The sequence below is a fragment of the Streptomyces sp. NPDC005576 genome (genome assembly GCF_042871745.1).
Classification (GTDB): Bacteria; Actinomycetota; Actinomycetes; order Streptomycetales; family Streptomycetaceae; genus Streptomyces.
In genome coordinates, this window is sequence record NZ_JBIAJC010000017.1 from 1 (window position 1) to 57,671 (window position 57,671).

Annotated in this window: 41 protein-coding genes, 2 tRNA genes and 1 pseudogene (1 of these 44 running past the window's edge); 38 read left to right on the forward strand and 6 right to left on the reverse strand. The window is 71.5% G+C overall.

The window, feature by feature from the left end; genetic code table 11:
- Positions 1-132 precede the first annotated feature (132 nt).
- The 12 genes from ACFYPN_RS27195 to rfbD all read left to right on the forward strand — a co-directional run bounded on the left by ACFYPN_RS27195 (position 133) and on the right by rfbD (position 18,435).
- Positions 133-1,431 carry a hypothetical protein gene (locus tag ACFYPN_RS27195; protein ID WP_389301801.1) on the forward strand — a complete coding sequence of 433 codons (1,299 nt, stop codon included), beginning with the start codon at positions 133-135 and terminating at the stop codon, positions 1,429-1,431.
- A gap of 122 nt (positions 1,432-1,553) precedes the next feature.
- Entirely contained in the window at positions 1,554-2,333 is a 780-nt protein-coding gene (locus ACFYPN_RS27200) for a TIGR03936 family radical SAM-associated protein (RefSeq protein WP_358765720.1), read from the forward strand.
- A 230-nt stretch (positions 2,334-2,563) separates the two neighbouring features.
- Positions 2,564-7,000: an Rne/Rng family ribonuclease gene (locus tag ACFYPN_RS27205; RefSeq protein WP_389301803.1), complete on the forward strand. Its 4,437-nt coding sequence runs from the start codon at positions 2,564-2,566 to the stop codon at positions 6,998-7,000.
- Between the two features lie 500 nt (positions 7,001-7,500).
- Positions 7,501-7,821 carry a 50S ribosomal protein L21 gene (gene rplU / locus ACFYPN_RS27210; RefSeq protein ID WP_008738952.1) on the forward strand — a complete coding sequence of 107 codons (321 nt, stop codon included), beginning with the start codon at positions 7,501-7,503 and terminating at the stop codon, positions 7,819-7,821.
- A gap of 11 nt (positions 7,822-7,832) precedes the next feature.
- Positions 7,833-8,090, forward strand: coding sequence for a 50S ribosomal protein L27 (gene rpmA, locus ACFYPN_RS27215; protein ID WP_014045902.1), 258 nt, complete (start codon positions 7,833-7,835; stop codon positions 8,088-8,090).
- Between the two features lie 139 nt (positions 8,091-8,229).
- A complete protein-coding gene (obgE, locus tag ACFYPN_RS27220) occupies positions 8,230-9,666 on the forward strand; it encodes a GTPase ObgE (protein ID WP_358765716.1) in 1,437 nt (478 codons plus the stop codon).
- A 511-nt stretch (positions 9,667-10,177) separates the two neighbouring features.
- Positions 10,178-11,677 (forward strand): bifunctional cytidylyltransferase/SDR family oxidoreductase, encoded by a 1,500-nt coding sequence (locus ACFYPN_RS27225; RefSeq protein ID WP_358765714.1) that lies wholly within the window; start codon positions 10,178-10,180, stop codon positions 11,675-11,677.
- A gap of 132 nt (positions 11,678-11,809) precedes the next feature.
- Positions 11,810-13,855: a hypothetical protein gene (locus ACFYPN_RS27230; RefSeq protein WP_358765712.1), complete on the forward strand. Its 2,046-nt coding sequence runs from the start codon at positions 11,810-11,812 to the stop codon at positions 13,853-13,855.
- Positions 13,856-14,048: 193 nt separating this feature from the next.
- Entirely contained in the window at positions 14,049-15,281 is a 1,233-nt protein-coding gene (locus ACFYPN_RS27235) for a glycosyltransferase family 2 protein (RefSeq protein ID WP_389301806.1), read from the forward strand.
- Between the two features lie 213 nt (positions 15,282-15,494).
- The gene (locus ACFYPN_RS27240) at positions 15,495-16,565 is read left to right on the forward strand and encodes a glucose-1-phosphate thymidylyltransferase (protein ID WP_358765708.1); all 1,071 of its coding nucleotides are present in this window, start codon (positions 15,495-15,497) and stop codon (positions 16,563-16,565) included.
- Positions 16,562-17,548, forward strand: coding sequence for a dTDP-glucose 4,6-dehydratase (rfbB, locus tag ACFYPN_RS27245; protein ID WP_358765706.1), 987 nt, complete (start codon positions 16,562-16,564; stop codon positions 17,546-17,548). The genes ACFYPN_RS27240 and rfbB overlap by 4 nt, the downstream gene beginning before the upstream one ends.
- Positions 17,545-18,435 (forward strand): dTDP-4-dehydrorhamnose reductase, encoded by an 891-nt coding sequence (gene rfbD, locus ACFYPN_RS27250; protein WP_358765704.1) that lies wholly within the window; start codon positions 17,545-17,547, stop codon positions 18,433-18,435. Before rfbB ends, rfbD begins: the two co-directional genes overlap by 4 nt.
- Before the next feature lie 173 nt (positions 18,436-18,608).
- On the opposite strand, the gene rfbC is transcribed toward rfbD, so the two are convergent.
- Both rfbC and ACFYPN_RS27260 read right to left on the reverse strand, forming a co-directional pair.
- Positions 18,609-19,208 carry a dTDP-4-dehydrorhamnose 3,5-epimerase gene (gene rfbC / locus ACFYPN_RS27255; RefSeq protein ID WP_358765862.1) on the reverse strand — a complete coding sequence of 200 codons (600 nt, stop codon included), beginning with the start codon at positions 19,206-19,208 and terminating at the stop codon, positions 18,609-18,611.
- A gap of 92 nt (positions 19,209-19,300) precedes the next feature.
- Positions 19,301-21,331, reverse strand: coding sequence for a glycosyltransferase family 2 protein (locus ACFYPN_RS27260; RefSeq protein ID WP_358765842.1), 2,031 nt, complete (start codon positions 21,329-21,331; stop codon positions 19,301-19,303).
- 327 nt (positions 21,332-21,658) lie between these two features.
- On the opposite strand from ACFYPN_RS27260, the gene ACFYPN_RS27265 reads away from it, so the two are divergent.
- The 6 genes and pseudogenes from ACFYPN_RS27265 (at position 21,659) to ACFYPN_RS27290 (ending at position 28,664) form a co-directional block, all read left to right on the forward strand.
- Positions 21,659-22,894 (forward strand): acyltransferase family protein, encoded by a 1,236-nt coding sequence (locus ACFYPN_RS27265; protein ID WP_389301809.1) that lies wholly within the window; start codon positions 21,659-21,661, stop codon positions 22,892-22,894.
- 140 nt (positions 22,895-23,034) lie between these two features.
- Entirely contained in the window at positions 23,035-24,162 is a 1,128-nt protein-coding gene (gene proB, locus ACFYPN_RS27270) for a glutamate 5-kinase (RefSeq protein ID WP_358765864.1), read from the forward strand.
- A 121-nt stretch (positions 24,163-24,283) separates the two neighbouring features.
- Entirely contained in the window at positions 24,284-24,796 is a 513-nt protein-coding gene (locus tag ACFYPN_RS27275) for a hypothetical protein (RefSeq protein ID WP_358765846.1), read from the forward strand.
- A 114-nt stretch (positions 24,797-24,910) separates the two neighbouring features.
- Positions 24,911-26,194 (forward strand): glutamate-5-semialdehyde dehydrogenase, encoded by a 1,284-nt coding sequence (locus ACFYPN_RS27280; protein ID WP_358765848.1) that lies wholly within the window; start codon positions 24,911-24,913, stop codon positions 26,192-26,194.
- Positions 26,195-26,234: 40 nt separating this feature from the next.
- Positions 26,235-26,846, forward strand: a pseudogene (locus ACFYPN_RS27285) (hypothetical protein); the annotation flags it as partial.
- A gap of 597 nt (positions 26,847-27,443) precedes the next feature.
- Positions 27,444-28,664, forward strand: coding sequence for a hypothetical protein (locus tag ACFYPN_RS27290; protein WP_389301811.1), 1,221 nt, complete (start codon positions 27,444-27,446; stop codon positions 28,662-28,664).
- Positions 28,665-28,795: 131 nt separating this feature from the next.
- On the opposite strand, the gene ACFYPN_RS27295 is transcribed toward ACFYPN_RS27290, so the two are convergent.
- The gene (locus ACFYPN_RS27295) at positions 28,796-29,857 is read right to left on the reverse strand and encodes a M48 family metallopeptidase (protein ID WP_389301814.1); all 1,062 of its coding nucleotides are present in this window, start codon (positions 29,855-29,857) and stop codon (positions 28,796-28,798) included.
- 111 nt (positions 29,858-29,968) lie between these two features.
- Here ACFYPN_RS27295 and ACFYPN_RS27300 point away from each other — a divergent pair, with 111 nt between their 5' ends.
- From ACFYPN_RS27300 to ACFYPN_RS27370, 15 genes are all read left to right on the forward strand, one after another.
- Positions 29,969-30,121: a hypothetical protein gene (locus ACFYPN_RS27300; protein ID WP_358765853.1), complete on the forward strand. Its 153-nt coding sequence runs from the start codon at positions 29,969-29,971 to the stop codon at positions 30,119-30,121.
- An 84-nt stretch (positions 30,122-30,205) separates the two neighbouring features.
- Positions 30,206-30,367, forward strand: a complete 162-nt coding sequence (locus ACFYPN_RS27305; protein WP_275494233.1) for a hypothetical protein — start codon at positions 30,206-30,208, stop codon at positions 30,365-30,367.
- A 32-nt stretch (positions 30,368-30,399) separates the two neighbouring features.
- On the forward strand, positions 30,400-31,017 hold the full coding sequence (gene nadD, locus ACFYPN_RS27310) for a nicotinate-nucleotide adenylyltransferase (protein WP_358765856.1): 618 nt from the start codon (positions 30,400-30,402) through the stop codon (positions 31,015-31,017).
- Positions 31,018-31,039: 22 nt separating this feature from the next.
- Positions 31,040-32,941: a LytR C-terminal domain-containing protein gene (locus tag ACFYPN_RS27315; RefSeq protein ID WP_389301818.1), complete on the forward strand. Its 1,902-nt coding sequence runs from the start codon at positions 31,040-31,042 to the stop codon at positions 32,939-32,941.
- A 234-nt stretch (positions 32,942-33,175) separates the two neighbouring features.
- Entirely contained in the window at positions 33,176-33,607 is a 432-nt protein-coding gene (rsfS, locus tag ACFYPN_RS27320; protein WP_358765860.1) for a ribosome silencing factor, read from the forward strand.
- On the forward strand, positions 33,604-34,257 hold the full coding sequence (locus ACFYPN_RS27325) for a histidine phosphatase family protein (protein WP_358765866.1): 654 nt from the start codon (positions 33,604-33,606) through the stop codon (positions 34,255-34,257). The genes rsfS and ACFYPN_RS27325 overlap by 4 nt, the downstream gene beginning before the upstream one ends.
- A 146-nt stretch (positions 34,258-34,403) precedes the next feature.
- Positions 34,404-34,476: transfer RNA gene (locus tag ACFYPN_RS27330), tRNA-Ala, on the forward strand.
- Positions 34,477-35,039: 563 nt separating this feature from the next.
- Positions 35,040-35,273 (forward strand): hypothetical protein, encoded by a 234-nt coding sequence (locus tag ACFYPN_RS27335; protein WP_275494237.1) that lies wholly within the window; start codon positions 35,040-35,042, stop codon positions 35,271-35,273.
- A gap of 170 nt (positions 35,274-35,443) precedes the next feature.
- Positions 35,444-35,516 (forward strand) — tRNA-Ala (locus ACFYPN_RS27340).
- A 322-nt stretch (positions 35,517-35,838) separates the two neighbouring features.
- Positions 35,839-38,712, forward strand: coding sequence for a leucine--tRNA ligase (leuS, locus tag ACFYPN_RS27345; RefSeq protein WP_389301822.1), 2,874 nt, complete (start codon positions 35,839-35,841; stop codon positions 38,710-38,712).
- 293 nt (positions 38,713-39,005) lie between these two features.
- Positions 39,006-39,752 carry a hypothetical protein gene (locus ACFYPN_RS27350; RefSeq protein WP_358766244.1) on the forward strand — a complete coding sequence of 249 codons (747 nt, stop codon included), beginning with the start codon at positions 39,006-39,008 and terminating at the stop codon, positions 39,750-39,752.
- 213 nt (positions 39,753-39,965) lie between these two features.
- On the forward strand, positions 39,966-40,811 hold the full coding sequence (locus ACFYPN_RS27355) for a DegV family protein (protein ID WP_358766242.1): 846 nt from the start codon (positions 39,966-39,968) through the stop codon (positions 40,809-40,811).
- A gap of 125 nt (positions 40,812-40,936) precedes the next feature.
- Positions 40,937-42,067 carry a helix-hairpin-helix domain-containing protein gene (locus ACFYPN_RS27360; protein ID WP_389301825.1) on the forward strand — a complete coding sequence of 377 codons (1,131 nt, stop codon included), beginning with the start codon at positions 40,937-40,939 and terminating at the stop codon, positions 42,065-42,067.
- Positions 42,064-44,748, forward strand: coding sequence for a ComEC/Rec2 family competence protein (locus ACFYPN_RS27365; protein WP_389301827.1), 2,685 nt, complete (start codon positions 42,064-42,066; stop codon positions 44,746-44,748). The genes ACFYPN_RS27360 and ACFYPN_RS27365 overlap by 4 nt, the downstream gene beginning before the upstream one ends.
- A 466-nt stretch (positions 44,749-45,214) precedes the next feature.
- Entirely contained in the window at positions 45,215-46,099 is an 885-nt protein-coding gene (locus tag ACFYPN_RS27370; protein ID WP_389301830.1) for a YceI family protein, read from the forward strand.
- A 204-nt stretch (positions 46,100-46,303) separates the two neighbouring features.
- Here the strand turns inward: ACFYPN_RS27370 and ACFYPN_RS27375 are convergent, their stop codons facing one another.
- Positions 46,304-46,549, reverse strand: a complete 246-nt coding sequence (locus ACFYPN_RS27375) for a hypothetical protein (RefSeq protein WP_358766099.1) — start codon at positions 46,547-46,549, stop codon at positions 46,304-46,306.
- A gap of 199 nt (positions 46,550-46,748) precedes the next feature.
- Here ACFYPN_RS27375 and holA point away from each other — a divergent pair, with 199 nt between their 5' ends.
- Positions 46,749-47,735 carry a DNA polymerase III subunit delta gene (gene holA / locus ACFYPN_RS27380; RefSeq protein ID WP_389301833.1) on the forward strand — a complete coding sequence of 329 codons (987 nt, stop codon included), beginning with the start codon at positions 46,749-46,751 and terminating at the stop codon, positions 47,733-47,735.
- A 643-nt stretch (positions 47,736-48,378) separates the two neighbouring features.
- Here holA and rpsT read toward each other — a convergent pair.
- Complete coding sequence (rpsT, locus tag ACFYPN_RS27385) at positions 48,379-48,645, reverse strand: 30S ribosomal protein S20 (RefSeq protein ID WP_358766096.1); 267 nt, start codon at positions 48,643-48,645, stop codon at positions 48,379-48,381.
- Positions 48,646-48,905: 260 nt separating this feature from the next.
- Here rpsT and lepA point away from each other — a divergent pair, with 260 nt between their 5' ends.
- The 3 genes from lepA to ACFYPN_RS27400 all read left to right on the forward strand — a co-directional run bounded on the left by lepA (position 48,906) and on the right by ACFYPN_RS27400 (position 55,535).
- On the forward strand, positions 48,906-50,780 hold the full coding sequence (gene lepA / locus ACFYPN_RS27390) for a translation elongation factor 4 (protein WP_358766095.1): 1,875 nt from the start codon (positions 48,906-48,908) through the stop codon (positions 50,778-50,780).
- A 416-nt stretch (positions 50,781-51,196) separates the two neighbouring features.
- A complete protein-coding gene (locus ACFYPN_RS27395; protein ID WP_389301837.1) occupies positions 51,197-53,089 on the forward strand; it encodes an AMP-dependent synthetase/ligase in 1,893 nt (630 codons plus the stop codon).
- 301 nt (positions 53,090-53,390) lie between these two features.
- Positions 53,391-55,535: a SpoIIE family protein phosphatase gene (locus ACFYPN_RS27400; RefSeq protein WP_389301840.1), complete on the forward strand. Its 2,145-nt coding sequence runs from the start codon at positions 53,391-53,393 to the stop codon at positions 55,533-55,535.
- Positions 55,536-55,614: 79 nt separating this feature from the next.
- Here the strand turns inward: ACFYPN_RS27400 and ACFYPN_RS27405 are convergent, their stop codons facing one another.
- Positions 55,615-57,081 (reverse strand): MFS transporter, encoded by a 1,467-nt coding sequence (locus ACFYPN_RS27405; RefSeq protein WP_358764061.1) that lies wholly within the window; start codon positions 57,079-57,081, stop codon positions 55,615-55,617.
- A gap of 181 nt (positions 57,082-57,262) precedes the next feature.
- Between ACFYPN_RS27405 and ACFYPN_RS27410 the strand changes: the two genes are divergently transcribed.
- Positions 57,263-57,671: the 5' portion of a helix-turn-helix domain-containing protein gene (locus ACFYPN_RS27410; RefSeq protein ID WP_358764140.1), read on the forward strand. 239 nt of this gene lie beyond the right edge of the window; the window shows 409 of its 648 coding nt (coding positions 1-409); the start codon lies at positions 57,263-57,265; the stop codon falls past the right edge of the window.

Here is a 57,671-nt window from a genome sequence, read left to right on the forward strand (position 1 = left end):
AACGCTCGGCTGGGAAACCCCAGCCGAGCGCCTGCATAAACTACTCGCGGCCTGATCAACACAACCACGTGTTGCGACGACCCCTAGAAACCGCCGATCTCCCCGGGGCGGGCCTTTCGCATGGTGGTCGTCATGGACAGCGAGAAGGACCCCGGCGGCGGTGCGTCGGGGGCGGGGGTTCCGCGGCAGCGACCCGGATACGGCCGGCACCAGGCACCCGCCGGGTACGAGCCGGGAGACGGCTGCCTCGTCCAGCTGATCCGCGTCCCGGTCCGGATCGTCGCCGTGCTCGTCGTACTGCCGGTGCGGCTGGTCCGGGACCTCCTCGTCCTCGCGTCCCGCGCCCTGCACCGGGGGCTGCTGCGCCCACTGGGCCGTGGCCTGTCATGGGCCTGGCGACACCTGGTGGTCGCCCCTCTCTCCTGGGCGTGGACGTCCCTGGTGGTCGTTCCGGCCGTGTGGGTGTGGCGGTACCTGGTGGTCCTCCCGGGTGTGTGGTTGTACCGCGCCGTGCTCGCCCCGGTCGCCCGTGCGCTCGTCCTGGTGGCCTGGGCGCTGACCGTGTGGCCGGTGATCGCGCTCCGGCGTCACGTGCTGGTCCCGCTGGTCCGGTACGGGATCGTCGGGCCCCTCCGGTGGCTGTACCGCGCGGTCCTCGCTCCGGCCGGACACGGGCTGCGGAGCCTGTACCGCTCCGTGGTGACCCCGCTGGGACGCGGACTGCTCACGGCGGTGCGGTGGCTCGGCATCGCGCTCTTCGTCCTGCCCTCCGTCTTCGCGTGGCGGTACGTGCTGACCCCCCTCGCGCTCGCCGCCGCCTGGCTGGCCCGCACCGTGCTGGTGGTGCCGCTCGTCCGGTCCTGGCGATCGGTGCTCACCCCGCTCGGACGGGGCACGATCCGGCTGCTCCGCGCCCTGGGGCACGGCGTGGTGTGGTCGTCGCGGGTGCTGGTCGCCGTACCCGTGGCCTGGCTCTGGGCTCGCGTCCTCCTCCCGGTGCTGCGCGAGACCGGGGCGGCAGTCGTGGTGGCCTGGCGGGTCACCGGCATGATCAGCCGCGCGATCGGGCGGGCACTGGCGTGGCTGCTCCGCACCCTGCTCGTCACCCCCCTGGTCCGGTGTTACCGCACCCTCTGCACTCCGGTCGGGCACGTCGTGCGGGACTGGGTGTGGACGCCCGCCCGGAAGGCCGTCTCGGCGACCGGGCGGGCGGTGCGCGACACGGTGCGTACCGCACGTGAGGCCGTCCGCCAGGCACGGCGGGACGCCTGGCACGCGCTCATCGGCGGACCGGCGAAACATGAGGTCGGCGGAGCGGGGAGGGTTACTGCGCGTACTCTGGGTGAGGAGCACCATGCGACACCCGTGCACGGCGCGGCGCCCGCACCCGAGATCTCCCTCCCCGGCGGAACCACGAGCCGGAGGGGGTGAGCCGGAGCGGCCCCCCGTGACGACCTGTACTTCGTGGGCGGCGCGCCACCGCGCCCGCCCCGCACCGAGGAGAAGAACCACTGGGCAAGCGACAGCCCGAAGGCCCGCCGCCAGCACCGGCGGTGCAGCGCATCCGACTGCGCTACACCAAGCGCGGCCGCCTCCGGTTCACCAGCCACCGAGACTTCCAACGTGCCTTCGAGCGGGCTCTGCGCCGCTCCGAGGTACCCATGGCCTACTCGGCGGGCTTCACCCCGCACCCCAAGGTCTCGTACGCCAACGCGGCTCCGACCGGCACCGGCAGCGAGGCCGAGTTCCTGGAGATCGCGCTCGCCGAGCACCGTGACCCGCAGGTCCTGCGCGACCTCCTCAACGAGTCCCTGCCGGACGGCCTCGACATCACCGACGCCGTGGAAGCCCGGACCTCCGGGCTCGCCGACCGGCTGACCGCCTCCGTCTGGGAGATGCGCCTGGACGGCGTGACCGTCCAGGACGCCGAACGGGCCGTGGCCGCCTTCCTCGCCGCCGAAACGGTCGAGGTCCAGCGACGGGCGAAGAACGGTATGCGTACCTTCGACGCCCGCGAGGCCGTGGTCGATCTGCAAGCCCTCGATCCACGGCCCGATGGGTCCGTGGACACCGCCTGTGCGATACTGCGCCTGGTAGTGCGGCACATGACACCCGCCGTACGACCCGACGACGTCCTGTCCGGTCTCCGAGCCGTGGCCGACCTGGCGCCGCCGGTCCCCGTAGCGGTGACCAGGCTGGCGCAGGGGCTCTTCGACGAGGAGTCCGGCACGGTGACCGACCCGCTCGCGCCCGACCGCGACGCACCCCCGGCCGTCCCAGCGGCGGCCCCCGGGAGTGTCGCGACGGCGCCTGAAGGTTCGGGTTCCGCGTAAGGCGGTCGTTGTAGCGCGGCCCCGCGACCCGGGTATCCACCGGGGTCGGGCCGCGCACTGACCAGAAGACTTTCGCCAGGCCGTGCGCACCACGCGTAGGGAACCGGCGAGCCAGACATCAGCTCCCGTGCGGCGCCCGCGCCCCGGACAGCGGGGTCGCGCACCACGCGACGGCCCCGCCGGACCGGACCAGGCGCGGCGCCCGGGAGCGCGACGGGAGAACCGCCCGCATGCTTGAGCCGACCGAATCCGGCACGACCGGAAACAACGAAGAGAACACCCCCGGGGACAAGCTGCCGCCGCGCCGCAGGCGCCGCGCCGCTTCCCGCCCCGCAGGCCCGCCGTCCGGCGGTGCCGCGAAGACGCACGACGGGGTACCGGCCGCCGAGGCCGAGGCACAGCACGTCCAGATCGAGGCAGAGGCCGCCGACGCGGCGGCTCCGGCCCGCCCGCGTCGTCGGGCGGTCCGTAAGGCGACTTCCGCGGCCGGTGCGCCGCAGGGGGCCGTCGAGGCGGCCCCGGTGGCCGAGGTCGTGGAGGCCCCGGTGGCCTCCGCCGCTCCGGTCGAGGAGCAGGCCGCGGAGGAGCCCGTGGAGGCTCCGGCGCCGCGTGGTCGTCGTCGCGCCGTCCGTAAGGCGACCGCCCCGGCGGGTGCCCCGCAGGCCGTCGAACAGGAGGCCGCCGAGCAGGAGGCCGTCGAGGAGATCGGGGTCGAGACCCCCGCGCCGGCCGAGGCCGTCGTGGAGCAGGCCGAGGCGCCGCGTGGTCGTCGTCGGGCGGTCCGTAAGGCGACTTCCGCGGCCGGTGCGCCGCAGGCGGCCCCGGTGGCCGAGGTCGTGGAGGCTCCGGTGGCTTCCGCCGCTTCCGCCGCTTCCGTTGCTCCGGTCGAGGAGCAGGCCGCGGAGGAGCCCGTGGAGGCTCCGGCGCCGCGTGGTCGTCGTCGCGCCGTCCGTAAGGCGACCGCCCCGGCGGGTGCCCCGCAGGCCGCCGAGCAGGAGGCCGCCGAGGAGATCGTGGTCGAGACCCCCGCGCCGGCCGAGGCCGTCGTCGAGGAGGCCGAGCCGGTCGCCGAGGCACCACGAGGTCGTCGTCGCGCCTCCCGCAAGGCGACCTCGCCCGCCGGTGCGCCGCAGGCCGCCGCCGAACCCGCCGAGCCGGTCGGGGAGGCCCTGCCCGAGGCCGTCGCCGAGGAGCTCGCCGCCGAGCCCGAGGAGGTCGCGGAATCCGCGCCGCGCGGCCGTCAGCGCCGCCGCGCCACGGCCCCCGCCGGACGCCCGGCCGATACCGCCCCCAGCGCGGCCGATCCCGCCCCCAGCGCGATCGCTCCCTCCTCCAGCACCAACCCTCCCTCCTCCCGCCCGATCGCTCCCTCCTCCCGCACCAACCCTCCCTCCTCCCGCCCGATCGCTCCCTCCTCCCGCCCGGCGTTCACCGCCACCGAGGAGCCCGTCCGCCGTGGACGGCGCGCCACGCGCCCGGCCGTGGCCGTCTTCCAGGCTCCGGTGTTCTCCGAGCCCATGTTCCAGACGCCGGAGACCGCCGCCGCTGCGGCTGCCGCCGCTCCGCCGTACGTCGAGCCGGAGGACGAGACCGACGAGGTCGAGGAGGTGCAGCAGCAGGTCGTCGAGGCGCCCGCGCCCGTCGAGCCCGCCGGACAGACCCCTCGCCGCCGTCGCCGCCGTCGCGGCGAGGCCCCCGAGGCCGAGCAGACCGTCGCGCCCGTCGAGCCGGAGACGGAGCTCGAGCCCGAGCCCGAGCCCGAGCCCGAGGACGCGACCGACACCGAGGCGGAGCACGAGGCCGCCGACGACAACGAGTACGGCGACCGCCCCTCCCGCCGCCGCCGTCGCGGTGGCCGGCGCCGCCGCCGCGGAGACGTGGGCGACGGTGACGAGGGCTACGACAACGAGCACTCCGCCGTGTCCGACACCTCCGCCGACCATGCCGACGAGGACCAGCCGGTCCTCTCCCACGCCGACGCGGATGATGACGACGCCGACGAGGACGACGAGCGCCACGACTCCGCCGCCGGCGGTTCCAGCAGCAGCCGTCGTCGCCGTCGTCGTCGCCGTCGCAGCGGTGACGGGGTCGACAACGGCACCGACAACGGAGCCCACGGCTCCGGCGGTTCCGACGACCCGGAGCGTACGGTCGTCAAGGTTCGCGAGCCGCGCGAGCGCCGGAGCCGGGAGTCGGCCGAGCGCGAGCCCGGTACCGGCTTCGACGAGGTCCAGTCCATCAAGGGCTCGACCCGCATGGAGGCGAAGAAGCAGCGCCGCCGCGAGGGCCGCGAGCAGGGCCGTCGCCGCGTCCCGATCATCACCGAGGCCGAGTTCCTGGCCCGCCGCGAGGCCGTCGAGCGGGTCATGGTCGTCCGCCAGAGCGGCGAGCGGACCCAGATCGGTGTCCTCGAGGACGACGTGCTCGTCGAGCACTACGTCAACAAGGAGCAGGCGACCAGCTACGTCGGCAACGTCTACCTGGGCAAGGTCCAGAACGTGCTGCCGTCGATGGAGGCCGCGTTCGTCGACATCGGCAAGGGCCGCAACGCCGTGCTGTACGCCGGTGAGGTCAACTTCGAGGCACTCGGCATGGCCCACGGGCCGCGTCGCATCGAGACCGCGCTCAAGTCCGGCCAGTCGGTGCTCGTCCAGGTGACGAAGGACCCGATCGGCCACAAGGGCGCCCGTCTGACCAGCCAGGTCTCCCTGCCCGGCCGCTACCTCGTCTACGTGCCCGAGGGCTCGATGACCGGCATCAGCCGCAAGCTCCCGGACACCGAGCGCGCCCGGCTGAAGACCATCCTCAAGAAGATCGTCCCCGAGGACGCGGGCGTCATCGTGCGCACCGCCGCCGAGGGTGCGAGCGAGGACGAGCTCCGCCGCGACGTCGAGCGTCTCCAGGGCCAGTGGGAGGAGATCCAGCAGAAGTCGCGTGCCACCGGCAGCTCCAACGCGCCGACGCTGCTCTACGGCGAGCCGGACATGACCGTCCGGGTCGTCCGCGACATCTTCAACGAGGACTTCTCCAAGGTCATCGTCAGCGGGAACGACGCCTGGGAGACGATCTACGGATACGTCTCGCAGGTCGCCCCCGACCTGACGGACCGTCTGTCGCGCTGGACGTCCGAGGTGGACATCTTCGCGACGTACCGCATCGACGAGCAGCTGATGAAGGCGCTGGACCGCAAGGTCTACCTGCCGAGCGGCGGTTCGTTGGTGATCGACAAGACCGAGGCGATGGTCGTCGTCGACGTCAACACCGGCAAGTTCACCGGTCAGGGCGGCAACCTCGAAGAGACCGTCACCAAGAACAATCTGGAGGCGGCCGAGGAGATCGTGCGTCAGCTGCGGCTGCGCGACCTCGGCGGCATCGTCGTCGTGGACTTCATCGACATGGTGCTGGAGTCCAACCGCGACCTCGTGCTCCGGCGCCTGCTGGAGTGCCTGGGACGCGACCGTACGAAGCACCAGGTCGCCGAGGTGACGTCGCTGGGGCTCGTCCAGATGACCCGTAAGCGGGTCGGCCAGGGTCTGCTTGAGTCGTTCTCCGAGACCTGCGTCCACTGCAACGGGCGCGGCGTGATCGTGCACATGGAACAGCCCACGACGTCCGGTGGCGGCGGTGGCGGCAAGCGGTCCAAGAAGCGCGGCCGCGGCGCGGCCGGTCACGACCAGGACCACCAGCACGAGCACGACGAGCACGAGCACGAGCACGACGAGCACGAGCACGACGAGCAGGAGCACGACGAGCACGAGTCCCTGGCGGAGGTCGCCGCCGAGGTGGCCGAGCCGGTGGCGCTGCCGGAGCCGGAGTTCGTCCCGGACGAGGAGCTGTACAGCAGCCCCGCCGAGGCGGAGGCAGCGGCTTCGCGTGGCCGTGGGCGTCGTCGGGCGACCCGCAGGGCGTCGGCTCCGGCCGGCGCTCCCCGGGGTGCCGCTCGGACGCCGGTCGCCGCTCAGGCGCCGGTCGCCGAGGAGCAGCAGCCGGCGGAGATCGTCGAGCCGGTCGTCGCGCCCGTCGCCGAGCCGGTCGTGGAGCCGGTGGAGGAGACTCCGGTGGCACCCGAGGCCGAGGCCGCGCCGCAGGGCCGGGGGCGCCGCAGGGCGACCCGTAAGGCGACCTCTCCGGCGGGTTCGCCGCAGCAGGCCGCCCCGGCGGAGCCGGTGACGGTGGAGCCCACCGTGGACCCGGTGGCTGTCGAGGACCCGGTCGTCGAGGCACCGGTCATCGAGGCACCCGCACCCGTCGCGGAGGCCCCGGCCTCCGAGGCAGCGGCTCCGGCCGCGCCGCGGGCCCGCCGCAGGGCGACCCGTAAGGCGACCGCTCCGGCGGGTTCGCCGTCGGGTGCCGAGCAGGCGGAGATCGTCGTCGTGACGGGTACGCCCGCCGCCGCGGACGAGGTTGCCGATGTTCCGGCCGAGGCCGCTGACGTTCCGGCCGAGGACGCCGCGCCCGCCAAGAAGACGACGGCGCGCAAGACCGCGAAGAAGGCTCCGGCGAAGAAGGCGGCCCCGGCCAAGGCAGCGGCCGCGAAGAAGACGACGGCGGCCAAGAAGACGACGACCGCGAAGAAGACGACGACGGCCAAGAAGGCGCCGGCGAAGCGGGCGACCAAGAAGGCCGTCGCCGCCGAGCAGACGTCGGCCGGTTCGTCCGAGGAGTGACCTCGGGCTGACCACGTCATCACCGGTGGGCCGTCTCCCCGACGCGGGAAGCGGCCCACCGGTGCGTCCCGGGCCGCGCGTGTCGGTGCGGGGACCCCGAGGGGCCACGGACTTCCGGAGGTCCGTCCGGGCCGCGCGTGTCCGGTGCGGGGACCCGAGGGGCCCCACGGACTTCCCGGGGCCCGTCCGGGCCGCTCACGGCTCCGTGGGGCTTTCGGAGAGGCCGCTCCCGCCGGGCGCCGCCGGGTCTCCGGGCGGAAGACCCCGTACGCCGCACGGGCGCGCGGGTGTCTCACCCCGGGGGCGGTTTGACCCGCCGGGCGGTGGCCCCGTAGCCTTGCCTCTCGGCGTGTTTTTCTGTGCGCCTACCCCTGAGCACATCCCTCCCGGTGCGGTTCCGCGCCAGGAGAGGCCGCTCATCCTTCCGGATCGTCACGGGCCCCGGCCCGTGAGAGCGGCTGGCATCAGGGGGATCCGTTCCGAGCGAGAGAGAGATCCGCGTGTACGCCATCGTGCGCAGCGGTGGCCGCCAGCACAAGGTTGCTGTCGGTGACATCGTTGAGGTTGACAAGATTTCCACTGCCAAGGTTGGCGACACGGTCGAGCTCTCGACCCTGCTCGTGGTCGACGGCGACGCCGTGACCAGCGACCCGTGGGTCCTGGCCGGCATCAAGGTCCAGGCCGAGATCGTGGACCACCACAAGGGTGCCAAGATCGACATCCTTCGGTACAAGAACAAGACCGGCTACCGCCGTCGCCAGGGTCACCGCCAGCAGTACACGGCGATCAAGGTCACCGGTATCCCCGCGGCTGCGAAGTAAGGGACTGAGACATGGCACACAAGAAGGGCGCATCGTCCACTCGGAACGGGCGCGACTCCAACGCTCAGCGGCTCGGCGTGAAGCGCTTCGGCGGTCAGGCCGTCAACGCCGGTGAGATCCTGGTCCGCCAGCGCGGCACCCACTTCCACCCGGGCACGGGCGTCGGCCGTGGCGGCGACGACACGCTGTTCGCGCTGACCGCCGGTGCGGTGGAGTTCGGTACGCACCGCGGCCGCAAGGTCGTCAACATCGTTCCCGTCGCCGCCTGACTTTCCGGCGAACACGGTAACGGCGCAACACCTTCCGAGGGCGGATCGCAGCTTTCCCGGTCGACGGGGAAGCGGGTCCGCCCTCGGCGTGTTACATCAGAGACACATCCGTAGATAGCAGTACCTGGAGGCACCCACCATGACCACCTTCGTGGACCGCGTCGAGCTCCATGCCGCCGCGGGTAACGGAGGCCACGGCTGTGCCTCCGTCCACCGTGAGAAGTTCAAGCCCCTCGGCGGACCCGACGGCGGCAACGGCGGACGCGGCGGCGATGTGACCCTCGTCGTCGATCAGGCCGTGACCACCCTGCTCGACTACCACCACCACCCCCACCGCAAGGCCACCAGCGGCCAGCCCGGCGCGGGTGACAACCGTTCGGGCAAGGACGGCCAGGACCTGGTCCTGCTCGTGCCGGACGGCACCGTCGTCCTCGACAAGGAGGGCAACGTCCTCGCCGACCTGGTCGGCCAGGGCACGACCTTCGTCGCCGGACAGGGTGGCCGCGGCGGCCTCGGCAACGCCGCGCTGGCCTCGGCCCGCCGCAAGGCGCCCGGCTTCGCGCTCCTCGGTGAGCCCGGCGAGTCGAGGGACATCGTCCTGGAGCTCAAGACCGTCGCCGACGTGGCGCTGGTCGGCTACCCGAGCGCGGGCAAGTCCTCGCTGATCTCGGTGCTCTCGGCCGCCAAGCCGAAGATCGCGGACTACCCGTTCACCACGCTCGTCCCCAACCTCGGTGTCGTCACCGCCGGTGCGAACGTCTACACCATCGCTGACGTCCCCGGCCTCATCCCCGGCGCCAGCCAGGGCCGCGGGCTGGGCCTGGAGTTCCTCCGCCACGTCGAGCGCTGCTCGGTGCTCGTGCACGTGCTGGACACGGCGACGCTGGAGTCCGACCGCGACCCCGTCTCCGACCTCGACACCATCGAGGAGGAGCTGCGCCAGTACGGCGGCCTGGAGGACCGGCCCCGCATCGTCGTCCTGAACAAGGTCGACATCCCGGACGGCCAGGACCTGGCCGACATGATCCGTCCGGAGCTGGAGTCGCGCGGCTACCGCGTCTTCGAGGTCTCCGCCCTCGCGCACAAGGGCCTCAACGAGCTCTCGTACGCGCTCGCCGGGATCGTCGCCGAGTCGCGTGCCGCCAAGCCCAAGGAGGAGGCGACCCGCGTCGTCATCCGCCCGAAGGCCGTCGACGACACCGGGTTCACCGTGGCCGTCGACGAAGAGGGCATCTACCGGGTGCGCGGCGAGAAGCCCGAGCGCTGGGTGCGCCAGACCGACTTCAGCAACGACGAGGCCGTCGGGTACCTCGCGGACCGGCTGAACCGGCTCGGGGTGGAGACGGCCCTGATGAAGGCCGGCGCCCGGGCGGGTGACGGCGTGGCCATCGGCCCCGAGGAGAACGCGGTCGTCTTCGACTGGGAGCCGACGATGATGGCCGGAGCCGAGATGCTCGGCCGCCGTGGCGAGGACCACCGTATGGAGGCCCCCCGCCCGGCCGCGCAGCGCCGCCGGGACCGCGACGCCGAGCGGGACGACTCGCAGAAGGAGTACGACGAGTTCGACCCCTTCTAAACCGTGTGAGGAGCACCGGGGCACGCGCCGCCCGGTGCGGGCCCCTTCACCGGCGACCCCAGCAGGGCCCAAGGGCCCGCGCGGTCGCGGGTGGAGGGGCCCTCGCGTGTTTCCGGGGGTATCCGGGGGCTCGTGCCTCGTGCCGCACCGGGGGCGGTCCCGCACCCCGGCATCCCAGCACCCCGAAGCGCCCGTCGCGCCGCTGGCGCGGCCGGAAGCGGGCGCGCGTAACCGACGGTCGCCGTACGCCCGGACGGGTGAGCCGCGGCGGGAACCGTCGGCCGGTCGGGTGAAACGGCAGGGCGGTCCGCACCGCTCAGGCGGGCCGCCGGACGCTCAATCGTGTGGCGTCGGTCACCTGCTCGTGAGGCACCTTCGCAGGTAACGGCCCTGCTCACACGGGAACGGTGGGTGTCGTCCATGCGACGGCCACTCGACGTCCACCTTGCGAGATGGTAACGGAGAGTGCAACCATCGGGGGGTTCCCGAGCCCTCGCAAGGTAGGTCGTCTGTGTCTGTGCAGCACATAGCCCAAGCCCGTACCACAGCAGTCGTGCTAGCCGGAGGTACCGGTCAGCGCGTGGGACTGTCCATCCCCAAGCAGCTGCTGAAGATCGCAGGCAAGGCTGTCATCGAGCACACCCTGTCGATCTTCCAGCAGTCCGAGTCGATCGACGACATCATCGTGCTGATGACGCCCGGCTATGTCGCCGACGTCGAGAAGATCGTCGCGAAGGCCGGCCTGACCAAGGTGGTCCAGGTCATCGAGGGCGGGGCGACGCGCAACGAGACCACCGAGCGGGCCATCTCCGTGCTCGGCGAGGGCCTGGCTGAGGGCGAGGACCGCAACGTCCTCTTCCACGACGCCGTGCGCCCCCTGCTGTCCCAGCGCGTGATCACCGACTGCGTGGACGCCCTCGGGCGGTACGAGGCGGTGGACGTCGCCATCCCGTCCGCGGACACGATCATCGTGACCCGTACGCACGGCGGCGACGGCGAGTTCATCACCGAGGTGCCCGACCGCTCCCGCCTGCGCCGTGGCCAGACTCCGCAGGCGTTCAAGCTCTCCACCATCCGCCGGGCCTACCAGGTCGCGTCGGGCGACCCGAACTTCCAGGCCACCGACGACTGCTCGGTGGTCCTGAAGTACCTGCCCGACGTACCGATCTACGTCGTTGCCGGCGACGAGTACAACATGAAGGTGACGCAGCCGGTCGACGTCTTCATCGCGGACAAGCTCTTCCAGCTGGCGTCCACGGCCGTGCCGTCGCCCGCCGACGACGCGGCCTACCGGGAGGCGCTGACCGGGAAGACCATGGTCGTCTTCGGCGGCTCCTACGGCATCGGCGCGGACATCGCCGCGCTCGCCGAGTCGTTCGGCGCCAAGGTCTACGCGCTCGGCCGGTCCACGACCGGTACGCACGTGGAGAACCCGGAGCACATCGACGCCGCGCTCTCCACGGCCTACGCGGAGACCGGACGGGTCGACTACGTCGTCAACACCGCCGGAGTGCTGCGGATCGGCAAGCTGGCCGAGACGGACACCGCGACGATCCAGGAAGCGCTGAACGTCAATTACCTCGCGCCGGTCCAGATCGCCCGCGCCTCGTACAAGTTCCTCTCCGAGACCAAGGGCCAGCTGCTGCTCTACACCTCCAGCAGCTACACCCGGGGCCGTGCCGAGTACAGCCTGTACTCCTCCACCAAGGCCGCCATGGTGAACCTCACCCAGGCGCTCTCGGACGAATGGGCCGCCGACGGGGTGCGGGTGAACTGCGTGAACCCGGAGCGCACCGCCACACCGATGCGTACGAAGGCCTTCGGCGACGAGCCGGCCGACTCGCTGCTCTCCTCCGAGGCGGTCGCCCGTACCTCGCTCGACGTCCTGCTGTCCGAGATGACCGGACATGTCATCGACGTCCGGCAGCAGGACCCGACCCGGGGCGCCTCCGAGGCGTCGGGCTTCGAGCAGGCGCTGGCCGGCGTGTTGGACCGTCAGGCCGATGTGTAATACTGATTGACAATCCACCTTTCGGACCCCTGTCGTTCACTTCACGTGAAAGGCAGGGGTCCGAATGCATGAATCTCATTCTTCACAATTCCCCCGCAAGGTATTAGTCGGAACCCTCGGGAGCGGTACTTCGTGTTTTCGAAAGCCATTCGCGTGGCGAGAGTGGGCAGCGGCTCTGAACTCGCAGCCGCAATTCTCCTGGCCCTGGGATTCCCGTGCATCATGCTCGCGGCGATAATTCCCAATATCTGGTTCTTCGCCGCAGCGGTCCTTGCGACGTATCTGGCCGACCGGTATCTGCACCACTGCGGCAGTTATCTCATCAATCGCCTCGCCGCCGTCCGGGCCGGCCTGTCGATCCGCTTCCTGGTGCGTGAACTGCTCCTGATCCTGCTCATGTCGCGCATGGGGTACGGCGAGGGGGCGATCTTCTACACGACGGTCGCCTGCCTCCTGGCGTTCTACGGGCTCCAGGCGCCGCAGAGCGCGATGGTGACCCTCGTCCGTCTCCGCCGCAAGCTGCCGGTGGTCACCCGGAACATCGACCTCGGCCCCGTCGGGATAGGGGACGCCCCGCCACGGCTGCTGATGAGCCGTCCCGCCGAGAAGATGCTCCACCTCGACCTGTTCGCCATGGTGGGCGTGCTGGTCGCACTTCAATCCGGCACCCGGGCGTTCGCCTACGCGGGCCTCGCGGTGACGCTCTTCCTGGCGGCCGTCTACATCCTCGCGCTGCTGCCGTACGTACGGCCCAGCCGGCTCGTACCGCCGGAGGCCAAGATCCTCGCGGCCGTCGACACCTGGCTGCAGGAGTACAAGCCGACGGTCGTCCTCTACTTCTCCGGCTCCAGGGACTCGGCCTACCAGGCCAACATGTGGCTGGAGACGATGGGCCGGCTTGACGGCCGGCCGCTGATCCTGCTGCGCGAGCGGGCCATCGTCCCGCAGCTCGCCGGGACCTCCGTCCCGGTCCTCTGCGTCCCCGGCGGCGTGCACCTGATGAACATGGACCTCTCGACGGTGCGGGTCGCGCTCTACGCGGCCAACGTCGGCAAGAACATCCACATGCTGCGCGTGCCGACCATGAAGCACGTCTTCATCGGGCACGGCGACAGCGACAAGCTGGCCAGCGTCAACCCGTACAGCAAGGCGTACGACGAGGTCTGGACGGCGGGCCGGGCCGGTCGCGACCGTTACGCGCTGGCCGACGTCGGCGTCCGCGACGAGGACATCGTGGAGGTGGGACGGCCGCAGCTGGCCACCATCGACACCTGGACCGGTACCCCGAAGAACCCCATCCCGACCGTGCTGTACGCGCCCACCTGGGAGGGCTGGGACGACAACCCGGGCAACACTTCGCTGCTGCTCGCCGGCGAGAACATCGTCCGCCGGCTGCTGGAGTCCGAGAAGCCCGTCCGGGTGCTCTACAAGCCGCACCCGTTCACCGGCACCCGCAGCCGCAAGGCCGCCGCCGCACACCTGCGGATCACCGCGATGATCGAGGAGGCGGCCGCCCGCCGCGCCACCGACCCGCGCTGGGCCGCGGAGAGCGAGGCCCTCCGGGGTGAGCAGGCCGAGGCCGCGGCCGAGCTGGTCCGTATCGAGGCGCGGCTGGCCCAACTGGCCGGCGGTGCGAGCGAGACGGCTCGTGACGAGGCCGAGCTCTCGCGCAACTCCTTGGCCGATCCGGCGCGTGAGGCGGAGACCGCGAAGCTGCGGGACGAGTGGAACGCCGCCTACTGGCGCTCGCGGGGCTGGTGGCAGCACCAGGTGATCTCGGGATCGACCATGCGTCTGTACGACTGCTTCAACGAGTCGGACGCCATGGTTTCGGACATCTCCAGCGTGGTCTCCGACTTCATCGCCAGCGGCAAGCCGTACGCGGTGACCGACTCGGCCGAACTGGGCGAGGAGGAGTTCAAGCGCCAGAACACGGCCGTCCGGGCCGCGGTGATCCTCTCCAACGACGCGAGCGAGCTGGACCAACTGCTCGCGGCCGTGTCCGACCCGGCCGCGGACGACCGGGCCGAAGGCCGGCGCGAGTTGAAGGAGTACCTGCTCGGGCCCGACGAGCCGTCCTCGCTCGTCCGGTTCGACCGGGCCGTCCAGGCGCTGGCCGCCCGGGCAGAGTCGCGCAATCTCCGGGCCGCCCATCTCGGCGAACCCGTAGGTGGCTGAATCTCGGCCGAGCTGTAGGCGTATCCCAGCTGAACCGCAGCCGATCCCGCAGGGCTGAAATGGCTGGAAAGTGTTACTCAATGGCTCGTTCTCACCTCGAAAGGGGTCAGAACGGGCCATTGTGACGTGTGTCACTTTTCGCACTTGAGTGAAGGGCGCAACTTATTCTGTGTGTCCGCTGTCATGAATACTCGTGAACGACACTCGAAATTTAGACGTCAGTGTGATCATCGGTGCTTATGAGGCCATGCCCTACCTCACCCGCTGCCTCCAGTCCGTGGAGGCGCAGACCCTCTCTGCCGACCGTTTCGAAATCATCGCGGTCGACGACGGGTCGACGGACGGCACCGGCGCCCACTTGGACGAATTCGCAGCTCGCACCGCCATTTCCACCACGGTGATCCACCAGGCCAACTCCGGGGGGCCGAGCGGCCCGCGCAACGTGGGCCTCGCCCGCGCGCGTGGACGGTTCGTCTTCTTCCTCGATGCCGACGACTTCCTCGGCTTCGAGGCGCTGGAACGCATGCTCGCCCTCGCCGACAAGGCCGGTACCGACGTGGTGCTGGGCAAGATGGTGGGGGTCAACCGGGGCGCGGCGGGGTCCATGTGGGGGCGCCACGATCAGGAGCGGGTCGACATCTTCGACTCCCGCGTCATCTACACGCTCAGCGCCCAGAAGCTCTTCCGCCGTGAACTGCTGGTCCGCCACGGGATCACCTTCGACGAGAAGATGAGCAGCGGCGAGGACGCCCTCTTCACCATGGAGGCGTACCTCCGGAGCGCCGGTGTCTCCGTCGTCTCCGAGTACGTCTGCTACTACCTGGTGGGCCGCGACGACGGCCTGCACGCCACCCGCACCGGTGGCTACGAGCCCCGGTTCGAGGCACTGACGGCCCTGGTCGAGCTCATCGCGGAGCTGGTGCCCGAGGGCCCCGAGCGCGACTTTCTGATGGCGCGTCCGTTCACCGTGGGGCTGATCCAGCAGTTCGGTCCGGGCGTGGTCAAGGAGAGCGAGGAGGTCCGCGCCCACAAGCTGGAGCTGGCCGGCCGGATCACGAAGTACTGGACCCCGGGCGTCGCGAAACTGATCAAGGTGAACGAACGCCTCCGCATCGAGTGCGTCGCCCGCGGCCGGCTGGACCTGCTCGCCGACATACACCGGTTCATCGCCGCCCGGCACACGCCGGAGATCGTCCGGGCCGACCGGGGGGACGCCGCCTACCTCGTCTATCCGCACTTCCGGAAGCCGGGGGCGGGTCTCCCGGACGAGGTGTTCGAGATGACGGTGCCGGAGTGGTCCGTGAGCAGGCGGTTGCAGCCACCCGCGCGGCCGAAGCCGGGGCAGGACCGTACCGCGCCCACGCTGGCACGCAGGGTGGTACGCCGGGTCCGTCGTGACATGAGGCGGTGGAAGGCATCGGTGTGACTCGGGTGACTGGGATGACTGGTATGACGGGTGTGACCGGTGTGGCTGGTGTGACCCCGGGAACGCGCGGCGGACGGCCGGGTGCGGCGGCGGAGTTACTCGTCGGGAAACCGCACGAGAACTCGAAGTAATATCCCATGGAATGAAAGCGGCCTCGGGAACGCCTGCCATCCGGCTTCCGGCCACCGACCACGCAGCTTGGGGACAGCACACGTGAAGGCACTCGTACTCTCCGGCGGGGCGGGCACCCGCCTGCGCCCGATCACCCACACGTCCGCGAAGCAACTGGTACCGGTCGCCAACAAGCCGGTGCTCTTCTACGGGCTCGAAGCGATCGCCGACGCCGGTATCACCGAGGTCGGCATCATCGTGGGCGACACCGCCGCCGAGATCCGTGAAGCGGTCGGTGACGGCTCCGCGCTCGGCATCAAGGTCACCTACATCCCGCAGGATTCTCCCCTCGGTCTGGCGCACGCGGTGCTCATCGCGCGCGACTTCCTCGGCGACGACGACTTCGTGATGTACCTGGGCGACAACTTCATCGTGGGAGGCATCACCGGCCTGGTCGAGGGCTTCCGCGGGGACCGCCCCGACGCCCAGATCCTGCTGACCCGGGTTCCCAACCCGACCTCCTTCGGCGTCGCCGAACTGGACGGCGAGGGACGCGTCGTCGCGCTGGAGGAGAAGCCGAAGGAGCCCAAGAGCGACCTCGCCCTCGTCGGCGTCTACCTCTTCACGCCGGCGATCCACGAGGCCGTCCGCTCGATCGAGCCGTCCTGGCGCGGCGAGCTGGAGATCACGCACGCCATCCAGTGGCTGATCGACCAGCAGCGCAACGTCCGCTCCACCACGATCTCCGGCTACTGGAAGGACACCGGCAACGTCACCGACATGCTGGAGGTCAACCGTTCCGTCCTGGAGACCGTCGAGCCGACCGTGGACGGCGCGGAGGTGGACGAGCACAGCGAGATCATCGGCCGCGTGCGGATCGAACCGGGCGCGAAGGTGACCGGCAGCCGTATCGTCGGTCCCGCGATCATCGGAGCCGGCTCCGTCATCAGCGACGCGTACGTCGGCCCGTTCACCTCGGTCTCCGAGGGCTGCCGGATCGAGGACAGCGAGATCGAGTACTCCATCGTGCTCAAGGGGGCCTCCATCACCGGCGTCCGCCGCGTGGAGGCGTCCCTCATCGGCCGTGACGTCGAGGTCACGCCGGCGCCCCGCAACCCGTCCGCCCACCGACTCGTCCTCGGCGACCACAGCAAGGTGCAGATCTCCTCATGACGACCAACATCCTGGTGACCGGCGGAGCCGGCTTCATCGGCTCGCACTACGTCCGTACCGTCCTCGGCGCTCAGGGCCCCGGCGACATCACCGTCACGGTGCTGGACAAGCTCACCTACGCGGGCAACCCCGCCAACCTCGACGAGGTCCGCGACCACCCGGGCTTCTCCTTCGTGCAGGGCGACATCTGCGACGCCGAACTCGTCGGCAAGCTCATGGCCGACCACGACCAGGTGGTGCACTTCGCCGCCGAGTCGCACGTGGACCGCTCCATCGACGGGGGCGCCGAGTTCGTCCGTACGAACGTCGTCGGCACCCACACCCTGATCCACGCCGCGCACCTGGCCGGGATCAAGACCTTCGTGCACATCTCCACCGACGAGGTCTACGGCTCGATCGACGAGGGCTCCTGGCCCGAGACGCACCCGCTGGAGCCCAACTCGCCCTACTCCTCGGCGAAGGCGTCCAGCGACCTCATCGCGCTCTCGTACCACCGCACCCACGGCCTCGACGTGCGGGTGACCCGCTGCTCCAACAACTACGGGCACCACCACTTCCCCGAGAAGGTCATCCCGCTCTTCGTCACCAACCTGCTCGACGGCAAGACCGTCCCGCTCTACGGCGACGGCGCCAACGTCCGCGACTGGCTCCACATCGACGACCACGTCCAGGGCATCGAGCTGGTCCGCACCAAGGGCCGCGCGGGCGAGGTCTACAACATCGGCGGCGGCACCGAGCTCTCCAACAAGGAGCTCACCGGCCTGCTGCTGGAAGCCTGCGGCGCCGACTGGGAGACCAGCGTCACCTACGTCGAGGACCGCAAGGGCCACGACCGCCGCTACTCCGTGGACTGCACCAAGATCCGCGAGGAGCTCGGCTACGTCCCGCGCAAGGACTTCAAGCAGGGCCTCGCCGAGACCGTGCAGTGGTACCGCGACAACCGCGCCTGGTGGGAGCCGCTGAAGGACCGGGCCGCCCTGTGAGCGCCGTCTGGCTGGTGACCGGAGCCGGCGGCATGCTCGGCCGGGACGTGCTGGCGAGACTGGCCGCCGAGGGCACCGACGCCGTCGTCGTCGCGGCGGACCGTGCGACGCTCGACATCGCCGACCCGGCCGCCGTGCGAGCCGCGTTCGCGGAGCACCGCCCCGCGGTCGTCGTCAACTGCGCCGCCTGGACGGCCGTGGACGACGCGGAGAGCCAGGAGGAGGCCGCGCTGCGCGTCAACGGCACGGGCCCCGAGGTCCTCGCCGAAGCGTGCCGGGAGCACGGCGCCGTCCTGCTCCAGGTCTCCACGGACTACGTCTTCGCCGGCGACGCCGGCAAGCCGTACGCCGAGGAAGCCCCCACCGCCCCGCGCAGCGCCTACGGCCGTACCAAGCTCGCGGGCGAGCGCGCCGTGCTGGAGACCCTCCCGGAGACCGGCTACGTGGTCCGTACGGCCTGGCTGTACGGAGCGGGCGGCGGGAACTTCGTCCGCACGATGATCAAGCTGGAGGGCATCAAGGACACCCTCGATGTCGTCGACGACCAGCGGGGTCAGCCGACGTGGACCGTGGACCTGGCGGACCGCCTGGTCGCCCTCGGCCGCGCCGCGCTCGCGGGCGACGCCCCGGCCGGGGTCTACCACGGCACCAGCGGTGGCGAGACGACCTGGTTCGGGTTCACCCGGGAGATCTTCCGGCTGCTGGGCGCGGACCCCGAGCGGGTCCGTCCGACCACCAGCGAGGCCTTCGTCCGGCCCGCTCCCCGCCCGGCGTACAGCGTGCTCGGCCACGACCGCTGGTCCGCCGCCGGGATCACCCCGGTGCGCGACTGGCACGAGGCGCTGGCGGAGGCGTTCCCCGCCCTCGTCGCCGCCGAGCGCGGCTGACCGCCCGACCAGCCGTCACCACGTCACGCCCACGGCCGGATCACCGCCCTCTCGGGCCGGGGGTCCGGCCGTGGGCGTTCCGGAGCCCTTCCGGGGCCCCGGCCCGGCGGACAGCGAAAACGCCCGGCAGGAGTCCCTGCCGGGCGTTTTCGCTGTCAGGCTGCCGCCGCGGGTCAGCCCCGGGCGCGCAACTGCTCGTCGTAGGCCTGGCAGTCCGCGAAGGAGGGCAGCAGACCCTGGGCCTCGGCCTCGGCCAGTGTGGGGGCGGCTGCGTCCTTGTCCGAGAGCAGCGGGGTGATGCCCGCGGGCCACTCGATGCCCAGCTCCGGGTCGAGCGGGTTGATGCCGTGCTCCCGGCCGGGGGCGTACCCCTCGGAGCAGAGGTACACCACGGTGGCGTCGTCGGTCAGTGCCATGAACGCGTGACCGAGCCCCTCGGAGAGGTAGACCGCGTGGTGGTCCACGTCGTCGAGCCGGACGGCCTCCCACTGCTTGTACGTGGGGGAGCCGACCCGGATGTCCACGATCACGTCCAGCACCGCGCCGCGCACGCACTTGACGTACTTGGCCTGGCTCGGCGGGACGTCGGCGAAGTGGATGCCGCGCAGGGTGCCCCGGCTCGACACCGAGCAGTTGGCCTGGGCGAGCCGGAGCCCGTGCCCGGCCGCCTCGGTGAAGTCGGCGGCCTGGAACCACTCGTGGAAGCTTCCCCGGCTGTCGGGGAAGACCTTGGGCTCCTGGACCCAGGCTCCGGCGATGTCGAGCTGCCGCATCTGATTCACGTTCCTGTTCTTTTCGCTTCTCGGGTACTTCACGTTCTCGGACCAGGCTGTGTGGCGGTCGTCCGGTACCGGACGACCGGACTTCAGCCCCCGACCTTGTCGGCGAGCCCGCGGGCCTTCTTACGGGCCTTGGCGGGCAGCCGGCGGACGATCGGGCCCCCCACGGTCCGCAGCGCGCTGCGCACGGTCGCCTTGCGGCGCGCCGAGGCCATCGCACTCAGCATGGCGGGGCTCACCACAGGCAGGTCCGAGACGAGAACGATCTTCCCGCCCCGTTCGACCCGCACGTCCGCGAGGGGCACGCCGGCGCTCTTGGCGCCGTCCAGCCGGACCGAGAGCTTCCACTCGCCCGGCGGAACGTCCGCTGCCTTGGCGGGCACCGAGACGTGGGCGCGGCCCTGGACGGGACGGAGCGTAGTGGGCAGGACCCGGTCGGTACCCCCGGTGGAGGTCAGGACGAGGTCGGCCTCGGAGGCTGCCGTGGAGCTCGTGGTGACGATGTCGAGGCGCAGCTCCGTCTTGCTGCCGGGGGTGCGCAGGACCGGGCGGCCCTCCAGGTACTCGGCCAGCTTCTTCGCGCGCCGGGCCACGTCCAGCGTGAGGTTGCCGTGCGGGTCCGTGAAGTACGGGATGACGGCGCGGGCGGGCGAGCCCAGCGAGGCGGGCAGGCAGGCCGCGTCGACCGCGGGGTCGCGGTCGGCGCCGAGCCGGGCCTTGCGGACCACGCCGAGGCCGCGCAGCGGCACCCAGATGTCCCAGAACCCGCGCGAGACGCGCCCGCGGTTCTTGACGCCCTCCGAGGTCACGTGGCCGTGGCCGGTCAGGATGACCTCGAAGACGCCGGAGGAGATCTCCTTGACCTCCGAGGTGAACTTCGCGGGGCAGGGCCACTCGACCGCGGTCTCACGGTTGCGCAGCGAGATCTCCGCCATGTAGCCGTCGAGGTCGTCCTCGACGTCCAGCAGCTCTCCGGCCGGCAGCAGGTCCGCGGTGAGGTCGGGGTGCAGGTGCAGACGGCCGTCGCGGCGCACCAGCGTCACGGGCTTCTGGTCGTCGCCGTGGACGAGCCGGCCGGTGATGTCGAGCCTGATCCGGCCGTCCGGCTGCCACGCGAACTTCTCCAGACGGGCGGTCGCCTTGATGGAGGCCGCGAGCGAGGCGATGCGGAGCAGTCCCTGACGGTCGTCGTTGCGCAGCAGCGTGGAGCGGAGCCGCTGGACCGGGCCGAGTCCGTCGTGCACGCCGTCGTGCATGAAGTCACGTGCCAGGGGCTGGACGGCGTCGATCATCTCGTCGCGGTACTCCGGTGTGTACTTCTGCACAGCCGGTTCGCTGAGACGCGACAACATCTCCACACGGTAGAAGCGGCGCAGCAGAAGGTCGCGGAATTCGCCGGGCTCGGTGTTCTCGACGACGACGTCGAGGACCTCACGGAGATTCCCGTAATAGCCCGAAGGGATGATCTTCGCGGAGCCGGCGTTCTGGCCGTCGTCGCGCCGTGAGTAGTAGTAGCAGGTGTAACTTCCGAGAATGGAGACGACCTTCGCCGGGAAGTACGCCTGCATCATGTAGAGCTGGTCCTCCAGGCGCCGCTTGCCCTCGGGGTAGGCGATGTTGTTCTCGCGGAGGAATTCCGTCCGGAACATCTTGTGCGGCGTCAGGCTGTCGTAGAGCGGCGCGTCACGCAGCGTGCACTTCTCCCGGTTGACCTTGAAGACCCCGTGCGGGACGCCGCGGAAGTTGCTCGCCACCTTGCCGATGACGATGTCGGAGCCGTTGCGGTGTCCCATGTTGTAGAGGCGCAGCAGGGCCTCGGACGCCAAATAGTCGTCCTGGTCGAGGAACTGGACGTATTCGCCCTTGGCTTCCGCCACGCCGATATTGCGAGGCTTGCCCGGCCACCCGGAATTAGGGATGGTGATCACGCGGAAGTGCGGGTGCTCGGTCGCGAGCTTTTCGAGACGCTCGCGCGTGTCGTCGGTCGAGCCGTCATTGACGAACAGCACTTCGAATTCGCTCGCGGGCAGGGTCTGACGCAGCAACGAGTCGATGGCGGGATCGATGTACTTCCCCGGGTTGTACACAGGAATGATGACGCTGACTTTGACTGACACAACTGTGTCCCATCTCTTGTGGGAACCCTGAACGCGAAGGCGGTGTCGGGATCGGAGACCGATTGAGGGCGAGGGCCGCCGCCCGGAAGCACCATAGCGGTTGTGGCACATCGAACAGTTCGGGCCGGGTGGGAGGCCGTGTACGGTGCAACGGAGGTTTCCGGCGCTGTGAGCCCCACGCGGGCCAGAGCGACTCATGTGCGAGCCGTCTCGGGGGGCCTCGTGAGCCGGGGGAGGGCCAGGCTCACCACTCGGTCCAGCGAGAGAGGTGTCATCATCAGGCGCACCCGTAACGAGGCCCGCCGGCTTCGATGGTCACACGGGTCCGTGGCGGACTGTTTCCAGGGCCGGAACAACAGCCTGGGGTTCATCCGGCTGATCCTCGCCTCGGCGGTCGTCGTCAGCCACGCGAGTGTGCTGGGCTTCGGTGAGAAGGAGTTCGGCCACGGGTTCAGCCACGGCCAGACCGACCTGGGAAAAATCTCCGTCTACGGCTTCTTCGTCCTGTCCGGCATACTCGTCACCCGCAGCGGCAAGCGGCTTCCGCCGGGCCGCTTCCTCTGGCACCGCGCCCTTCGTCTGCTGCCCGGTCTCTGGGTCTGCCTCGCCGTGACGGCCTTCGTCGTCGCCCCGCTCCTCTACTGGACGCAGCACTCCGGCCTGGGCGGCTTCTGGGACCACTCCAGGGGCCCCTTCGACTATCTGGGCTCGAACTGGGCGGTCGCCCCGCTCCAGAACGACGTGGCCGGCGTCATCGCGCACTCCAGGAACGACGGCCTCGGGCACAGCCCCAGCATCGACGCCGCCCTCTGGTCGCTCCGCTACGAGGTGTTCTGCTACTTCGGCGTCGCACTGCTCGCCGTGACCGGTGCCCTCACCCGGGCCCGCCCGGTCGTGCTCCTGGTGGCCGTCGTGCTCGGCTGCTACGCGATCGCCCCCGCTCTGCAGGAACGCTTCTGGGCCGGTCCCGCGGACTCCTCCTACGCCCTGAGCTTCGAGATCTTCCCGGTCATGGGCAAGTTCGATCCGGACGTCCTGATCTACCTCGCCTTCGCGTTCGCGGTCGGCGCGGTGGTCGAGTCGTACCGCCGGCACATCCCCGTCAGCGACCCGCTCGGCGTCCTCGCGCTGCTGGTCTTCCTCGGCACCGTCTTCTTCGGGTACTTCTTCGTCGTCGGCATCCCCGCCTTCGCCTACCTGCTGCTCTGGCTCGCGATCCGGCTTCCCGGGCGGTTCCGCCGCGTGGGGGCCCGGAACGACCTCTCGTACGGTGTCTACATCTACGGGTTCGTCGTCCAGCAGACCCTCACCGCCCTCGACTTCGCCCGCTGGGGGTTCTGGTCCTACCTCGTGATGTCGCTCGCCGGTTCGCTGGCGGTCGCGGCGGCTTCCTGGCACCTGGTCGAGAAGCCCGCCATGCGGCTCAAGGACCTGGGCAGGGCGCACACCGTCCGTACCGCCCCGCAGTCCGCCCAGCCCGCTCCTCCGGGAGAGCCGGAAACCGCGTTCGCGGACGCCGGCCGGGACAGGACGCTCGCGGAGAGCGGCAGCCGTACCGGCTGAACGCCGTCGGCCGAAGGCCGTCCCACCGGCCCCGGCGGGTGCGCACCGTCCATGGAACGGAACAGCGGTGCGTCCGGTGCCCGGACTGGCATAGATTCGCCCCTGTGACATCGGTAGCGGAGAGCGTGGCAAGACAGCAGGTGACCGAGGCCCGCAGGATCGTCGTCAAGGTGGGCTCCTCCTCGCTCACCACCGCGACGGGCGGACTCGACGCCGACAGGGTCGACGCCCTCGTGGACGTCCTCGCCAAGGTGCGCAGCGGCGGTGAACGGGAGGTCGTCCTCGTCTCCAGCGGTGCCATCGCCGCCGGGCTCGCCCCACTGGGTCTGCACCGCAGGCCGAAGGACCTCGCCAGGCAGCAGGCGGCGGCCAGCGTCGGCCAGGGGCTGCTGGTGGCCCGCTACACGGCCAGCTTCGCGCGCTACGGCGTACGCGTCGGCCAAGTCCTGCTCACGACCGACGACACCAGCCGCCGCGCCCACTACCGCAACGCCTACCGCACCCTCGACCAGCTGCTGGAGATGGGCGCCCTGCCCGTCGTCAACGAGAACGACACCGTCGCCACCGACGAGATCCGCTTCGGCGACAACGACCGCCTGGCCGCCCTCGTCGCCCACCTCGTCCACGCCGACCTCCTGGTCCTCCTCTCCGACGTGGACGGGGTCTACGACGGCGACCCCAGCACCCCGGGCACCTCACGGATCGCCGAGATCACCGGCCCGCAGGACCTGGCGGGCGTCGCGATCGGCAGCGCGGGCAAGGCCGGGGTCGGCACCGGAGGCATGGTCACCAAGGTGGAGGCCGCCCGGATCGCCACCGCCGCCGGCATCCCCGTCGTCCTCACCTCCGCCTGGCACGCCGCCGACGCCCTCGCCGGCCGGGACACCGGCACCTACTTCCACCCCACCGGCCGCCGCTCCGCCGACCGCCTCCTCTGGCTGGCCCACGCCTCGGCCCCGCAGGGCGCGCTCATCCTGGACGAAGGGGCCGTACGCGCCGTCGTGGAACGCCGTACCTCGCTGCTGCCCGCGGGCATCTCCGCCGTGGACGGAGACTTCACGGCCGGCGACCCCGTGGAGCTGCGCGACCCCGCCGGCCGGGCGGTCGCACGCGGTCTCGTCAACTTCGACGCCAGGGAGATCCCCCAACTGCTGGGGCGCTCCACGCACGATCTGGCCCGCGAACTCGGACCCGCCTACGAACGCGAGGTCGTACACAGGGACGACCTCGTCGTTCTCATGCCCCCCTCGACGCCCCGAATCGGCTGAAACTCCGGCCTCCTGACGGAGACCTTCCCCAAAACCGCCCCACGCCGGGCCTCGGGCTGGTCAACTTTGTAGCGGGGGTACGCAGGGGACAGCACGGCAACACATCCACAGGAGGCCGCCGGTGAGACGAGCGCGCCCGGGGGCGCCGCCCCGAGGAACGGGCACCCGCGCACTGACCAGCGTGGGAGCGGGAACCGGCTTTGACCGGAGTCCGCCCGCCGACCGCACGTCCGACCGGGCCGAGGACCGCACCACCGGCCACGACCCGGTAGCCGCGAAGGGGGAGACCACGCAGTCCCGGCTGTGGCACATCACGCTCTGCGTGTCCGGGACCGAGACACCGCTCGGGGAGGTCAGACGCGGCCTGGAACAACTGGCCCACGACCACCCCTTCCTGCTGACCAGCCGGTACGCGAACGACCACGCGGAGATCCGGTACTGGGAAGAGGCCCGGGACCTGCACGACGCGGCGGCCGTCGCCCTGAGGCTCTGGGGCGAGCACCGCTCCACCGCCCAGCTGCCGCCGTGGGAGATCGTCGGTCTCGAGGTCATCGACCGGGAGACCTACCACCAGCGCGTCGCCGAGGGGTACGGGCCGCCGCCCGCCGCACCCGTGGGCGTGCACCCCTACTGACCCGGAGGCGGGAGCGCGCGCCCGGCCCGTTCCCGCCCGGGGTGTCCTGCCCGGTACGTCTCGCATCACGGGATACGGGCCGGACGTCCGGGGGCCGCGCACTACCCTGCGGGCATGACCACGCTCACCCCGTACGACAACATGTCCCCGGTCGCGCAGGCCGCCTACCGGGCGCGCGCCGCCGCCGCCGACATCGCGCCGCTCCCGCGCGCCGCCAAGGACGACGCCCTGCTCGCCGTGGCCGACGCACTGGAGGTGCGCGCGGGCGAGATCATCGAGGCCAACGCCGAGGACGTCGAGCGGGCCCGGGCCGCGGGCACCGCCGAATCGGTCGTCGACCGGCTCACGCTGACGCCCGAGCGCATCCGCGCCATCGCCGCCGACGTGCGCCAGGTCGCCTCGCTGCCCGACCCGGTCGGCGAGGTCGTGCGTGGCTCCACCCTCCCCAACGGCATCGACCTGCGCCAGGTCCGCGTGCCGCTCGGAGTGGTCGGGATCATCTACGAGGCCCGCCCCAACGTCACCGTCGACGCCGCCGTCCTCTGCCTGAAGTCCGGCAACGCCGTCCTGCTGCGCGGCTCCTCGTCCGCGTACGCCTCCAACACCGCCCTCGTGCGGGTGCTGCGCGACGCGGTCGGCGGCGCCGGGCTGCCGGCCGACGCGGTGCAGCTCGTACCGGGAGAGAGCCACGAGTCCGTCCGCGAACTCATGCGCGCGCGGGGTCTGGTGGACGTCCTCATCCCGCGCGGCGGCGCGGGGCTGATCCGCCGGGTCGTGGAGGAGTCCACCGTCCCCGTCATCGAGACCGGCACCGGCAACTGCCACGTGTACGTGGACGCGCGGACCGATCTGGCGATGGCCGTCGACATCCTGGTCAACTCCAAGGCGCAGCGCCCGAGCGTCTGCAACTCCGCCGAGACGCTCCTCGTCCACCGGGACGTCGCCGACCAGTTCCTGCCCCTGGCACTGGACGCGCTGGCCGACGCCGGGGTCACCGTCCACGGTGACGAGCGCGTCCTGGGTTACGCCGAAGGGTCCAAGGCGACCCTCGTACCGGCCACCCCGGAGGACTGGGAGACGGAGTACCTCTCCTACGACATCGCCGCCGCCGTGGTGGACTCGCTGGACGCCGCCGTGGCGCACATCCGGCTCTGGTCCTCCGGTCACACCGAGGCGATCGTCACCACCTCCCAGGCCGCCGCCCGCCGGTTCACCCAGCTGGTCGACTCGACCACGGTCGCCGTCAACGCCTCCACCCGCTTCACCGACGGTGGCCAGTTCGGATTCGGCGCGGAGATCGGCATCTCCACCCAGAAGCTGCACGCCCGGGGCCCGATGGGGCTGCCGGAACTGACCACCACGAAGTACATCGTCACCGGAGACGGTCACACCCGGTAACCGGCTGCGGTCGTTCGGTCAGGGAGACTTCTCCGTCTCCCTGACCGGACCGCCCCGCCAGGGCTACGCTGAATCCGTGGACGACGTGGGGGGCAGGCCGTCTCCGGACGACTGGGAGCCCGACGACGACCGCGGGGGCGCGGACGAGGACTTCGCCACCGTGGCCTTCGACGAGGACTTCGTCCGGGCCGCGAAGATCCACGAGCCCACCGCGGTGGAACGGCTGGTCGCCGCAGCCGAGGCGCGCGCGGAGGCCGAGGCGGCCCGGTCCCGCTCCGCGGGCGGTGGCCGCGACGGTGACCCGTACGACCATTACGGCCCCGGGTACGGCGGCGGTCGCGGAGGTCCGCCGGATCCGGACGACCTCGACTACGACCCCGACCACGACTTCGGCACGGGCCCCTACGGCCCGCACGGCGGGGTTCTGCGGCCCTACCGGGGCTCCGCGCGCTGGCACCGGCCGATCGCCTGGCTCCTGGCGCTGGTGATGGGGATCGGAATGATCGCCCTCGCGTTCAGCGCCGTCTACCGCGGGGCCTCGGCCGACAGCCAGGACCACGCCCCGCCCACCACGAGCGGCGTGGACGCGGCGGCCACGGACCCGGCGGCCCCCGACGACGGGCAGCCCGGAACCGCGCGCCCGGCTGTCCCGGACTCCGTGGGCCCGGACTCCGTGGGCCCGGACGCCGCGGGCACGGGCTCCGTGGGTCCGGACGCCGCTGCGGATTCGGACTCGACGGACTCGGATTCGGCGGACTCGGCGGATTCGGTGGACGGCGTCGTCGGCGGTCCCCCTCCGGCGGACGGGGAGAGCCCGATGTCCTCCGGCGCGCGCATCGGCGCGCCGGGGGCGTTCAGGGGCGCTGCCGGCGCCCCGGGGAGCCTTCTGCCCTCCGCGTCCGTGGGGCGCTTGCTCCCGGCCGTCCCGCACACGTCCTGAGCGACACGGGACGCGGTACGACGGACGACCGGGCGACGGACCGGGGGAGCGGCACGTCCGCCCGGTGATTCCCGCGCCCGGGGGGCCTGCGGTGTCACCCGTCCGGCCGTGTCGCGCCGTAGCGCCCAGTCGTGCGAACTCCTCGGTTGGCCCCTTCCAGCGCGTTTACGCGAGGGGCATTCGACCTACCCTCACTGTGTGACCCCTCGTCCGGAGGGGGCTTCTCGCTGCCCTCGGCCGTCTTCAGGTGGTGTCCGGCAGACCGTTGCGCACCGACCTCGGCCGGTGGTGCGGAGATCGGGAGAAGTCATGGCAGGCCGCGGAGATCCACCGGAAGAGCCGCCCGAGAGTCAAGCCGACGGCGAGGACGAATACCGCGCGCTCGTCTTCGACGAGTCCTTCGTCCGCGCTGCCCGGCTCCAGGAGTTCTCCGCCCAGGAGCGCATGGGCGAGCACGCCCGCGCCGTCCGGTCGGTGCCCCGGCGCCCGCCGCGCAAGGGCCCCGGCCTCGTCGGCACGCTGGTCGTGCTCGTCGCGCTGGCCTTCGCCTCCGCGGTGTACATCGGCTTCCGCCAGCCCCTGCCCGACCCCGCGCTCGGCCGGGCGGAACCCCTCCAGGCCACCGTCGTACCGCTCGCTCCCCGCGGAGCCGTGCCCGGCGGGTCCCCCCGGTCGCTCATCGAGCACGGCCCGGCCGCGCACTTCCGCATCGGGTCGGCCGGGATCAACCTGCCGGCGGTCCGGCGGACCGAGAACTTCTCCGAAACCCAGATCATGGCCGCCCTCGCCACGGCCAAGGACTTCCTGGTGGAGTCCTCGCTCGACCCCGACGTCCTCGGCGGCCGGGAAACCGGGACGGTCAAGGCACTCCTCGACCCGGACCAAGCCGCGGAGTTCGACCTGAGCATGGGCAGCGCGTCGGGCGACGACAGGCACCCCGCGGCCGGCTGGCTGGTGCGCTTCGACCCGGCCCGCGCCGAGCTCGCCGACCCCGCGATCCGCGTCTACGGAACGCTCGCCTACACCGAGACGGACGCGGGCAGGCTGGAGGTGGTGGCGGACCACACCTTCACCTACGCCCTGCGGCCCGCCGTCGACGGTCCCCGGCAGGCAGACGGGGCTTCCCTGTTCACCGTCCACCGGCTCCTGCACTTCCGCTTCGACCGGGACGATCTGCGGCTGCACCGCCTGGAACTGCGCACCGCGTACGTCCAGGCGGGGCCGCAATCCTGCTCCTCGGGCGCCTCCCCGGCGCTGCGCCCGCTCCTCGCGGGGGAGCGCGCCGACCCCGCCGGGCCGGCGGGCACCGATCCGTACGCGACCGGAACCCCCGCCGGCGGCCTCTGCGGAACGCTGGAGATCAGCCCCCCGCTCGGCCAGGCACCTCCTGCTCCGGCGTCCCCGAGCCCGGCGTCCCCGGCGTCCCCGATTTCGGTCTCCCCGAGCCTGGAGTCGGGCCCTGCGCCGAGGCCGGTGCCGAGCCCGTGGCCGGACCCCGGCCGGATCCTTCGCGGCGCGGGCGGGGCGTAGGGCCCGTACGGGGTGGTCGCGACGCGGAAGAAGGAGCGGGGCTGGGTGCATGCGACCGCAAGGCGCCGGAGCGGCGTCGCGAGCGTGCGTGCCCAGCTTCGCGGCTGCCGCGAGCCAACCCCGTACAGGTCCTACTCGGGAGCGGGGCCCGTGCCGGGCGCCTCGCCGCGGGCGCCACCGGTGAAGCGGTCCCTGAGCTTGCCGCCGAGGTCCCCGGCGCCCCCGGCTATGTCGCCTACCAGCTTGATCAACGGGTCCTTGCTGGTGCGTACGGTGTCGGCGTAGTGCGCCGCGGACTCGCGGAAGGAATCCGTCACCGAGGTGTCCTTGTCCTCCTCGCGCCGCGGGTAGTGGCCGTCCATGGTGCGCTGGTACTCCCGGGTCTCCGCCCAACTCCTCAGCTCTGCCGCCCGCACGGTGGTGAAGGGGTGCGAACGGGGCAGCACGTTGAGGATCTTGAGCACGGAGTCGCGCAGATCGCCCGCCTTCTCGTACTCGTCGGCCTGGGCGAGGAAGGCGTCGACGTTCATCTCGTGGAGGTGGTTGCCACCGGCGATCTTCATCAGACCGCGCATGGAGGCATGCAGGTCCTGCCCGACCAGCAGCCCGGCCCGGTCGGCCGAGAGTTCCGACTTGCGGAACCACTCGCGCAAGGCCGTCACGATGGCCAGCACCGCGACATTGCCCAGCGGGATCCAGGCCACCTTCACCGCGAGGCCCGTCAGGAAGAGCAGCACCGTGCGGTAGACGGAGTGGCCGGAGAGGGCGTGCCCCACCTCGTGGCCCACGACGGCCCGCATCTCCTCCTCGTCCAGCAGCTCCACCAGCCCGGTGGTCACCACGATGATCGGCTCGTCGAGTCCGATGCACATGGCGTTGGGCTGGGGGTTCTGCGTGACGTACATCGCGGGCACCTTCGCCAGGTCCAGGATGTAGCAGGCGTCGCGCAGCATGGCGTGCAGGTGGGTGAACTGCTCCTCGCTCACCCGCACGGAGTCGGAGAGGTAGAGAAGCCGCAGGCTCCGCTCCGGCAGCAGGCCGCTGAGGGCCTTGAAGACGGTGTCGAACCCGGTCAGCTTGCGCAGCGCCACCAGCGCCGAGCGGTCCGCCGGGTGTTCGTACGCCCGGGAGGAGATTCCCGGGAACCGCCTGCGCCGCCTGCTGGGTTCGTTCGTACGGGTGTCGTCGGTCATCTGGATCCCCCTGTCGATACGGGACGCCGCCCGTCCCCCTGACACCGGCCAGCCTAGGTGCTGGCGCTACGGTGTGCGGGGGGCTGTGGACAACTAAGAGGAGCACCCGGAATGCCGCACACCGTCGCTTTGCTTGCCGCCGCCGCGGACGACCAGGGACCGGGCAACACGGTGCGGATCGTGTTGCTCGTCTCGCTCGTCGGGGCGGCCCTGATGGCCTGGTTCCTGTTGCGTGGCTACCGCAACAACGACTCCAACGACTGAGTCGCCGTGAGCGTGCCCGACGGACCCGCATACGATGTGCCCGACGTCTTCCTTCCGACTCCCGATCGATAGGTCCTGCCGAAGATGAGCCTCACGAGCACCGCCCACCAGCTGGTCCTTCTCGCCTCCGAAGGCGGCGAAGGCGGCAACCACGAAAGCCTCAACCCGTACCTGACCGGCGGTGGCGCCTTCGTCGCCCTGCTGCTCCTGCTCTTCGTCACCACCCGTTTCAACCGCGACCGCTGAGCGGTGACGCCGTGCCAGTAGGGTCTGCACGCATGGGAGAGCAGGAAGTGCCTACCGGCCGCGGCAAGCGCCGAATCGGCGTCATGGGCGGGACGTTCGACCCGATCCATCATGGACACCTGGTGGCGGCCAGTGAAGTGGCCGCCCAGTTCCACTTGGACGAGGTCGTCTTCGTACCGACCGGGCAGCCGTGGCAGAAGAGCCACAAAGAGGTCTCGCCGGCCGAGGACCGCTATCTGATGACGGTCATCGCCACCGCGTCGAACCCCCAGTTCTCGGTGAGCCGCAGTGACATCGACCGCGGGGGGCCGACGTACACGATCGACACCCTGCGGGACCTGCGGGAAACGCACGGGGACGCGGACCTCTTCTTCATCACCGGCGCCGACGCGTTGTCGCAGATCCTCACGTGGCGAAACGCGGAAGAACTCTTCTCGCTCTCCCATTTCATCGGTGTGACCCGGCCGGGCCATGTGCTCACCGACGCGGGACTGCCCGTGGGCGGCGTCTCCCTCGTGGAGGTCCCCGCTCTGGCCATCTCGTCGACGGACTGCCGGTGGAGGGTCGCGCAGGGCGATCCGGTCTGGTATCTGGTGCCCGACGGTGTGGTCCGCTACATCGACAAACGCCAGCTGTACCGAGGCGAATGAGCCACGGAGAGGGGCACCGGTGGTGAACGACCGACAGGACCCGTACGACCCGTACGGACAACAGCCGCAGATCATCGGCTACGACGCGTACGGGCAGCCGGTGTACCAGCAGCCCGAGCAGCAGGGTTACGACCCGTACGCCGCCCCGCAGGCCCCGTACTCCTACGGGCAGCCGACGCAGGGTCAGGAGTCGCAGGGGCAGCACGCGCAGGTTCAGGACGCGCAGAGCCGGTACCCGCAGGGCCGGCAGACGCATGAGCAGCAGACGCAGCAGACGCAGCAGACGCAGGACCAGCAGGGCGGTGCCGGGCAGGGTTACGGCTACGCCGACCCGTACGCCCAGCAGCAGCCGCAGCACCAGCAGCGTTACGACCCGTACGCCGGCCACGCCCAGCAGTCGCAGGGCGGCGAGCAGGGATACGGATACAGCGGCGGTTACGGCTACGACACCGGGCAGCAGCCCGTCGTCGTCGACGCGACGGGGCAGCAGTGGAACGTCCCGCAGCAGAACGCGCCCCACAGCCCGCAGTCCGCAGCCCCGCACCCGGCCGACCCGCAGTCCGTGCACCGGGCCGGACCGCAGGCGGCCGCCCCGGTGCACGCGCCGGAGCCCGAGCCGGGCGTCGCGGAGGCGGGGGTTCCGGAACAGCGCCGGCCCGCTCAGGACTACCGCACCGGGCAGTTCTCCTTCATCGAGGAGCCGGACGAGGACTCCGAGGACGTCATCGACTGGCTGGCGTTCACGGAGAGCCGCAGCGAACGGCGCGAGGAGGCCCGGCGCAAGGGCCGCAACCGGCTGATCGGGCTGATCGTCGTCGTGGCGCTCGTCGTCGTCGCCGGGGTGGGCTACCTCTGGTCGGCCGGAAAGCTTCCCGGTTCCTCCGGCACGGACGGGAAGGCCGCCACCGCCGGCGGCCCGCAGCAGCGTGACGTCATCGTCGTGCACCTGCACAACACCAAGGGCGGCGGCACGTCCACGGCCCTGCTGGTGGACAACGTCACCACCAAGAAGGGCACCACCGTCCTGCTGCCCAACTCCCTCGCGGTCGCCAACGACGACGGCACCACCACCACACTCGGCAAGTCGGTGGAGGACGACGGCAGCACCGGAACCCGCGAGTCGATCGACACCCTCCTCGGTACGAAGATCAGCGGCACCTGGCGGCTGGACACCCCGTACCTGGAGAACCTGGTCGAACTGGTCGGCAACATCGAGGTGGACACCGATACCGACGTCCCCGACACCAAGAAGGGCGCCGCGCCCCTCGTCCACGAGGGCGAGGCGCAGACCCTGAGCGGCACGATGGCCGTGGCGTACGCCACGTACCGGGCCAAGGGCGAACCGGAGGCGAAGCAGCTGACCCGGTTCGGACAGGTGTTGCGCGGGGTGCTGCGCAAGATGTCCGAAGACCCGAAGGCGGCGACGATCACCGTGCAGACGCTGGCCCAGATCCTCGATCCGTCGCTGCCCGAGGCCGACCTCGGCGCCTCGCTCGCCAAGCTCGCCGGGCACGCCAAGGTGGGCGACTACACCACCGAGGTCCTCCCCGTGCAGGACGACGGGACCCTGAGCGACGCGGCCACCAAGAGCGTGGTGAAGGACGTCCTGGGCGGAGCGGTACGGGCCCCGGACAAGGACGCGGCGACCCGGGTCGGCGTGAAGAACGCCTACGGCGACACCGGCGCCCTCGACGCGGCGCGGGTGGTGCTGGTGAACGGCGGCTACTCCTTCGTCGACGCCGGCAAGGCGGACACCCGCTCCACCTCGGAGATCGTCTACGGCACGGCCGAGGACAAGGCCAAGGCGGTGGAAGTCGCCAAGACGCTCGGTCTGCCCGAGAGCGTCGTGACCAAGGGGGAGGCCGCCGCGAACGCGGACGTCTCCGTGGTGCTCGGCCAGGACTACACCTTCAAGAAGTCCTGATCAGGTAGGGGTCCGGTCGTCGGCTCCTGCCGCCGGCCGGACCGCAGGGGCCCCTCCGGAGGAATTCCCAGTCGGCGCTGTCGGCGGTCCGTGAGAAGCTAAAGAACAGTCCCGCGATTTCTGGCGGGCACGTGACGACAGCGACGGAACCCGCCGCCCCGTCCGCGTGCCGATCCGCCAGGGGCGACGGAACAGCTTCCAGGGACTGCCCAGCCCGCCGACGAAAGCCTGCATGTGACCGCCACGGACCGCTCCATCGAGCTCATCAACGCCGCCGCCCAGGCGGCGGCCGACCGGCTCGCGCACGACATCATCGCCTACGACGTCAGTGACGTCCTGTCGATCACCGACGCCTTCCTGCTGGCCTCGGCCCCCAACGACCGCCAGGTCAAGTCGATCGTCGACGAGATCGAGGAGCGGCTCCAGAAGGAGCTCGGTGCCAAGCCGGTGCGCCGTGAGGGCGACCGCGACGCCCGCTGGATCCTGCTCGACTACGTCGACATCGTCATCCACGTCCAGCACAGCGAGGAGCGCGTCTTCTACGCGCTCGAGCGCCTGTGGAAGGACTGCCCCGAGATCGCGCTCCCTGAGGACGCGCTGAAGACCCGGGGCAAGGCCGCGGAGCACGCCCAGCTCAACGGCACCGCGGAAGGTGACGCGAGCTGAACGGCAGCGACAGCGGCCGGGGCCGCCGCGTAGTCCTCTGGCGGCACGGTCAGACGGCGTGGAACCTGGAGCGACGCTTCCAGGGCACCACGGACATCGAATTGACCGATACCGGAGTCGGGCAGGCCCGTCGGGCCGCCCGCCTCCTGGCATCCCTGAAGCCCCACGCCGTCGTCGCCTCGGATCTTCGGCGCGCGGCGGCCACGGCCGCCGAGCTGTCCGCCGTGACGGGCCTCACGGTCACCCACCACGCCGGTCTGCGCGAGACCTACGCCGGGGAGTGGCAGGGGCTCACGCACGAGGAGATCATCGGCCGGTACGGCGAGCAGTACGCCGCCTGGAAGCGGGGCGAACCCGTACGCCGGGGCGGCGGCGAGCTGGAGACCGAGGTGGCCGACCGGGCCGCACCGGTCGTCCTGGAACACGCCGACCGGCTCCCCGACGGCGGCACGCTCGTCGTGGTCAGTCACGGCGGCACCATCCGGACCACGATCGGCCGGCTGCTCGGACTGGAGGCCCACCACTGGGAGGGCCTCGGCGGACTCAGCAACTGCTGCTGGTCGGTGCTGGGCGAGGGCGCGCGCGGCTGGCGTCTGCTGGAGCACAACGCCGGAACCCTGCCCGAACCGGTGCTCGGCGACGACACCTGAGGGGCCGCCCGATCCCCGGGGGGTACCTCCGGGAGGGCGGCACCGGCCGGATTTCACTTTCCGGCTGGTCACAGGCTAGAGTTCTTCTTGTTCGCAGCGCGGAAAACACCACACGGTGAGGACGCGGAGTAAGAACAGCGAACAGCGGGGCTATAGCTCAGTTGGTAGAGCGCCTGCATGGCATGCAGGAGGTCAGGAGTTCAATTCTCCTTAGCTCCACAGATGAAGATCCCGTCCCCTTGGGGGCGGGATCTTCTGCGTATCGGAGTCCGGTGCCGACGGACGGCCTCCCGCCGACCCGCCGCTTCTCTGCCGGCGGTCGGCGGGCGGCGGCCGGCGGTCGGCGGGCGGCGGTCCGGCCCCGTTCCGGCCATTTCCCGGCGCGGTCCGCCCCGTTCGACCCCGTCCCGATCCGTGGCGTTGGCCGCCGTGCTGCCGCCCGTATCCCGGCCGGTCGTACTGACGTGGCGTCAGTCGCCCGTCCGGGGTGCGGTTCGGCGGGCGTCCCCTCTTGCGGTGTCATGGCAGAATCGGAGCGCCGGAGGGGGCCACGGACCGATCGGGAGGGAACGCGATGCCTGCGAGCCGCGTGCGGGTCCCGGGTCAGTCGTCTGCGCCCGATGCCCCAGCTCCGCCCGCCCGTCCCGTAGTTACCGAGATTCCCGAACACCGGTCCGGTCCCGGCTGCCCGTCCCGCGGCTCCTCCCAGGTGGTCCAGACGCCGGGGGGCGGCGGGATCCGGTGCGCACGCACGGCCAGCGGCCACAGCTGGAGCTGACTGCATGGGTGCACACAGGCGGAAATGCGACTGGTGTGGCAGCGGTACGCCCATCGTCAGGGACATGGATCCGATCAATGCGGACTACCAGTACTGGTGCGAGGAGTGCGCGCGGGCGCTGATCATAAAAGGCGACCCCATCGAGACGTACCGCGAGCTGGAGGGGGAGCCGATCTACGGGCGGCTCCTGGAGGAGCACTGCACCCTCAAGCGGTTCTACTCCTTCGCCACCGCCTGACGGGAGCGGCCGGGGCACCCGCGATGACGGCGCCCGCCACTCGTGGGGGCCTGCCGCCCATAGGTGCATGCCGGTCATGTCGGGCGGAGCTCGAATGGATTTGGGGACCACCGGGGAGGCCGTGTAATGTTCTCGATGTCGCCAAGGGAAACCGGGCGGCGGCGAAACAAGGGGCTATAGCTCAGTTGGTAGAGCGCCTGCATGGCATGCAGGAGGTCAGGAGTTCAATTCTCCTTAGCTCCACAGTTGAAGAAGGCGGACCATCCGATTCGGATGGTCCGCCTTCTTCGTTCCCGGCCACCTCCGCCGGATTCCCGCGCCCGTCGGCCGGCTGTCCGGTCCGTGGCCGCTCCCGATGACGCTCCGGCCCTGTGCGGTACCCTGACGCCATGCGTGCCGTACGCCTTCTGCTTAGCGAGCCGCGCTGATCACTGCCGACCGGTGAGAACGCCTGGTCGGACTCGGCGCGGCGTCCCCTCCTGTGCGAGGGGCTTTTTCGTTTCCGTAGACGCGCGTCCTTCGACGTGGGCGCCGGCAGATGACGATCGATGGAGCTTTGAGGATCATGAGCGAGACGAATTCCGCCGCCGAGACGGCTGCGCCGCACCGCTACACGGCGGCGATGGCCGCCGACATCGAGGCACGCTGGCAGGACTTCTGGGACGCCGAGGGCACGTACGAGGCGCCCAACCCGACCGGTGACCTGGCGGGCGACCCGGAGCTGGCCGCCAAGCCCAAGAAATTCATCATGGACATGTTCCCGTACCCCTCGGGCGCGGGCCTGCACGTCGGTCACCCGCTGGGCTACATCGCCACCGACGTGTACGCGCGCCACCAGCGGATGTCCGGCCACAACGTCCTGCACACCCTGGGCTTCGACGCCTTCGGGCTGCCCGCCGAGCAGTACGCCGTGCAGACCGGCACACACCCGCGGATCTCCACCGAAGCCAACATGGAGAACATGCGGGCGCAGCTGCGCCGGCTGGGTCTGGGCCACGACAAGCGCCGCTCGTTCGCCACGATCGAGGCGGACTACTACAAGTGGACCCAGTGGATCTTCCTGCAGATCTTCAATTCCTGGTACGACACCGAGGCCGACAAGGCCCGCCCGATCGCCGAGCTGGTCGCCCAGTTCGAGAGCGGTGAGCGGCCCACCCCGGACGGCCGCGGCTGGACGGACCTGTCCGCCGTCGAGCGCGCCGAGCTGCTGAGCGAGTACCGCCTGGCGTACGCCTCCGACGCCCCCGTCAACTGGTCGCCGGGCCTGGGCACCGTGCTGGCCAACGAGGAGGTGACCGCCGACGGACGCTCCGAGCGCGGGAACTTCCCGGTCTTCAAGGCGAAGCTGCGCCAGTGGAACATGCGCATCACCGCCTACGCCGACCGGCTGCTGAACGACCTGGACGGCCTGGACTGGCCGGAAGCCATCAAGCTGCAGCAGCGCAACTGGATCGGCCGGTCCGAAGGCGCGCGCGTCGACTTCCCCGTCGACGGCGCCGGTGCCGTCACCGTCTTCACCACGCGCCAGGACACCCTGTTCGGCGCCACGTACATGGTGCTGGCGCCCGAGCACGAGCTGGTCGAGCGGATCATCCCGGCCGTCTGGCCCGAGGGCACCCACCCGGTCTGGACCGGCGGTCACGCCACGCCCGCCGAGGCCGTCAACGCCTACCGCAAGCAGGCCGCCGCCAAGTCGGACGTCGAGCGCCAGGCCGAGGCCAAGGACAAGACCGGTGTCTTCACCGGCGCGTACGCGACCAACCCGGTCAGCGGCGACAAGGTGCCCGTCTTCATCGCCGACTACGTCCTGATGGGGTACGGCACCGGCGCGATCATGGCCGTCCCGGCGCACGACACCCGCGACTTCGCCTTCGCGCGCGCCTTCGAGCTGCCGATGCGCTGCGTCGTGGAGCCGTCGGACGGCCGCGGCACCGACACCACCACGTGGGACGACGCCTTCTCCTCGTACGAGGCGAAGCTGGTCAACTCCTCGAACGACGAGATCTCGCTGGACGGCCTGGGCGTCGTGGACGCCAAGGCGAAGATCACCGAGTGGCTGAAGGAACACGGCGTCGGCGAGGGCACGGTCAACTTCCGCCTGCGCGACTGGCTGTTCAGCCGCCAGCGCTACTGGGGCGAGCCCTTCCCGATCGTCTACGACGAGGACGGCATCGCCCACCCGCTGCCCGAGTCGATGCTGCCGCTGGAGCTGCCGGAGGTCGAGGACTACTCGCCGCGCACCTTCGACCCGGACGACGCGGACACCAAGCCGGAGCCGCCGCTGTCGCGGAACGCCGACTGGGTCAACGTCACCCTGGACCTGGGCGACGGCAACGGCCCGCGCGCGTACCGGCGCGAGACCAACACCATGCCGAACTGGGCGGGTTCCTGCTGGTACGAGCTGCGGTACCTGGACCCGAACAATGAGCGGCAGCTGGTCGACCCCGCGATCGAGCAGTACTGGATGGGCCCGCGCGAGGGGCAGCCGACCGGCGGTGTCGACCTGTACGTCGGCGGCGCCGAGCACGCGGTGCTGCACCTGCTGTACGCGCGTTTCTGGTCCAAGGTGCTGCACGACCTGGGTCACGTCTCGTCCGCCGAGCCGTTCCACAAGCTGTACAACCAGGGCATGATCCAGGCGTTCGTCTACCGCGACGCCCGTGGCATCCCGGTGCCGGCCGCCGAGGTCGAGGAGCGGGACGGACAGTTCTTCTTCCAGGGCGAGAAGGTCAGCCGCGTCCTGGGCAAGATGGGCAAGTCCCTGAAGAACGCCGTCACCCCGGACGAGATCTGCGCCGAGTACGGCGCGGACACCCTGCGCCTCTACGAGATGGCGATGGGCCCGCTGGACGTGTCGCGCCCGTGGGACACCCGTGCCGTGGTGGGCCAGTACCGCCTGCTGCAGCGGCTGTGGCGCAATGTCGTCGACGAGGAGACCGGCCAGGTCACCGTCGTGGACACGGAGCCCGGCGAGGAGACGCTGCGCGCGCTGCACAAGGCGATCGACGGCGTCGCCCAGGACATGGCCGGAATGCGCTTCAACACGGCCATCGCCAAGGTGACCGAGCTGAACAACCACCTGACCAAGACGGGCGGCCCGCTCTCCCGGTCGGTGGCCGAGCGCCTGGTCCTGCTGGTGGCCCCGCTGGCCCCGCACGTCGCCGAGGAGCTGTGGCGCCGGCTGGGCCACACCGAGTCGGTCGTGCACCAGGACTTCCCGGTGGCCGACCCGGCGTACGTCGTGGACGAGACCGTCACCTGTGTCGTCCAGGTCAAGGGCAAGGTCAGGGCCCGTCTGGAGATCTCCCCGTCCATCACGGACGCGGAACTGGAGTCGCTGGCGCTGGCCGACGAGTCCGTGGTCGCCGCCCTGGGCGGGGCCGAGATCCGCAAGGTGATCGTGCGGGCTCCGAAGCTGGTCAACATCGTCCCCGCGTGACCGTCCCCCGTGGCCGTCCCCCGTGGCCGTCCTCGCGCGGTCCTCGCCGCGTGAGGCGCCGCGGTCCTGGGTAGGGCCTTCTGCGAGGTGCCTTCCGGGGCCCCGGGCCACCGGGCACGGTTGCCAGGGCTTTCCCCTACGGGCAGGTTGGGGGTTCCGACGGAACCCTCGGCCTGCCCGTTGCGTTTACCGTGGAGGGGGCGGCCGTCACCCGGTGACCGCCGGAGCCGCACCGCGACCAGCTTCCCGATCCGCATCCCGTCCGATCGACCGCCGACTGCCGAGGGGCGTTCATGGAGACCCTGCTCTTGATCCTGACGCTGCTCTTCGTCGCGTTCGTGGCCCTCGGCGTGTACGCCGGGGTGAAAGCCGTGAAAGCCGCCAAGCGGGGCGTCGACAGGACCCTCACCCAGGCCCGCCGGACGGTGGAGGACACCACCCTGCGGGCGAAGAGCTACGGCCAGCCCGGTGTCAGCGGCGAGCTGGCGCAGTTGAGGCTCTCCCTGCGCACCGCGATGCGCGCCACCCAGGAGACCCTGGGGGCCGGAGTCGCCGAGGACGCCTCACTGTCGGAGTCCCTGGGGCTCTTCCAGCGGCTCAGCGCGCACGGCCGCGAGCTGGACGACGAGCTGAGGCGCCTGGAGCGGGAGCCCGACCGGGCGACGGTGGCGAAGCTGATGCCCGGCCTGAAGGAGCGCACGGAACGCGTTACGCGTTCCGCCGACTCGCTGCGCTGGGCGGCCCGCGACCGGGCCAGGCGGTTCGCCGACGACGACCTGGACGCCCTCAACGCGCAGATCGACGTGGAGGCCGGGGCACTGCGGCACTGGACGCAAGAGGAGCCGGGGACCGCGCCTCAGCCCCCTTACGCCTCCCAGGCGCCCCAGGCACATCGAGGACCGCGTCCGGCCGGCTCCGACGCGTCCCCGGATTCCGGTTCGGCCGGGCGGGATCAGGCCCGCGAGCTGCCGGAGTCCGACCCCGCCGCGTGGATCAGCCGGCCGTGGCAGAAATCGGCCCGCCCGGAGACGACGAACTGAGGGCCGGGCAGGGAGATGGCCCGGGCCGGTTTCCGCTGTCGCTCTTCGACTGTCGCTCTTCGGCTGCCTGTCTTCGGAGGGGGCGGACGGGGCATGTGAGGTGGTGGGCGGTGTCCTGGTAGGTGGCAAGATGCCTCCCGCACCGTCCGCAAAAGATCAGGGGCCCGGGGTCGGGCCGCCGTACCGCTGCTCCCGGAAGGTAATCTCCGGCTCATGTCCCGCCATGTCGCGATCGTCACCGATTCAACGGCCTACCTGCCTCCCCGGACGATGGAGCGGCACGGCATCACAGCGGTGCCGCTGACCGTTGTCCTCGGCGACCGGGCGTTGGAGGAGGGCACCGAGATCTCGGCCCGTTCGCTCGCGGTGGCCCTCCAGAAGCGTCGTTCGGTGACCACCTCGCGTCCCAGCCCGGAGGTCTTCGCCGAGACCTACCGGGCCGCGGCCGAAGCGGGTGCGACCGGCGTCGTCTCGCTCCACCTCTCCGCCGAGTTCTCCGGGACGTACGACGCCGCACTGCTGGCGGCGAAGGAAGCTCCGCTTCCGGTGCGCGTGGTGGACACCGGAATGGTCGCCATGGCGCTCGGCTTCTGCGCACTTGCTGCGGCCGAAGCCGCCGAGGCGGGAGACGACCTGGACGAAGTGGTGCTGGCGGCGGAGCGGCGGGCAGACGTCACGTCCGCCTACTTCTACGTGGACACCCTCGACTACCTGCGCCGGGGCGGCCGGATCGGGGCGGCCCAGGCGCTCTTCGGGTCCGCGCTCGCCGTGAAGCCACTGCTCCAGCTCGACGGCGGGCGCATCGAACTGCTGGAGAAGGTACGGACCGCCTCCCGGGCCATCGCCCGGCTGGAGGAGATCGTCGCCGACCGTGCCGGTACGGGGGCGGTGGACATCGCGGTGCACCACCTCGCGGCACCGGACCGGGCCGAGCGGCTCGCGGAACGCCTGCGGGAGCGGGTACCAGGGCTCGTGGACCTGCATGTCAGCGAGGTCGGCGCGGTGATCGGAGCGCATACGGGACCGGGCCTGCTCGCAGCGGTGATTTCGGCGCGGTGACCGACGACGGGCCCCTGGGTTGTCGTCACTCCCCCGGGTGACGGAGTTATCCACAATCGGTCGGTTGTCCACGGAAATCAGGGCTGCTCAGCGAGTCCGTGCGGGAGTGCCTAACGTCCTGAGGCATGGCACTTCGATCAGCTCCCCCGCGTCCGTCCTCCTCCGCACCCGTCCTCGACACGTCGGTACCCCCCGGCTCCGCTCATGCCGCGGGCGGGTCGGGCGGCGCTGCCTCCGTCGTCGGCGCCGTTTCCGGCGCTCGCCCGGCGCGGCGCGCGAGGGGGCGGCCGGCCGAGGAGACGGCCGCCGCCGCGCGCCGCCGGGCCGACGCTTTGCTCGGCGGTACATCGCCCGGTGACGAGTTGCCCGGCAACGCGTTGCTCAGCGACGCGTTGCTCGCCGATACGTTGCTCACCGACGGGGAGGCGGGCGATGCGCGGGAGGGCGCCCGGACCCGGGCCGATGCCGCACGGGCCCGGGTGGAAGACGGGCCTTCGCCGGGTCGGACCGGAGCGCCGCGGCAGGGCGCAGCTGCTCTCCGCGAGCGGTTACCTCTCTGGTTCCAGCTCCGGTGCGGTCTCGAACCGAGGACGGCGGCCGCTCTCGGCGTGGTCCTGGCCGGCCTCGCGGTCCTGGCCGGGGCACACTTCTGGTCGACCGGGCCGGAGAGCGTACGCGTGCCGGAAGCGGTGGGGGCGGCGGCCGAGGAGTCCGCCGTGCCGCGTACGGAGAACGTCGGAGCGCAGTCGCTGCCGTCCCCGCCGCCACGGCCTGCGCCTGCCACCATTCCCGACGCCCTGGCGGCCGACCGGATCGTGGTCGACGTCAACGGCAGGGTGCGGCGGCCGGGGGTCCAGCACCTGAGGGCCGGAGCGAGAGTCGCCGACGCCCTGCACGCTGCCGGGGGTGTGCTCGCGGGGACGGACATCACCGGTCTCAACCGCGCCCGGGTTCTCGTGGACGGAGAACAGGTGGTGGTCGGATTCCCCACGGCCCCCCAGCCCCCGGGGCCGGGCGGGGTACCGGGTCCGGGCGGTGAAGGTGCGGCGCAGGCGCAGGCGGGCGGCCCCCTGAGCCTCAACACCGCCACCGCCGAGCAGTTGGAAACGCTGCCGGGGGTCGGGCCGGTCCTGGCCCAGCACATCGTCGACTACCGCGTCGAGCACGGGGGATACGCCTCCGTGGACGAGCTGCGGGAAGTCACGGGCATCGGCGACCGGCGCTTCGCCGATCTCCAGCCCCTGGTGCGGCCATGACCCGGGACACGGCCACCGGCACGGACACGGACACCGGCACTGGCACGTCAGCCGGCACCGGCACGTCAGCCGGTACGGGCCCCCGGGGTCCCCGTACACGCACGGGTGCCTGCACGAGTACCGAGGCGGGCTCCGGTGCGGGCTCCGGTACGGACGCGGGACAGGAGGGCCCTGCTGATCTGAGGCTGTTGCTTCCGGCTCTTGCCGCCTGGGGGTCGGCCGCGCTCTGTCTCCTCGTGCCGGGGACCTGGACGGCGGTGGCTGTCGTCATCTGCCTCGTGGTCACCCTGCTGCTCCTGCGCTCGGCGCGAGGCAGGAGGGGCAGGCGGCCCACCGGGAGGATCGCGGTGAGCGCCGTACTGCTGTGCGCGGCCGCCGGGGCTGCTTCGGCGGGGCTGCACGGGGCGGATGTGCGCCGGGGGCCCGTACCGGTGCTGGCGCGGGCGCACACCGAGGTGGAGGCGGAGGTGACGGTCACCTCCGATCCGGTACGGACACGGGCCCAGGTGCGCGGCAGCCGGAGTATGCCGGCCCTGTTGCTGATCAACGCCGAGATCACCCGTCTCGCGCCCCCGGGTGCCCGCTCCGGCTCCCCTGCGGGTACCGCTTCCCGCCCCCGGCAGGCCCCCGGCGCCGGACCCGGCGGGGTGACGTACCGGCTCCGGACGCCGGTCGTCCTGATGGTGTCGCCGGGGACCGGAACCGCGACGCGGGCGTGGCAGAACCTGCTGCCCTCCACCGGCCTGCGGATCACCGGCCGGCTCGTCCCCCCGATGCACGAGGGCGAGCGGAGCGCGGCCACCCTGCGGGTGGCGACGGGTGCCGCGCCACGGATCGTCACCGGACCCACGTTCGCGCAGCATCTTGCGGGGGAGTTGCGCGAAGGGCTGCGCGGCGCCACCGGGGGCCTCGGTCCGGACGCGCGAGCGCTGCTGCCGGGGCTGGTGGTCGGTGACACCTCACGCGTCCCGACCGAGCTGCACGACGCCTTCCGGTCCACCGACCTCACTCACCTGCTCTCCGTGAGCGGTGCGAATTTGTCGATCCTGCTCTTTCTGCTGATCGGACCTCCGAGTGCCGCGCTGACCGCCGAGCGGCGAGGGCTCGCACCCCGGTTGGGACTGACTCTGCGCACGACCGCGCTCGTCGGCGGCCTGATCACCCTCGCCTTCGTGATCGTCTGCCGTCCGGAGCCGAGCGTGCTCCGCGCGGCGGCCTGCGGACTGATCACGCTCCTGGCCATCGGGACCGGCCGGCGCAGAACCCTGATTCCCGCGCTGGCGGCGGCAGTTCTGCTGCTGGTGCTCTACGACCCCTGGCTGGCGCGTAGTTACGGCTTCCTTCTCTCCGTCCTCGCGACCGGCTCCCTGCTCACTCTCGCGCCGCGCTGGGGCGCGGCCCTGTGCCGGAAGGGCGTGCCGTCCAGGCTCGCCGAGGTGCTGGCCTCCGCCGCGGCGGCGCAAGCCGTCTGCGCGCCCGTCATCGTGGTGCTGGCCTCCCGGGTGAGCCTGGTGGCGATCCCGTGCAACCTGCTGGCCGAGTTCGCGGTGGCGCCCGCGACGGTCCTCGGATTCGCCGTGCTCGCGGTGGCGCCCGTGTCGATGCCCGCGGCGGAGGCGCTGGCACGGCTTGCGGGGTGGCCGGTGGAGTGGATCGCATCCATCGCCAGGACGGGTGCGGGGCTGCCCGGTGCGGAGGCGGCCTGGCCCGGTGGCTGGGGAGGGGCCGGGCTGCTCGCCGGAATCACCGTGCTCGTGGTGGTGGGCGCCCGCCACTCCGGTCGGCACCCCTGGATCTGCTCGGCCGCCGCTCTGCTGCTGGTGCTCGCCGTCTTCAGACCCGTGCCGTTGACCCGCATGGTGACGGGATGGCCGCCGCCGGGTTGGGCCTTCGCCCTGTGCGACGTCGGACAGGGCGACGCGATGGTGCTCGCGGCCGGGGAGGGAGCCGGGGTCGTCGTGGACGCCGGGCCCGAGCCGGTGGCCGTCGACCGGTGCCTGCGGGAGCTCGGCGTGAGACGGGTGCCGCTGCTGGTGCTGACCCACTTCCACGCGGATCATGTGCGCGGGCTGCCCGGTGTGCTGCGGGGCCGGTCGGTGGGAGCGGTCCAGACGACCGGCCTCGAACAGCCGGCGGAGCAGGCGGCGTTCGTACGGAGGACCGCCGCAGCCTCGGGAGTGCCGGTCGTCCCGGTGTCCGCGGGGGAGCGCCGGCGCATCGGTGCCCTGGAGTGGCAGGTCCTGTGGCCGGGAGCGGCGGGAGTTGCCGGGGCGGTAGGGGCGAGTGTGGGGGGATCGGCCACCGGCGTCGCGGAGGAGCCGAACGACTCCAGCGTCACCCTGCTGGTCACGGCGCGGGGCGGCTTGCGACTGCTGCTCCTGGGCGATCTCGAACCCCCGGCCCAGCAGGGGCTGATACGCGCGCATCCCGAGCTGGCCGCCGTGGACGTTCTCAAGGTCGCGCATCATGGCTCCGGGTTCCAGGACCCGAGACTGATGCGCCGTGTGCGGCCGAGGCTCGCCCTCATCTCCTGCGGCGCCGAGAACCCGTACGGGCACCCGGCCCCGCGCACCGTGGCTGCACTGACCGCGGGAGGCGCGAAGGTCCTGCGTACGGATGTCGACGGGGCGGTCGCCGTCAGCGGCGCGGGAGCGGGACTGCGCGTGGTGGGTCGGCAGTAGGGGGGCGAAGATCAGGGATCGGACCCCGCGACCATGCCAGAGAGATGACCGGTGAGACTGCGGAGGCCCACGGAGGACCAGGGAGGCCCACGGAGGACCAGGGAGGCCCACGGAGGACCAGGGAGGCCCACGGAGGACCACGACGCCCGGACACTCCGCTTCGGTACTCCGCCTCCGGTACTCCGCCTTCGGCACGGCGGGTTTGGCACGGCGGGTTTGGCACGGCGGATCCGGCAGGGTCGACCGGAAGGAGCGGATGGCCCGCAATACGGATCAAATTATAAGAGGTGGCGTCAATGAGGAAGTTCGGTAACAGCCCGTCACAGCTCCCTCCATCCCCGCACGAGCAGCTCTGTTTGCCTCGAACGCGGCAAGAGTGATCGAATGCATTTTCGTCGGCGGGCCGCTGCTCCGACAACGACGTCCAGCTGTAGGGGCCCCAGGTCATCGCCCCCAGGAGTGCAGCATGTTCGGCCGTTTGTTTCGCAGCAATGGACAGTCTGGAACCTCTCCCGGCGGCGCCCTCGCCGGTGTCACCGTGCCGCAGTCCGCCGGCGTGATCAGCTGCCGGGTGCTGGACCCGGTCGACCAGCCCGTGCTGCAGGCCGAGTTCGTCGTCACGGACGCCGCGGGCCGCAGGGTCTTCGGCGGGGACACCGACCCGTACGGGAGGATTCTCGCCGCGGTTCCGGCGGGCGAGTACCGGCTGGGCGTCATCTCCGAGGGGTTCACCCCCTTCCACGGTCCGGTCACGGTGACCGAGAACGGGCACGCCAACCTCGGCGACGTACGGCTCCAGCTGGCGCAGCCCCCGCAGCTCCCCACCCCCGGCGACTGGGAGATCGAGCCGACCCACAGCCAGATCGGCTTCGTGGCCCGGCACATCGGCATGGCGCGCGTCCACGGCAGGTTCAACACCTTCGCCGGTGCCGTCCGCATCGCGGAGCACATGGAGGACTCGGCGATGCACGTCATCATCGACGCAGCCTCGATCGACACCAACGTCCAGATGCGCGACGACCACCTGCGCTCGGGCGACTTCCTGGACGTCGGCCGCTTCCCGACGCTGGAGTTCTACAGCGAGCGCTTCGTCCACCGCGGCGGGAGCCGGTGGGCCGTCACCGGCGCACTCACCCTGCACGGCGTCAGCCGCACCGTGACGCTGGAGACCCAGTACCTCGGTCTCGGCAACGGGCTGGAGGGCGAGGCGCGGGCCGCCTGCCGGGCCACCACCGAACTGCACCGCGAGGACTTCACCCTCACCTGGCAGACGATGCTGGCCAAGGGGATCGCGGTCGTCGGCTCCAGCATCGCCATCGAAATGGACATCCAGATCGTCCAGAAGAGCTGAGGGCAGAGAGCCGAGAGCAGGCAGCTGCGGCGGGCAGCTGAGGGCGAGGAGCTGCGGGCGGCCGGCTGAGGGCCCGGAGCGAGAGCCGGGAGCGGCCGGGGTCGGTGGGCGCCCGGGAGCGGCCGGGGCCTGCGGGAGCCCGGGGTCACGGGCCCCGCCCCGGCCCCTCCGGGGACCCGGACCTGCCCTTCCCTTACCCCAGCCTCATGGGGTCTCCAGCCAGCCTTCGTACTCCGCCGCGAACGCGTCGAGAGCCGCGGAGTCGAGGACCCCGCCCGGGTCCTCCACGACCACCAGCCACTGGGCGTCCTCGGCGTCGTCCTCCCCGGCGAGAGCGTCCCGCACCAACTGCGGTTCTTCCCGGACGCCGAAGCGGCCGGGGAGCTCCTCCGCCACCTCATCGGCGGCGTCACGGTCGGGCAGCACCAGTACATGTCTCACATCGCTCACCCCGTCATTCTCGCCCGCGCCCAGCCGTGCCCCGGACCGTGCCCGCGCCCCGGACCGTGGGCGGGACCGTCCTCCGGGCCCTGCTCCGGACTGTGGACCGTACCCCGGACCGCTTTCCCGGCGGCGACGGGCGCGTCGCCGCCGGGCGCCCGGGCCGGACCGGCCGGGGTGTCGGCGGGGCGTGGGATGCTGGACGGCGATGGCCACCAGAAGGAACCCCACCGACGACCCGCTCGCCCCTCTCACGCTCGCCGTGGGTCAGGAGGACCTCCTCCTCGACCGCGCCGTGCAGCAGGTGGTGGCGGCAGCCCGCGCCGCGGACGCCGACACGGATGTCCGCGATCTCGCCTCGGACCAGTTGCAGCCCGGCACGCTCGCGGAGCTGACCAGCCCGTCCCTCTTCGCCGAGCGGAAGGTGGTGATCGTCCGTAACGCCCACGACCTCTCCGCCGACACCATCAAGGACGTCAAGGCGTACCTCGACTCCCCGGCCGAGGAGATCACCCTGGTGCTGCTCCACGCGGGCGGCGCCAAGGGCAAGGGCCTGCTGGACGCGGCGAGGAAGGCCGGAGCGCGTGAGGTCGCCTGCCCGAAGACGACGAAGCCGGCCGAGCGGCTCACCTTCGTACGGTCGGAGTTCCGGGCGCTGGGCCGGTCCGCCACCCCGGAGGCATGCCAGTCCCTCGTGGACTCCATCGGCAGCGACCTGCGGGAACTGGCGAGCGCCGTCTCACAGCTGGTCGCGGACGTGGAGGGCACCATCGACGAGGCCGTCGTCGGCCGGTACTACACGGGCCGGGCGGAGGCATCCTCGTTCACCGTGGCCGACCGGGCGGTCGAAGGACGGGCGGCCGAGGCCCTGGAGGCGCTGCGCTGGTCGCTGTCGACGGGGGTCGCCCCGGTCCTCATCACCAGCGCGCTCGCGCAAGGGGTCCGGGCCATCGGCAAACTCTCCTCGGCCCGGGGCGGCCGCCCCGCCGACCTGGCCCGCGAGCTGGGAATGCCGCCGTGGAAGATCGACCGGGTGCGCCAGCAGATGCGCGGCTGGACCCCGGACGGGGTCGCGGCGGCGACCCTGGCCGTGGCAGCGGCCGACGCGGGCGTCAAGGGCGGCGGGGACGACCCGGAGTACGCCCTGGAGAAGGCGGTCGTCGCGGTGGCACGAGCGGCCCGCACGGGCCGCTGAGCGAGGCCGCCCGAGGCGCTCCCACGAGCCCGGGGCGCCGGAGCCGGGCCGCGCTGGAGTTCGGGTCGCCGGAACCTGGACCGCGCCCAAGCCCGGCCGCCGAGTGCCGGACCGCGCCGAAGCCCGGCCGCCGGAACCTGGACCGCGCCCAAGCCCGGCCGCCGAGTGCCGGACCGCGCCGAAGCCGGGCCGCCGGAAGCCGGACCGCGCCGAAGCCCGGACCGCCGATCCGCACCGCCCCGAGGGCGCCCACCCGACCCGGCCCCCGCAGACGCGCCGCCCCCGGAGACGCGCCGCCCCGGACACGTACCGCCCCCAGACACGTACCGCCCCCAGACACGTACCGCCCCCGGTCACTCCCGGCCCCCGGAGACGCGCCGCCCCGGACACGAGCCCCCCGGACACGGGCTCCCTGGACACGGGCCCCCGAGGCCACTCACCGCGGCCCCGGACACGCGCGGGCTCCCGACACGTGGAAAGGCCCCGCTCGTCGCCCTGGGGAGGGGACGTACGGGGCCTTTCCGTTCACGCTCGGTGTGCCGCACCCGCGTGGCGAACGCAGGTTCGGTGTGCGGCACGGGGTGCCGGTCAGGAGCGGGAGAGAGGGCCCGCTGCGTCCGTTCCGGCGATCACATCAGGGTGCTCAGGCGCTGAGGGTGGCAACCTTGGTGGCCAGGGCCGACTTCTTGTTGGCCGCGGCGTTCTTGTGGATGACACCCTTGGAGACGGCCTTGTCGAGCGCGCGGGAAGCGTCGCGAGCGGCCGTGGTGGCCTTCTCGACGTCACCGGCGACGGCAGCCTCACGGGCCTTGCGGATCGCGGTCTTGAGCGACGACTTGACGGCCTTGTTGCGCAGGCGCGCCTTCTCGTTGGTCTTGTTCCGCTTGATCTGGGACTTGATGTTCGCCACGAAGAAGCCTTTTCAGGTTCGTTGGATCTGCTGAGTGCGCCACGCCACTCCGAGGAGTCGTCCGAGAGTCGTCCGAGGATTCACCAGGACTCGGCCGAGGAGCCACGAGGCACAGCTGACCACGTTACCAGTCACCCTCGGACCGGCCCAAACCCGTGGCTGCCCCGCAGGCGTGGGACGATGGAAGCTACGTACAGATCCGACCGACCCGACATCGACCCGAGACACGGCGTTCGGCGTCTCAAGAATCAGGACCCTGCGTGCCCGCGACTCCCACCAACGTGCCCGCGCCGAGCCGTACCGACCCGGCGCTGATCCGCAACTTCTGCATCATCGCGCACATCGACCACGGCAAGTCGACCCTTGCCGACCGGATGCTCCAGCTGACGGGCGTGGTCGACCAGCGGCAGATGCGCGCTCAGTACCTCGACCGGATGGACATCGAGCGCGAGCGCGGTATCACCATCAAGTCCCAGGCGGTCCGTCTGCCGTGGGCGCCCACCACGGCGGAGGGCAAGGGTGGCACTCACATCCTCAACATGATCGACACCCCCGGTCACGTGGACTTCACGTACGAGGTGTCGCGCTCGCTCGCCGCCTGCGAGGGCACGGTCCTGCTGGTCGACGCGGCCCAGGGCATCGAGGCGCAGACCCTGGCCAACCTGTACCTGGCCATGGAGAACAACCTCACCATCGTCCCGGTGCTGAACAAGATCGACCTGCCGGCGGCGCAGCCCGAGAAGTTCTCCGAGGAGCTGGCGAACCTCATCGGCTGCCAGCCGGAGGACGTCCTCAAGGTCTCCGCGAAGACCGGTGTCGGGGTGGAGGCGCTGCTGGACCGGGTGGTCCGGGACGTTCCGGCCCCCGTCGGCGTCGCGGACGCCCCCGCCCGGGCGATGATCTTCGACTCGGTCTACGACTCCTACCGGGGCGTCGTCACGTACGTTCGGGTGATCGACGGCCAGCTCAACAAGCGCGAGCGCATCCGGATGATGTCGACCGGTGCCACGCACGAGCTGCTGGAGATCGGTGTCTCCTCCCCGGAGATGACTCCGGCCGACGGCGTCGGTGTGGGCGAGGTCGGCTACATCATCACCGGTGTGAAGGACGTCCGGCAGTCCAAGGTCGGTGACACGATCACCTCCCTGCACAACGGGGCGACCGAGGCGCTGGGCGGCTACAAGGACCCGAAGCCGATGGTGTTCTCGGGTCTCTACCCGCTGGACGGATCGGACTATCCGGACCTGCGCGAGGCGCTGGACAAGCTCCAGCTGAACGACGCGGCCCTGGTCTACGAGCCGGAGACCTCCGCCGCGCTCGGCTTCGGTTTCCGCGTGGGCTTCCTCGGGCTGCTCCACCTCGACGTGGTCCGCGAGCGCCTGGAGCGCGAGTTCGGTCTCGAACTCATCGCCACCGCGCCCAACGTGGTCTACCGCGTGACGATGGAGGACGGTACCGAGCACATCGTCACCAACCCGAGCGAGTTCCCCGAGGGCAAGATCGACGCGGTGCACGAGCCGGTCGTCCGGGCCACCGTCCTCGCGCCCAGCGAGTTCATCGGCGCGATCATGGAGCTCTGCCAGAACCGGCGCGGCACCCTGATGGGCATGGACTACCTCTCCGAGGACCGGGTGGAGATCCGCTACACCCTGCCGCTCGCCGAGATCGTCTTCGACTTCTTCGACAATCTGAAGTCCAAGACCCGCGGGTACGCCTCGCTCGACTACGAGCCCATCGGCGAGGAGTCGGCGCAGCTCGTCAAGGTCGACATCCTGCTCCACGGCGACAAGGTGGACGCGTTCTCCGCCGTCACCCACAAGGACAAGGCGTACGCGTACGGCGTGCGGCTCGTCGCCAAGCTGCAGAAGCTCATCCCCCGGCAGAACTTCGAGGTGCCGATCCAGGCGGCCATCGGCTCCCGGGTCATCGCCCGTGAGACCGTCCGCGCCATCCGCAAGGACGTCCTCGCCAAGTGCTACGGCGGTGACATCTCCCGTAAGCGGAAGCTGCTGGAGAAGCAGAAGGAAGGCAAGAAGCGGATGAAGATGGTCGGCAACGTCGAGGTTCCGCAGGACGCGTTCATCTCCGTCCTGTCGACCGACGAGCCCGGCGGCGAGGCCAAGGGCAAGAAGTAGCCCCGCCCCGCGGCCCCTCCGCCGCGGCATCCCCGTGAGGCCGCCCCGCGCGCCCGTGGACACCTCCACCGGGCGTACGGGTGTGGTGTTCGAGGCGTCACACGTTCGGGCCCCTGTTCCTCCGCACAGTGCGGAGGGCGGGGGCCCGTTCGTTATCAACCGGGGGGCCGTGGCCCCTTACGCCGGGACCGGGCGCGCTTTACCCTGATCACGGCCCGACTAGTTACTCGCCAGTTAAGCAAGCCGGTGCAAGCAGGTGGCAAACCGGTCGTACGGGGCGGGAACAGCCGAGCGAGCGGGACGAGCGGGACGCGCGGTGGATCAGGATCACGCGCAGAGCGGGAACGAGAAGCAAGCAGACACAGCAGGATCACCAAGCGGCCGGTCGTAGCGATGCCGCAGGCCCGGAGGACGTCGTGAGCGACACACCACAGACCCTGATCGACAACCGACCGCCCTCCGTGGCGAATCTCTTCATGGACCGGGTGGCCGCCACCCCGGACGGCGAGGCGTACCGCTACCCGGTGCCGTCGTCCACGGGCGAGGGCCCGGACGAGTGGAAGTCGCTGACCTGGGGCGAGTCCGCCGAGCGGGTCTACGCCATCGCGGCGGGCCTGGTGGCGCTGGGCGTACGGCCCGAGGAGCGGGTCGCCCTCGCCTCCTCCACCCGGGTCGAGTGGATCCTCGCCGACCTGGGGGTGATGTGCGCCGGGGCCGCGACGACCACCGTCTACCCCTCCACCAACACCGAGGAGTCCGCCTTCATCCTGGCCGACTCCGAGAGCCGGGTGCTGATCGCGGAGGACGCGGTCCAGGTGGCCAAGGCCCGCGCGTCCCGCGCCGAGCTGCCCGACCTCACCCACGTCGTCGTGATCGACCCGGCCGGCGCCGAGGCCGAGGAGGGCGATCCCGAGGGCTGGCTGCTGACCCTCGCGGAGCTCGAGGCCCGGGGCGCCGCGCACCTGGTGGAGCACCCGGAGGCCGTCAAGGAGCGGGTGTCGGCGATCACCACCGACCAGCTGGCCACCCTGATCTACACCTCCGGCACCACCGGCCGTCCCAAGGGCGTGCGGCTGCCGCACGACAACTGGTCGTACATGGCCAAGGCCACCGTCGCGACCGGGCTGATCACCGCCGACGACGTCCAGTACCTCTGGCTGCCGCTCGCGCACGTCTTCGGCAAGGTGCTGACGTCCGGCCAGATCGAAGTGGGCCACGTCACCGCCGTGGACGGCCGGGTCGACAAGATCATCGAAAACCTTCCGGTGGTCCGTCCCACCTACATGGCGGCTGTCCCGCGCATCTTCGAGAAGGTCTACAACGGTGTCGCCGCCAAGGCCCGTGCCGGTGGCGGGGCCAAGTACAAGATCTTCCAGTGGGCCGTGGGCGTGGCCCGCGAGTACGCCAAGGTCTCGCAGGACAACTTCCGCCGCACCGGCACCGCCTCCGTCCCCTTCGCCCTCGGCCTCAAGCACAGGACCGCCGACGCCCTCGTCTACGCCAAGATCCGCGAGGCGTTCGGCGGCCGGTTGCGCGCCTGCGTCTCCGGCTCGGCCGCCCTCGCTCCGGACATCGGCTTCTTCTTCGCCGGTGCCGGCGTGCACATCCTGGAGGGTTACGGCCTCACCGAGTCCAGCGCCGCCTCCTTCTGCAACCCGGGCGAGGCGTACCGCACCGGCACCGTCGGCAAGCCGCTCCCCGGCACCGAGGTCCGCATCGCCGACGACGGCGAGGTGCTGCTGCGCGGCCCCGGGATCATGGAGGGCTACCACCGGCTCCCGGACAAGTCGGCCGAGGTGCTGGAGTCCGACGGCTGGCTGCACACCGGTGACATCGGCGAGCTCTCCGTCGACGGCTACCTGCGCATCACCGACCGGAAGAAGGACCTGATCAAGACCTCGGGCGGCAAGTACGTCGCACCGGCCGAGGTCGAGGGCCAGTTCAAGGCGGTCTGCCCGTTCGTCTCCAACATCCTGGTGCACGGCGCGGACCGGAACTTCTGCACCGCGCTCATCGCCCTGGACGAGCCCGCGATCCTCGGCTGGGCTGCCGAGAACGGCCTGGACGGCAAGGCGTACGCCGAAGTGGTGGCCGCCCCGCGGACCGTCGAGCTCATCGAGGGCTACGTCAGGACGCTCAACGAGGGACTTCAGCGGTGGCAGACCATCAAGAAGTTCCGGCTCCTCCCGCGTGACCTGGACATCGAACACGGCGAGCTGACCCCCAGCCTCAAGCTGAAGCGGCCGGTCGTCGAACGCGAGTACAAGGCGCTGATCGAGGACATGTACGCGGGGACGCGCGAGGCGTAGGGCCCTCCCGGCATCAGGACGGGCGTGGGACGGGGCGGCACGACCACGGTCGTGCCGCCCCTCCGTGTCTGCGCGGCACGAGGGGGCGCGCCCCCGGACGCCGCTGCCGCCGCGCGCCGGGCCGCGGCGTTCCGCGCTCCCCGGTCGCTACGTCTCGCGCCCGCCGTGCGCCCCGGCGTGCGACCCGCGCGAGGTTGGCGTGTATTCATTCTCCCAGTTCGACAACTCCGTGCGCCTGCGCACGGCCGGTCTGTCACTCTGTCGTTGTCGGCGGCGTTTCGAGATCCGGAGGAGCCGCACCGTGGGGCCAATTCCACTACAACGGGCCACCCTTCACCGGCCGGGTGGCACCGACGCGGGGAGCGCGGGCGAACCTCCGCTCGTCAGTACGACCAGCCTTCCCGCGACACCCCAGTCCCCGTCCGGCGCCCGCAGGTTCGTCCGGGCCGTGCTCGCCGAATGGGCCGGACGCGGGGTACCGGCCGCCGTGGGGTTCAGCGACCGGCTCGCCGACGACCTGGTGAACGTGGCCAGCGAGCTGGTCACCAATGCCGTGGTGCACGCCGGAACCGTGGTCGATGTGCTGGTGCGCCTGGAACACGCGACCGGCGAGGAACCCGCGGCCCTGGTCCTGGAGGTCACCGACCACCACCCCGCCCGCGCGACCGGCGAGGGCTCCGGAGAGCGGGAGCCCGCCACCGTCGTCAAGGCGCTTCCCGGCGCGGGTACGCCCACCCCGCCCGCCGTCCACGGCCCCACCGCCGGCACACCCGGCGCGACGGCTCCTCCTGCCGCCACCACCCGATCCGTGACAGGGGCGGCTTCCGCAGAGCCGCCCGCTCCCGAGGCTCCCGGCGCCGGCGATCCGTCCGGTCTCGCCGAATACGGCCGCGGCCTCGACCTCGTCGCCGCGCTCTCCGTCGCCTGGGGCATCACCTACCGCACCGGGCACAAGACCGTCTGGGCGCGGCTCCCCGTGGACGACTGGGCCGCCTCCGCCGGGGCCCGCGCCGACACCCCGGTCGAGCACCGGCAGGGCGCGGCCACGGCCGGGACGGCCGCCGGACATCCGGTCCACGTGCCCCCGCAGCCCTCCGCCGACCTCCTGGTGCCCGCCGCCCCGGCCGGGGCGCGCGACGACAGCGTCTGGGACCAGCAGGGGGCGCTCGCCTTCCTCGCGGAGGCGTCCGACCTGCTCACCGGGCAGTTGGACGAGGAACTCGTGGCGACCATCGCGGGCCGGATGCTCGTGCCCCGGCTCGTCGACTGGTGTGCGATCTGGCTCGACGAGGAGGGCTCCGGTGCCCCGGGCGCACCCCGCCTCACCCGCGTGCGGCACGGCGACGAGTCGGGCGACGAGCCGCTGGACGGGGTGCTGGGCGGGGCGCTGGAGAACGAACCGTTCCGGCTGCCGGCCGGCGCCGGGCCGGGACCCGTACCGCTGCCCTGGCCGCCGGGCAGCCGGGAGCCGGGCGCCCACGACGGGGCCGCCCTCGCCTGCCGCATCACGGCCGGGGGCCGCACGCTCGGCACCGTGCTCGTCGGCCGCGACCACGAAGCCGGCGCCGAGCTGCCCGAGGCCGTCGTCCGGGTCGTGGAGGACTTCGTACGCCGTCTCGGCCAAGCGGTCGGGGCTGCCCGCGCCTACACCCGGCAGGCCACCATCAGCCGCATCCTCCAGCGCGGACTGCTGCCCAACAAGGTCGCGGACATCCCCGGCATGAGCAGCGCCCTCGTCTACGAGCCCAGCGACGACGGCATGGTCGGAGGCGATTTCTACGACATCTTCCCGTGCCCCGGGGGCCGCTGGTGCTTCGTCCTCGGTGACGTCCAGGGCAGCGGCCCCGAGGCCGCCGTGGTGACCGGCCTGGCCCGGCCCTGGCTCCGGCTGCTGTCCCGCGAGGGCTTCGGCGTGGGCGAGGTCCTGGACCGGCTCAACCGGCTGCTGCTGGACGACGCCATGGAGGCCGCTGAGGCGGCCGCCCTGATGGTCGCGGCGGCCGGCGGGCAGCAGTTCACGGACGGCGGGCAGTCCCGCTTCCTCTCCCTCCTCTACGGCGAGGTCGTGCCGCTCCCCGACGGGGGCGCCCGGTGCACGGTGGCCAGCGCGGGCCACCCGCTGCCGCTGCTGCTGCGCCCGGACGGTTCGGTACGCCCGGTCGTCGAGCCGCAGGTGCTGCTCGGGGTCGTGGAGGACGTGGCGTACGAGAGCCAGACCTTCGACCTGGAACCGGGCGACAGCCTCCTCTGCGTCACCGACGGGGTCACCGAGCGGCGCTCCGGCTCCGCGCTCTTCGACGACGGCGACGGCCTCGCCCGCGCCCTCGCGCCCTGCGCGGGGCAGAGCGCGAGGGAGGTCGCGGAGTGCATCCGGCAGGCCGTGCACGGCTTCTCCGAGCTGCCGCCGGACGACGACGTGGCGCTGCTGGTGCTGCGCGCGGACTGAGGCTCCGGGACCCAGGTCGAGGGGTTGTGAGGGGTCCCGAAGCGGTCGGGACCGGGGAGGAGGCACCGGCCGGTCCGGCTCACGCCTGGACGGGTGCCTCCTCGGTGACCCGGGAGTCGGAGAGGGTGAGCGCGCCGCCCGCCGCGACCAGACCGACGACGACCGCCAGCACGGCGTAGGTGATCCGTTCGCCGTGGAAGAACGACGCGACCAGACCGTCGCTCCAGGTGCCGGCGGGCAGTCGCGTGGTGACCAGCGCGGCGATCAACGTGCCGACCACGGCGGTGCCGACGCTGCTTCCGACCTCCTGGGCGGTGTCGTTGAGCGCGGTGCCGATCGACGTGCGGTTGGCCGGCATCGCATCGACGAGGGCGACGGCGGCAATCGTCATGACGGTGCGCACTCCGACGGTCATCACCACCATGCAGGCCGCTATGGCGCCGTACCCGTGGTCCACACCCCAGGAGAGGCCGCCCAGCGAGCCGGCCAGGCACGCCGCGCCGACCAGGCAGGCGACGCGGTGGCCGAACCTCCTCGCGAGCCACTCGGAGAGCGGGGTCGCGAGGATCATGGTGAGGATGAGCGGCAGGTTCGCCAGTCCCGCCCGGACGGGGCTCCACCCGTAGGCGTACTGGAAGTGGAGGATCAGCCCGAACATCACGGCGGCCATCGCGATGGACGTGCCGGTCTGGGCGAGGGCAGCGCCCCGGACGGTGCCTCGGGAGAAGAGGTGCAGGTCCAGCATGGGCGAGGGGGTACGGCGCTCGTGCCGCACGAACGCGATGCCGGCGGCGACGGCGCCGAGGACCGAGGCGAGGGTGGCAGTGGAGAGCCAGCCGTGCTCGACACCGCTGGTGAGCGCGTAGCACGCGAGGCCGATGGCGGCGACGCTCAGCGCGGCGCCCGGCAGATCGAGCCGGTCGCGGGTCAGGTCCTCCGGCCGGTCGGCCGGGACCCCGAGACGGACGCCGACGGCCGCGATCAGGGCGATCGGGGCGTTGACGAGCAGGAGCCATTGCCACCGCACGTGGGCCAGGGCGGTGCCGCCCAGCAGGGGGCCGAGGACGAACCCGGCCATGCCGACGACGATCATCACGGTCATCGCGCGCATCCGCAGCGCCTTGTCGTCGAACAGCCGGAACACCAGCGAGTTGGTGATGGGGGCCATCGCCGCCGCGGCGATACCGAGGCCGGCCCGCAGGGTGATGAGTTCCCCGGTGGTGCTGACCGCGGCGACACCCAGGCTCAGCAGACCGAACACCGCAAGGCCGACCAGAAGTACACGCCGGCGCCCGAGCCGGTCGGCCATCGAACCCGCCGTCAGCAGCAGGCCGCCGAACGTCAGCGAGTACGCGCTGGTGACCCACTGCAGCGCGGTCGTGCCGCTGCCGAGGTCCCGGCCGATCGTGGGCAGCGCGATCGAGAGCAGTGTGTTGTCGACCATCTCGACGAAGAAGGCCAGGCAGAGCGCGGCCATGGGTATCCATGCGGCGCGCAGGGACGGATAGGTACGCGACGCGGCGGACGCGGTGGTGGACGTGGTCATGGCGGGCCCCCCTTTTGGTGACGACATCGAGCATCGAACGATGTTCGACGATAGAACATGGTTCGACCATAGAACGCAGTTCGATATTTGTCCACGCTGTGGTTGGATGGGTCCCATGACAGGCACGCGACCACCGACCGCCGACCGTCCCTCCCGGGGGCGTCAGCGTGCCTCGCACTCCCTGGAGGCCGTCCTCGCCGCGGCCGTGGCCCTGCTCGACGAGGACGGCGAGCAGGCGCTGACCCTCCGCGCCCTCGCGGCCCGGCTCGGTACCGGAGTCGGCAGCATCTACTGGTACGTCTCGGGCAAGGACGAACTGCTCGACCGTGCCATCGACCACGTACTCGGGGGCGTGCTGGCCGAGGTGGAGGCGCAGCCAGGCAGCGATGATCCGATCGACGACCTGCGCGTGATGGCCGTCACGCTCTTCGACGCGATCGTGGACCGGCCGTGGCTCGGTGCGCGCTTCATGCAGAACTTCAGCCTCCGGGGCAACTCGGTGCGGCTCTACGAGGGGCTGGGGCAGCAGACGCTCCGGCTCGACCTCACCCCGCGTCAGCGGTTCCACGCCGTGTCGGCGATCGTCGGCG

Excerpts from the sequence above, each read along its gene's own strand:
- ACFYPN_RS27195 (WP_389301801.1), top strand. The coding sequence starts at position 133 with ATGGACAGCGAGAAGGACCCCGGCGGCGGTGCGTCGGGGGCGGGGGTT.
- ACFYPN_RS27205 (WP_389301803.1), top strand. The coding sequence starts at position 2,564 with ATGCTTGAGCCGACCGAATCCGGCACGACCGGAAACAACGAAGAGAAC.
- rpmA (WP_014045902.1), top strand. The coding sequence starts at position 7,833 with ATGGCACACAAGAAGGGCGCATCGTCCACTCGGAACGGGCGCGACTCC.
- obgE (WP_358765716.1), top strand. The coding sequence starts at position 8,230 with ATGACCACCTTCGTGGACCGCGTCGAGCTCCATGCCGCCGCGGGTAAC.
- rfbB (WP_358765706.1), top strand. The coding sequence starts at position 16,562 with ATGACGACCAACATCCTGGTGACCGGCGGAGCCGGCTTCATCGGCTCG.
- rfbC (WP_358765862.1), bottom strand. The coding sequence starts at position 19,208 with ATGCGGCAGCTCGACATCGCCGGAGCCTGGGTCCAGGAGCCCAAGGTC.
- ACFYPN_RS27280 (WP_358765848.1), top strand. The coding sequence starts at position 24,911 with ATGACCACGCTCACCCCGTACGACAACATGTCCCCGGTCGCGCAGGCC.
- ACFYPN_RS27290 (WP_389301811.1), top strand. The coding sequence starts at position 27,444 with ATGGCAGGCCGCGGAGATCCACCGGAAGAGCCGCCCGAGAGTCAAGCC.
- ACFYPN_RS27295 (WP_389301814.1), bottom strand. The coding sequence starts at position 29,857 with ATGACCGACGACACCCGTACGAACGAACCCAGCAGGCGGCGCAGGCGG.
- ACFYPN_RS27300 (WP_358765853.1), top strand. The coding sequence starts at position 29,969 with ATGCCGCACACCGTCGCTTTGCTTGCCGCCGCCGCGGACGACCAGGGA.
- ACFYPN_RS27305 (WP_275494233.1), top strand. The coding sequence starts at position 30,206 with ATGAGCCTCACGAGCACCGCCCACCAGCTGGTCCTTCTCGCCTCCGAA.
- nadD (WP_358765856.1), top strand. The coding sequence starts at position 30,400 with ATGGGAGAGCAGGAAGTGCCTACCGGCCGCGGCAAGCGCCGAATCGGC.
- ACFYPN_RS27335 (WP_275494237.1), top strand. The coding sequence starts at position 35,040 with ATGGGTGCACACAGGCGGAAATGCGACTGGTGTGGCAGCGGTACGCCC.
- leuS (WP_389301822.1), top strand. The coding sequence starts at position 35,839 with ATGAGCGAGACGAATTCCGCCGCCGAGACGGCTGCGCCGCACCGCTAC.
- ACFYPN_RS27350 (WP_358766244.1), top strand. The coding sequence starts at position 39,006 with ATGGAGACCCTGCTCTTGATCCTGACGCTGCTCTTCGTCGCGTTCGTG.
- ACFYPN_RS27355 (WP_358766242.1), top strand. The coding sequence starts at position 39,966 with ATGTCCCGCCATGTCGCGATCGTCACCGATTCAACGGCCTACCTGCCT.
- ACFYPN_RS27360 (WP_389301825.1), top strand. The coding sequence starts at position 40,937 with ATGGCACTTCGATCAGCTCCCCCGCGTCCGTCCTCCTCCGCACCCGTC.
- ACFYPN_RS27365 (WP_389301827.1), top strand. The coding sequence starts at position 42,064 with ATGACCCGGGACACGGCCACCGGCACGGACACGGACACCGGCACTGGC.
- ACFYPN_RS27370 (WP_389301830.1), top strand. The coding sequence starts at position 45,215 with ATGTTCGGCCGTTTGTTTCGCAGCAATGGACAGTCTGGAACCTCTCCC.
- holA (WP_389301833.1), top strand. The coding sequence starts at position 46,749 with ATGGCCACCAGAAGGAACCCCACCGACGACCCGCTCGCCCCTCTCACG.
- ACFYPN_RS27405 (WP_358764061.1), bottom strand. The coding sequence starts at position 57,081 with ATGACCACGTCCACCACCGCGTCCGCCGCGTCGCGTACCTATCCGTCC.